General features: G+C 70.6%; 52 protein-coding genes (1 of these 52 running past the window's edge). 25 read left to right on the top strand and 27 right to left on the bottom strand.

Going from position 1 to position 53,554, the window contains the following annotated elements; genetic code table 11:
* The first annotated feature begins 1,104 nt into the window (after positions 1-1,104).
* The 3 genes from O4J56_RS04975 to katG all read left to right on the top strand — a co-directional run bounded on the left by O4J56_RS04975 (position 1,105) and on the right by katG (position 4,164).
* Positions 1,105-1,329 carry a hypothetical protein gene (locus O4J56_RS04975; protein WP_270683882.1) on the top strand — a complete coding sequence of 75 codons (225 nt, stop codon included), beginning with the start codon at positions 1,105-1,107 and terminating at the stop codon, positions 1,327-1,329.
* 110 nt (positions 1,330-1,439) lie between these two features.
* Positions 1,440-1,871 carry a Fur family transcriptional regulator gene (locus tag O4J56_RS04970; RefSeq protein WP_270683880.1) on the top strand — a complete coding sequence of 144 codons (432 nt, stop codon included), beginning with the start codon at positions 1,440-1,442 and terminating at the stop codon, positions 1,869-1,871.
* A gap of 82 nt (positions 1,872-1,953) precedes the next feature.
* Complete coding sequence (katG, locus tag O4J56_RS04965; protein WP_270683879.1) at positions 1,954-4,164, top strand: catalase/peroxidase HPI; 2,211 nt, start codon at positions 1,954-1,956, stop codon at positions 4,162-4,164.
* A gap of 87 nt (positions 4,165-4,251) precedes the next feature.
* Here the strand turns inward: katG and O4J56_RS04960 are convergent, their stop codons facing one another.
* Positions 4,252-5,112, bottom strand: coding sequence for a helix-turn-helix domain-containing GNAT family N-acetyltransferase (locus O4J56_RS04960; protein ID WP_270683877.1), 861 nt, complete (start codon positions 5,110-5,112; stop codon positions 4,252-4,254).
* Between the two features lie 94 nt (positions 5,113-5,206).
* On the opposite strand from O4J56_RS04960, the gene O4J56_RS04955 reads away from it, so the two are divergent.
* On the top strand, positions 5,207-6,577 hold the full coding sequence (locus O4J56_RS04955) for an NAD(P)-binding domain-containing protein (protein ID WP_270683875.1): 1,371 nt from the start codon (positions 5,207-5,209) through the stop codon (positions 6,575-6,577).
* On the opposite strand, the gene arsB is transcribed toward O4J56_RS04955, so the two are convergent.
* Positions 6,529-7,614 (bottom strand): ACR3 family arsenite efflux transporter, encoded by a 1,086-nt coding sequence (arsB, locus tag O4J56_RS04950; protein WP_270683873.1) that lies wholly within the window; start codon positions 7,612-7,614, stop codon positions 6,529-6,531. The genes O4J56_RS04955 and arsB overlap by 49 nt on opposite strands.
* A 136-nt stretch (positions 7,615-7,750) precedes the next feature.
* Here arsB and O4J56_RS04945 point away from each other — a divergent pair, with 136 nt between their 5' ends.
* Positions 7,751-8,200, top strand: a complete 450-nt coding sequence (locus O4J56_RS04945) for an arsenate reductase ArsC (RefSeq protein ID WP_270683871.1) — start codon at positions 7,751-7,753, stop codon at positions 8,198-8,200.
* Here the strand turns inward: O4J56_RS04945 and O4J56_RS04940 are convergent.
* The 4 genes from O4J56_RS04940 to O4J56_RS04925 all read right to left on the bottom strand — a co-directional run bounded on the left by O4J56_RS04940 (position 8,185) and on the right by O4J56_RS04925 (position 12,195).
* Positions 8,185-8,502 carry an ArsR/SmtB family transcription factor gene (locus O4J56_RS04940; RefSeq protein WP_270683869.1) on the bottom strand — a complete coding sequence of 106 codons (318 nt, stop codon included), beginning with the start codon at positions 8,500-8,502 and terminating at the stop codon, positions 8,185-8,187. The genes O4J56_RS04945 and O4J56_RS04940 overlap by 16 nt on opposite strands.
* 66 nt (positions 8,503-8,568) lie before the next feature.
* Positions 8,569-10,272: a DUF6745 domain-containing protein gene (locus tag O4J56_RS04935; RefSeq protein WP_270683868.1), complete on the bottom strand. Its 1,704-nt coding sequence runs from the start codon at positions 10,270-10,272 to the stop codon at positions 8,569-8,571.
* Positions 10,273-10,375: 103 nt separating this feature from the next.
* Positions 10,376-11,044 carry a class I SAM-dependent methyltransferase gene (locus O4J56_RS04930; RefSeq protein ID WP_270683867.1) on the bottom strand — a complete coding sequence of 223 codons (669 nt, stop codon included), beginning with the start codon at positions 11,042-11,044 and terminating at the stop codon, positions 10,376-10,378.
* Between the two features lie 53 nt (positions 11,045-11,097).
* A complete protein-coding gene (locus O4J56_RS04925) occupies positions 11,098-12,195 on the bottom strand; it encodes an alkene reductase (protein WP_270683866.1) in 1,098 nt (365 codons plus the stop codon).
* 94 nt (positions 12,196-12,289) lie between these two features.
* Between O4J56_RS04925 and O4J56_RS04920 the strand changes: the two genes are divergently transcribed.
* Positions 12,290-12,727, top strand: coding sequence for a MerR family transcriptional regulator (locus O4J56_RS04920; protein ID WP_270683865.1), 438 nt, complete (start codon positions 12,290-12,292; stop codon positions 12,725-12,727).
* An 11-nt stretch (positions 12,728-12,738) separates the two neighbouring features.
* Positions 12,739-13,167, top strand: coding sequence for a hypothetical protein (locus O4J56_RS04915; protein WP_270683864.1), 429 nt, complete (start codon positions 12,739-12,741; stop codon positions 13,165-13,167).
* Between the two features lie 75 nt (positions 13,168-13,242).
* Here the strand turns inward: O4J56_RS04915 and O4J56_RS04910 are convergent, their stop codons facing one another.
* The 7 genes from O4J56_RS04910 to O4J56_RS04880 all read right to left on the bottom strand — a co-directional run bounded on the left by O4J56_RS04910 (position 13,243) and on the right by O4J56_RS04880 (position 23,658).
* On the bottom strand, positions 13,243-14,298 hold the full coding sequence (locus tag O4J56_RS04910; protein ID WP_270683863.1) for a non-reducing end alpha-L-arabinofuranosidase family hydrolase: 1,056 nt from the start codon (positions 14,296-14,298) through the stop codon (positions 13,243-13,245).
* 347 nt (positions 14,299-14,645) lie between these two features.
* Positions 14,646-17,456 (bottom strand): alpha-L-rhamnosidase, encoded by a 2,811-nt coding sequence (locus O4J56_RS04905; RefSeq protein WP_270683861.1) that lies wholly within the window; start codon positions 17,454-17,456, stop codon positions 14,646-14,648.
* Positions 17,453-18,730, bottom strand: a complete 1,278-nt coding sequence (locus O4J56_RS04900; protein WP_270683860.1) for an MFS transporter — start codon at positions 18,728-18,730, stop codon at positions 17,453-17,455. The genes O4J56_RS04905 and O4J56_RS04900 overlap by 4 nt, the downstream gene beginning before the upstream one ends.
* 186 nt (positions 18,731-18,916) lie before the next feature.
* On the bottom strand, positions 18,917-19,945 hold the full coding sequence (locus O4J56_RS04895) for a LacI family DNA-binding transcriptional regulator (RefSeq protein WP_270683859.1): 1,029 nt from the start codon (positions 19,943-19,945) through the stop codon (positions 18,917-18,919).
* Between the two features lie 64 nt (positions 19,946-20,009).
* The gene (locus O4J56_RS04890; protein ID WP_270683858.1) at positions 20,010-21,341 is read right to left on the bottom strand and encodes a 2-hydroxycarboxylate transporter family protein; all 1,332 of its coding nucleotides are present in this window, start codon (positions 21,339-21,341) and stop codon (positions 20,010-20,012) included.
* 53 nt (positions 21,342-21,394) lie between these two features.
* Positions 21,395-22,552, bottom strand: coding sequence for a glycerate kinase (locus tag O4J56_RS04885; protein ID WP_270683857.1), 1,158 nt, complete (start codon positions 22,550-22,552; stop codon positions 21,395-21,397).
* 224 nt (positions 22,553-22,776) lie between these two features.
* On the bottom strand, positions 22,777-23,658 hold the full coding sequence (locus O4J56_RS04880) for a LysR family transcriptional regulator (protein WP_270683856.1): 882 nt from the start codon (positions 23,656-23,658) through the stop codon (positions 22,777-22,779).
* Positions 23,659-23,892: 234 nt separating this feature from the next.
* On the opposite strand from O4J56_RS04880, the gene O4J56_RS04875 reads away from it, so the two are divergent.
* The 4 genes from O4J56_RS04875 (at position 23,893) to O4J56_RS04860 (ending at position 26,572) form a co-directional block, all read left to right on the top strand.
* The gene (locus O4J56_RS04875) at positions 23,893-24,432 is read left to right on the top strand and encodes an AAA family ATPase (protein ID WP_270683855.1); all 540 of its coding nucleotides are present in this window, start codon (positions 23,893-23,895) and stop codon (positions 24,430-24,432) included.
* 295 nt (positions 24,433-24,727) lie between these two features.
* The gene (locus O4J56_RS04870; RefSeq protein WP_270683854.1) at positions 24,728-25,165 is read left to right on the top strand and encodes a hypothetical protein; all 438 of its coding nucleotides are present in this window, start codon (positions 24,728-24,730) and stop codon (positions 25,163-25,165) included.
* On the top strand, positions 25,162-25,890 hold the full coding sequence (locus O4J56_RS04865) for a DUF2306 domain-containing protein (RefSeq protein WP_270683853.1): 729 nt from the start codon (positions 25,162-25,164) through the stop codon (positions 25,888-25,890). Before O4J56_RS04870 ends, O4J56_RS04865 begins: the two co-directional genes overlap by 4 nt.
* 244 nt (positions 25,891-26,134) lie before the next feature.
* Positions 26,135-26,572, top strand: coding sequence for a hypothetical protein (locus O4J56_RS04860; protein WP_270683852.1), 438 nt, complete (start codon positions 26,135-26,137; stop codon positions 26,570-26,572).
* A 158-nt stretch (positions 26,573-26,730) separates the two neighbouring features.
* Here the strand turns inward: O4J56_RS04860 and O4J56_RS04855 are convergent, their stop codons facing one another.
* Positions 26,731-27,654: a LysR family transcriptional regulator gene (locus tag O4J56_RS04855; protein WP_270683851.1), complete on the bottom strand. Its 924-nt coding sequence runs from the start codon at positions 27,652-27,654 to the stop codon at positions 26,731-26,733.
* Between the two features lie 121 nt (positions 27,655-27,775).
* On the opposite strand from O4J56_RS04855, the gene O4J56_RS04850 reads away from it, so the two are divergent.
* Positions 27,776-29,230, top strand: coding sequence for a M20 family metallopeptidase (locus O4J56_RS04850; RefSeq protein WP_270683850.1), 1,455 nt, complete (start codon positions 27,776-27,778; stop codon positions 29,228-29,230).
* Positions 29,231-29,260: 30 nt separating this feature from the next.
* A complete protein-coding gene (locus O4J56_RS04845) occupies positions 29,261-30,580 on the top strand; it encodes an MFS transporter (protein WP_270683849.1) in 1,320 nt (439 codons plus the stop codon).
* A gap of 170 nt (positions 30,581-30,750) precedes the next feature.
* On the opposite strand, the gene O4J56_RS04840 is transcribed toward O4J56_RS04845, so the two are convergent.
* Together O4J56_RS04840 and O4J56_RS04835 are read right to left on the bottom strand one after the other, a co-directional pair.
* The gene (locus tag O4J56_RS04840; RefSeq protein WP_270683848.1) at positions 30,751-31,608 is read right to left on the bottom strand and encodes a helix-turn-helix transcriptional regulator; all 858 of its coding nucleotides are present in this window, start codon (positions 31,606-31,608) and stop codon (positions 30,751-30,753) included.
* A gap of 26 nt (positions 31,609-31,634) precedes the next feature.
* Positions 31,635-32,408 carry an SDR family NAD(P)-dependent oxidoreductase gene (locus O4J56_RS04835; RefSeq protein ID WP_270683847.1) on the bottom strand — a complete coding sequence of 258 codons (774 nt, stop codon included), beginning with the start codon at positions 32,406-32,408 and terminating at the stop codon, positions 31,635-31,637.
* Positions 32,409-32,819: 411 nt separating this feature from the next.
* On the opposite strand from O4J56_RS04835, the gene O4J56_RS04830 reads away from it, so the two are divergent.
* A complete protein-coding gene (locus tag O4J56_RS04830; RefSeq protein ID WP_270683846.1) occupies positions 32,820-33,884 on the top strand; it encodes an alpha/beta hydrolase in 1,065 nt (354 codons plus the stop codon).
* A 65-nt stretch (positions 33,885-33,949) separates the two neighbouring features.
* Here the strand turns inward: O4J56_RS04830 and O4J56_RS04825 are convergent, their stop codons facing one another.
* The 4 genes from O4J56_RS04825 to O4J56_RS04810 form a co-directional block, all read right to left on the bottom strand.
* Entirely contained in the window at positions 33,950-34,972 is a 1,023-nt protein-coding gene (locus tag O4J56_RS04825) for a zinc-dependent alcohol dehydrogenase family protein (RefSeq protein ID WP_270683845.1), read from the bottom strand.
* A 726-nt stretch (positions 34,973-35,698) separates the two neighbouring features.
* Positions 35,699-36,658, bottom strand: a complete 960-nt coding sequence (locus O4J56_RS04820) for a hypothetical protein (protein WP_270683844.1) — start codon at positions 36,656-36,658, stop codon at positions 35,699-35,701.
* Positions 36,659-37,725: 1,067 nt separating this feature from the next.
* A complete protein-coding gene (locus tag O4J56_RS04815; protein ID WP_270683843.1) occupies positions 37,726-37,848 on the bottom strand; it encodes a hypothetical protein in 123 nt (40 codons plus the stop codon).
* 35 nt (positions 37,849-37,883) lie between these two features.
* A complete protein-coding gene (locus O4J56_RS04810) occupies positions 37,884-38,243 on the bottom strand; it encodes a hypothetical protein (RefSeq protein WP_270683842.1) in 360 nt (119 codons plus the stop codon).
* Between the two features lie 373 nt (positions 38,244-38,616).
* On the opposite strand from O4J56_RS04810, the gene O4J56_RS04805 reads away from it, so the two are divergent.
* Both O4J56_RS04805 and O4J56_RS04800 read left to right on the top strand, forming a co-directional pair.
* A complete protein-coding gene (locus O4J56_RS04805) occupies positions 38,617-39,351 on the top strand; it encodes a DUF2637 domain-containing protein (protein ID WP_270683841.1) in 735 nt (244 codons plus the stop codon).
* The gene (locus O4J56_RS04800) at positions 39,351-39,545 is read left to right on the top strand and encodes a hypothetical protein (protein ID WP_408639083.1); all 195 of its coding nucleotides are present in this window, start codon (positions 39,351-39,353) and stop codon (positions 39,543-39,545) included. The genes O4J56_RS04805 and O4J56_RS04800 overlap by 1 nt, the downstream gene beginning before the upstream one ends.
* Here O4J56_RS04800 and O4J56_RS04795 read toward each other — a convergent pair.
* Complete coding sequence (locus O4J56_RS04795) at positions 39,542-40,198, bottom strand: ATP synthase F0 subunit B (RefSeq protein ID WP_270683840.1); 657 nt, start codon at positions 40,196-40,198, stop codon at positions 39,542-39,544. The two genes, O4J56_RS04800 and O4J56_RS04795, sit on opposite strands and share 4 nt — an antisense overlap.
* 260 nt (positions 40,199-40,458) lie before the next feature.
* On the opposite strand from O4J56_RS04795, the gene O4J56_RS04790 reads away from it, so the two are divergent.
* The 4 genes from O4J56_RS04790 (at position 40,459) to O4J56_RS04775 (ending at position 44,199) form a co-directional block, all read left to right on the top strand.
* Positions 40,459-40,668 carry a hypothetical protein gene (locus tag O4J56_RS04790; protein ID WP_270683839.1) on the top strand — a complete coding sequence of 70 codons (210 nt, stop codon included), beginning with the start codon at positions 40,459-40,461 and terminating at the stop codon, positions 40,666-40,668.
* 88 nt (positions 40,669-40,756) lie between these two features.
* Positions 40,757-41,866 (top strand): ABC-three component system protein, encoded by a 1,110-nt coding sequence (locus O4J56_RS04785; RefSeq protein WP_333563782.1) that lies wholly within the window; start codon positions 40,757-40,759, stop codon positions 41,864-41,866.
* Positions 41,863-42,342 (top strand): ABC-three component system middle component 2, encoded by a 480-nt coding sequence (locus tag O4J56_RS04780; RefSeq protein ID WP_270683837.1) that lies wholly within the window; start codon positions 41,863-41,865, stop codon positions 42,340-42,342. Before O4J56_RS04785 ends, O4J56_RS04780 begins: the two co-directional genes overlap by 4 nt.
* Positions 42,343-44,199 (top strand): P-loop NTPase family protein, encoded by a 1,857-nt coding sequence (locus O4J56_RS04775; protein WP_270683836.1) that lies wholly within the window; start codon positions 42,343-42,345, stop codon positions 44,197-44,199. It begins immediately after the preceding gene.
* A gap of 231 nt (positions 44,200-44,430) precedes the next feature.
* Here the strand turns inward: O4J56_RS04775 and O4J56_RS32085 are convergent, their stop codons facing one another.
* The 3 genes from O4J56_RS32085 to O4J56_RS04765 form a co-directional block, all read right to left on the bottom strand.
* Positions 44,431-44,844: a phosphotransferase gene (locus O4J56_RS32085; protein ID WP_408639082.1), complete on the bottom strand. Its 414-nt coding sequence runs from the start codon at positions 44,842-44,844 to the stop codon at positions 44,431-44,433.
* A 1,885-nt stretch (positions 44,845-46,729) separates the two neighbouring features.
* Positions 46,730-46,933, bottom strand: coding sequence for a DUF397 domain-containing protein (locus O4J56_RS04770; protein WP_270683835.1), 204 nt, complete (start codon positions 46,931-46,933; stop codon positions 46,730-46,732).
* A gap of 28 nt (positions 46,934-46,961) precedes the next feature.
* A complete protein-coding gene (locus O4J56_RS04765) occupies positions 46,962-47,819 on the bottom strand; it encodes a helix-turn-helix domain-containing protein (protein ID WP_270683834.1) in 858 nt (285 codons plus the stop codon).
* Positions 47,820-48,229: 410 nt separating this feature from the next.
* Here O4J56_RS04765 and O4J56_RS04760 point away from each other — a divergent pair, with 410 nt between their 5' ends.
* The 5 genes from O4J56_RS04760 (at position 48,230) to O4J56_RS04740 (ending at position 51,809) form a co-directional block, all read left to right on the top strand.
* Positions 48,230-48,427, top strand: a complete 198-nt coding sequence (locus tag O4J56_RS04760; RefSeq protein ID WP_270683883.1) for a BldC family transcriptional regulator — start codon at positions 48,230-48,232, stop codon at positions 48,425-48,427.
* 148 nt (positions 48,428-48,575) lie between these two features.
* A complete protein-coding gene (locus O4J56_RS04755; RefSeq protein ID WP_270683833.1) occupies positions 48,576-48,965 on the top strand; it encodes a hypothetical protein in 390 nt (129 codons plus the stop codon).
* Between the two features lie 63 nt (positions 48,966-49,028).
* Positions 49,029-49,295, top strand: coding sequence for a hypothetical protein (locus O4J56_RS04750; RefSeq protein ID WP_270683832.1), 267 nt, complete (start codon positions 49,029-49,031; stop codon positions 49,293-49,295).
* A 1,211-nt stretch (positions 49,296-50,506) separates the two neighbouring features.
* Complete coding sequence (locus tag O4J56_RS04745; RefSeq protein ID WP_270683831.1) at positions 50,507-51,043, top strand: GntR family transcriptional regulator; 537 nt, start codon at positions 50,507-50,509, stop codon at positions 51,041-51,043.
* A gap of 1 nt (position 51,044) precedes the next feature.
* Positions 51,045-51,809, top strand: a complete 765-nt coding sequence (locus O4J56_RS04740) for a GntR family transcriptional regulator (protein WP_270683830.1) — start codon at positions 51,045-51,047, stop codon at positions 51,807-51,809.
* A 462-nt stretch (positions 51,810-52,271) separates the two neighbouring features.
* Here the strand turns inward: O4J56_RS04740 and O4J56_RS04735 are convergent, their stop codons facing one another.
* The 3 genes in view from O4J56_RS04735 to O4J56_RS04725 are tightly spaced (at most 3 nt apart) and all read right to left on the bottom strand, a layout consistent with a single transcriptional unit that may run on beyond the window.
* Positions 52,272-52,718 carry an NUDIX hydrolase gene (locus O4J56_RS04735; RefSeq protein WP_270683829.1) on the bottom strand — a complete coding sequence of 149 codons (447 nt, stop codon included), beginning with the start codon at positions 52,716-52,718 and terminating at the stop codon, positions 52,272-52,274.
* 3 nt (positions 52,719-52,721) lie between these two features.
* On the bottom strand, positions 52,722-53,366 hold the full coding sequence (gene tmk / locus O4J56_RS04730) for a dTMP kinase (RefSeq protein ID WP_270683828.1): 645 nt from the start codon (positions 53,364-53,366) through the stop codon (positions 52,722-52,724).
* On the bottom strand, positions 53,363-53,554 hold the 3' end of the coding sequence (locus O4J56_RS04725; RefSeq protein ID WP_270683827.1) for a B12-binding domain-containing radical SAM protein. Its footprint extends 1,287 nt past the window's final position; the window shows 192 of its 1,479 coding nt (coding positions 1,288-1,479); the start codon falls outside the window, past its right edge; it ends in the stop codon at positions 53,363-53,365. Before O4J56_RS04725 ends, tmk begins: the two co-directional genes overlap by 4 nt.

The raw sequence follows: 53,554 nt of genomic DNA, 5'->3' as shown, positions 1-53,554 counted from the left end.
AGTCGGGCTTATCGTGTCCGTTTTAACCCCGGGTTCCCCGAGATCATCGCGGAGGAGGCCTCCCGGGCGGGGCAAACCAGGCATAGCGGGCAGCGGGAGAGGGGTCCGGGCATCCTGCGTCGTGAAATCGACGCTTCTTGGCTGATCAGGCGTCGGTTTTACGACCCAGGATCGCCCCGGGGTGTCCGAGGCGCCCGGAAGGCGGGTTCCGGGCGAGCCCCTACCGGCCCGGCGCCCTGTTTGTCCGGTTCGGAGGGCGCCGAACCCCCTCCTGTGCCCTGTTCGACGGCCGGACCGGCCTCGCGGGCGGTGCGGGTGTGCGGTCATCGCGATACCAGAACGGGATTCGGTTTCAGAAGGCCTCTAAACGGCGCACCGGGGCCGTTTGTCGGGCCCGGTGTCACCGGGTGTAGCCGATATCGGACCGTCGTGGCCCGTGGGTGCGCGGCCGGAGTGCCTGGGCGGCCGTACGGCCGCCCAGGCGGCGAGCCGGGCAGGTCAAACGGGTGTGAAACGGGCATCTTGTTGCCGAACCCCGTTCTGGTGTGGCCGTGTTCGTCGCCCCGGCGCCGCTCCGGGTGTCACCGAGCGCGTTTCGCGCCCCTCGCCACCCTTAACGCGGAGTGTTCGACCAGGTCACGGACTTGCCGGGGTTCATAGAGAGGGCCCGGCGGGCGCCCCGGGCGACGAAGAGCGCGAACCCCGCGCCGCGCCCCCTTTCTGGACCACCTGGGGCCTGCCGGACGGCAGGCGGGGCCGGGGAATCGCCTTGCTGTCGCCGTCGCCGCCATCCACGGTGACCGCGCACGCGCGCTGCGCCCGACAGCGCTGCCGCACGGGCCGCCCGCCTTCATCGTCGCCGCCAACACCGGTGACCACGCACACGCGCCGCGGCCGACAGTGCTGCGCCGGGGGCCGCCGACCCTTGCTCGTCGCCGCCCCTGCCTGGCACTCCGCCAGCCTGGCGGACGGCCGGGGTCCTTGAGTGGGGTATCTGCTCAGCCGCCCTACCCTCCCCGGATCTCAAGCGACCAAGCGGTCGGTTGGCGGGGCTTGGGAATCGCCTGGCTGTCTCCGTCGCCGTCCATCGCGGCGACCATCCGCGTGCGCGTTGCCCGATGGTGCTGCCGCAGGGGGCGCGCCGCCGAGGAGCTGGGGTTGTGGGGTGAGGTGGTCGAGGCGCTGTTGCTCCTGGGGCGGATCGCGGACGCCCGGGGCGACCGGCCCGGGGCGCGGGCGCGGTACGCGCGTGCCCTGCGCATCGCCGAGGAGCACTCCTACGGGCGCGGTGCGGCCCAGGCGCCTGTCTCTTTGGACTCGGCCGGATAGACCAATTTTCGCCTCAGCGGCGAGAACGCCTGGTGCGCAGGGGTTTTCCGAGGCCGGGCGGCGCGGAGCCATTTTTGACTTACTCCAGAAAAGGGGTGAGACTCCGAGGCATGTCGACGCCCTCGGACTTCGAGCAGATGCTCCGCGAGTCCGCGCTCCGGGTGACGGGTCCCCGGGTCGCGGTCCTGTCCGCCGTGCACGACAACCCGCACGCCGACACCGAGTCGATCATCGGTGCCGTGCGCGCGTCCCTCGGGGCCGTCTCGCACCAGGCCGTCTACGACGTGCTCAAGGCGCTCACCGCGGCCGGACTGGTGCGGCGCATCCAGCCCCGGGGCTCGGTCGCCCGGTACGAGACGCGGGTGGGGGACAACCACCACCACGTCGTGTGCCGGTCGTGCGGCGCCATCGCCGACGTCGACTGCGCGGTCGGGCACGCGCCGTGCCTGACCGCCTCGGACAACGGCGGCTTCACGATCGACGAGGCCGAGGTCGTCTACTGGGGGGTCTGCTCCGAATGCCAGGGTGAGGGCGGCGCGTGAGCCCGACCGCCCGCCAGGAGCACTCCGCCCACGACCCGACCGTCCGATCCACCTCTTCCTCCCCAGCCTCGGAAGGATGACCATGACCGAAAGCACCGACGCCGCCGCCGGCGGCTGTCCCGTCGCGCACGGCGGCGCCGCCCCGTACCCCACGCAGGGCGACGCCAACCGCGGCTGGTGGCCCAACCGCCTCAACCTCAAGATCCTCGCGAAGAACCAGCCCGTCTCCGACCCGATGGGCGACGGCTTCGACTACGCCGCCGAGTTCAAGAGCCTGGACCTGGACGCGGTCAAGCGGGACATCGCCGAGGTGCTGACCACCTCGCAGGACTGGTGGCCCGCCGACTTCGGCCACTACGGCCCGCTGATCATCCGCATGGCCTGGCACTCGGCCGGGACCTACCGGACCTTCGACGGCCGCGGTGGCGGCGGCACCGGCCAGCAGCGGTTCGCCCCGCTGAACAGCTGGCCCGACAACGGCAACCTGGACAAGGCCCGCCGCCTGCTCTGGCCGGTCAAGAAGAAGTACGGCCGCAAGATCTCCTGGGCCGACCTGATGATCCTGTCGGGCAACGTGGCCCTGGAGTCGATGGGGCTGAAGACCTTCGGCTTCGCCGGCGGCCGGGTGGACGCCTGGGAGCCCGACGACGACGTCTACTGGGGTCCGGAGACCGGCTGGCTGGACGACGAGCGCTACAGCGGCGACCGCGACCTGCAGAAGCCGCTGGCCGCGGTCCAGATGGGCCTGATCTACGTCAACCCCGAGGGCCCCAACGGCAACCCGGACCCGCTGGCCGCCGCCCGCGACATCCGCGACACCTTCGGCCGGATGGCGATGAACGACGAGGAGACCGTCGCCCTCATCGCCGGCGGCCACACCTTCGGCAAGACCCACGGCGCGGCCCCGGACAGCAACCTGGGCCCCGAGCCCGAGGCGGCCCCGCTGGAGGCCCAGGGCCTGGGCTGGCAGAACGCCCACGGCACCGGCAAGGCCGGCGACGCCATCACCAGCGGCCTGGAGGTCACCTGGACCACCACGCCCACCAAGTGGAGCAACGGGTTCTGGGAGAACCTCTTCGGCTACGAGTGGGAGAAGTACCAGGGCCCCGGCGGCGGCTGGCAGTGGCGGCCGAAGGACGGCGCGGGCGAGGGCACCGTCCCCGACGCGCACGACCCGTCCAAGAAGCACGCCCCGACGATGCTCACCACCGACCTGGCGCTGCGCTTCGACCCGGTCTATGAGCCGATCTCCCGGCGGTTCATGGAGAACCCGGAGGAGTTCGCCGACGCCTTCGCCCGCGCGTGGTTCAAGCTGACCCACCGCGACATGGGCCCGGTCGTGCGCTACCTCGGCCCGGAGGTCCCGGACGAGGAGCTGCTCTGGCAGGACCCGGTCCCGGCTCCGGAGTTCGAGCTGATCGGCGACGCCGAGATCGCCGACCTCAAGGGCCGCATCCGCGAGTCCGGCCTGACCGTGCAGCAGCTGGTGTCCACCGCCTGGGCGTCGGCCTCCACCTTCCGCGGCAGCGACATGCGGGGCGGCGCCAACGGCGGCCGCATCCGCCTGGAGCCGCAGGCGAGCTGGGAGGTCAACGAGCCGGCGAAGCTGGCCCCGGTGCTGCGCACCCTGGAGGGTGTCCAGGAGGCCTTCAACTCCGGCCGCACCGACGGCAAGGGCGTCTCCTTCGCCGACCTGGTGGTGCTCGGCGGCGTCGTCGGCGTCGAGGAGGCCGCCAAGGCGGCCGGGTTCGACGCCGAGGTGCCGTTCACCCCGGGCCGCGGCGACGCCACCCAGGAGAAGACGGACGTGGAGTCCTTCTCCTACCTGGAGCCGCACTCCGACGGGTTCCGCAACTACCTGGGCAAGGGCCACCCGCTGCCGGCCGAGTACCAGCTGGTCGACCGGGCCAACCTGCTCACGCTGAGCGCGCCGGAGATGACCGTGCTCGTCGGCGGCCTGCGGGTGCTGGGTGCCAACTTCCAGGACTCGAAGATGGGCGTGTTCACGGACAAGCCGGGCGCGCTGACCAACGACTTCTTCGTGAACCTGCTCGACCTGGGCCACACGTGGAAGCCGATCGACGAGTCCTCGGAGACCTTCGAGTGCCGCAGCGACGCCACCGGCGAGGTGCTGTGGACCGGCAGCCGGGTCGACCTGCTGTTCGGCTCCAACTCCGAGCTGCGCGCCGTCGCCGAGGTCTACGCGGCCGACGACGCGGAGGAGAAGTTCGTCAAGGACTTCGTCGCCGCCTGGGACAAGGTCATGAACCTGGACCGGTTCGACCTGGTCTGATCCCTGTGCGTTGAGTGAGGGCCGGTCCGGGCGCACGCCCGGGCCGGCCCTTCGTCATGCGTGCGCGCCCGTGCTCAGCGCCCGTGCTCAGGCAGGGGCGCACTCGTACTCCGAGTATCGGCGCTCCAGCAGGACGGTGTCGCGCCATTCCCCGTCCAGGCGGGCGACGCGCTCCCGGACACCGACGGTCCGGAACCCGGCCGAGCGGTGCAGGGCCAGGCTCGCCTGGTTCTCGGGGAAGACCGACGTCTGCAGCGTCCACAGCCCCTCGTCCGCGTCGGCCTCGATGACCTGGCGGTGGATGAGCGCCTTGCCGACGCCGCGCCCGCGGAAGGCGTCCCCGACGTACACCGACGTCTCGGCCACCCCGGAGTAGGCGGCCCGGGCCGAGGTCGGCGCCGCCGCGGCCCACCCCGCGACCTTCCCGTCCGCCTCGGCGACCCACCGGTGCCCCGCCAGCCATTTTGCGTCCAGTTCCTCAGCGGTGGGCACCTCGGTCTCGAAGGTGGCGTTGCGGGTGGCGATGCCCTCGCCGTAGATCCGCCGCACCTCCTCCATGTCGCCGGGCTCCATCGCCCGCACCGCCACGTCGGCGGGCAGGTCGGTGGGGCAGCAGGGGCGTGCGGAGAGCAGCCCCATCACGGCGTCGGCGGCGTGCGGCAGGCCGGTGCAGCAGGCCGGGTTGACCGCCACCCGGGTGGAGGTGCCCTCCCGGGTCAGCACCACGAACCCGGCGTCGGCCAACCTGCGCAGGTGGTGGGAGACGGTGGGCTGGCCGATGCCCAGCTCCGCCGCCAGCTCGCCGACGCCGGTGCCGCCCGGCCGGGTGGCCACCGTGTGCAGCAGCCGGACCCGGGTGGGCTCGGCCAGGCAGGCGAACCAGGAGGCGTAGGTCGCGGCGTCGGCGGGGTCCAGGGGCGGGGGCGCGGGGTCGGTCGTCAGTGCCATGGGGTCATTATCGACCACCATCGATGGTTGCGTCCATCGATCCTCATCGATAAAGTCCGATTCAATCGACGGACATCGATGAAAGGTGGCGGTGATGGCGGACCATGCCGAGGGGCTCCCGGTCGCCGTGGTCGGGGCCGGGCCGGTGGGCCTGGCCGCGGCGGCGGAGCTGGCCGACCGGGACGTGCCGGTCGTCGTGCTGGAGAAGGGCGGGCGGGCCGGTGCGGCGGTCGCCGAGTGGGGCGGTGTGCGGCTCTTCTCGACCTGGCGCGACCTCGTCGCCCCGGCCGCGGAGAAGCTGCTCGCCGGGACCGGGTGGACCCGCCCGGACGACGGCGCCTACCCGACCGGGGCGGATTGGGTCCGGGACTACCTGGAGCCGCTGGCCGCCGCGCTCGGGGAGCGGGTGCGGCTCGGCGCGGAGGTGGTCGGGGTGAGCCGCCGGGGCCGCGACCGCGTCGTGGACGCCGACCGTGGAGAGCAGCCCTTCACCGTGCGCGTGCGCACGGCCGACGGCCGCGAGGAGCGCATCCTCGCCCGCGCCGTCGTCGACGCCTCGGGCACCTGGGCGTCCCCCGGCCCGCTGGGCGCCGACGGGCTTCCCGCGCTCGGCGAGGCCGCGGTGGCCGACCGCCTCTCCTACCGGGTGCCCGACCTGGGCGACCCGGCCGTTCGGTCGCGGTATGCGGGGCGGCGCACGGCCGTGGTCGGCAGCGGGCACTCGGCCCTGACCGCCCTGGTGGCGCTGGCCGGCGCCGCAGAGCGCGGCCCGGGGACCCACGCGGTGTGGGTGCTGCGCCGGGGCGGGGTGGGCGACGCCTTCGGTGGAGGCGACGCCGACCAGCTGGCGGCGCGAGGCGCGCTCGGCGAGCGGGCGCGGCAGGCCGTGGAGTCCGGTCACATCACGGTGGTCACAGGCTTTCGGACCGCGGAGGTGCGCAACAGCGGCGGTCGCGTCGTGCTCGTCGACGAGGACGGCCGCGAACTCGACCCGGTCGACGAGGCCGTCGTGCTCACCGGCTTCCGCCCCGACCTGTCGTTCCTGTCGGAGGTCCGGCTGGGATTGGACGCCACTTTGCAGGCGCCCGCGGCACTCGCCCCGCTCATCGACCCCAACATGCACTCCTGCGGCACCGTCTACCCGCACGGTGCGGAAGAGCTGTCCCACCCGGAGCCGGGGTTCTACCTGGCCGGGATGAAGTCCTACGGCCGCGCGCCCACGTTCCTTGCGCTGACCGGCTTCGAGCAGGTCCGCAGCATCGCCGCCGCGATCGCGGGCGACCACGAGGCCGCGGCCCGGGTGGAGCTGGTCCTGCCCGAGACCGGGGTGTGCCAGGGCTCGGGCCTGCCGGACCCCGAGGAGGCGGCTCGGCAGGACACCGCCGGGGGTGGGTGCTGTGGCCCCTCCGCAGGGCCTCAACTCGTGGAGCTGGGGAAGAACCTGCGGGCCCACAGGGAGACGTAGACCAGGCCGACCAGTACGGGCACCTCGATCAGGGGGCCGACCACGCCGGCCAGCGCCTGGCCGGAGGCCACGCCGAACACGCCGATGGCCACGGCGATGGCCAGCTCGAAGTTGTTGCCCGCGGCGGTGAAGGCCAGGGTGGCGGAGCGGTCGTAGGGCAGGCCCACCGCGCGGCCGAACACCATCGACAGGCCCCACATCAGCACGAAGTAGACCAGCAGCGGAACCGCGATGCGGGCCACGTCCAGCGGGGCCGAGGTGATGGCCCCGCCCTGCAGGGCGAAGAGCATCACGATGGTGAACAGCAGGCCGTACAGGGCCAGCGGGCCGATGCGGGGCAGGAACCGGTCCTCGTACCAGGTGCGGCCCTTGGTGCGCTCGCCGAAGGTGCGGGTGAGGTACCCGGCCAGCAGCGGGACGCCGAGGAAGACGAGCACCATGGCGGCGATCTCCCAGCCGGAGACGTTGATGCCGCTGGTGGGCAGGCCGAGCCACCCGGGCAGGACCGAGAGGTAGAACCAGCCGAGCACGCCGAAGGCCAGCACCTGGAACACCGAGTTGAGGGCCACCAGTACGGCGGCGGCCTCGCGGTCGCCGCAGGCCAGGTCGTTCCAGATGACGACCATGGCGATGCAGCGGGCCAGTCCGACGATGATCAGGCCGGTGCGGAACTCGGGCAGGTCGGGCAGCAGGAGCCAGGCCAGGGCGAACATCAGCGCCGGGCCCACCACCCAGTTGAGCACGATGGAGGAGATGAGCAGGCGCCTGTCGCCGGTGACCGAGCCGAGCCGGTCGTAGCGGACCTTGGCCAGGACGGGGTACATCATGACCAGCAGGCCGATCGCGATGGGCACCGAGATGCCCTGGACCTTGACCGCGTCCAGGGCGCCCTGCAGGCCCGGGATCCATCGGCCGAGGAGGAGCCCGGCGGCCATGGCCAGGCCGATCCAGAGCGGAAGGAACCGGTCGAGCGCGGACAGCCGCGCGGCGGCAGAGGCGGCAAGGCCGGTCGGCTCGGCGGCCTCGGGGCGGGCCATGGTGTGTCCTCCTGGGAGGGAGCGGGGGCGGGCCCCGGGGCGGTTCGCCAGGCCACAATACATCGACGTAGGCTGATATCAACTCGGGTCGATGGATTCGGCCCGTGCGAACGACGTCCCACAGAGAGGCGGCACCGTGTCGGACACCCCCAGCGTCCTCTTCGTCTGCGTGCACAACGCCGGGCGCTCCCAGATGGCGGCCGGGCTGCTGGCCCACCTCGCGGGCGACCGCGTGGAGGTGCGTTCCGCGGGCTCCGAGCCGGCCGAGGCGGTCAACCCCGCCGCCGTCGAGGCCATGGCCGAAATCGGCATCGACATCACCGCCGAGCGGCCCAAGGTCCTCACCCCCGACGCGGTCCAGGCCAGCGACGTGGTGATCACCATGGGGTGCGGGGACGCCTGCCCCGTCTTCCCCGGCAAGCGCTACCTCGACTGGGCGCTCGACGACCCGGCCGGGCAGCCGGTGGACGCGGTGCGCAGGGTGCGCGACGACATCCGCGCACGGGTCGAGGCCTTGATGGCCGAGCTGGGGGTGGCCGGTGAGAGCGGGCAGGGCGGCGCTCAGCAGGGTCAGCAGGGGCGGTAGCGCCCCTGGGCCCCCTCCGCGCGGGCTGCGAGCTCGTTCAGCTCCCCGGCCAGGGCGGCGACGGCGTCGGCGCGCAGCCGGTAGTAGGTGTAGCGCCCGCGCGGCTCCGTCTCCACGAGCCCGGCCTCGCGCAGGATCCTCAGGTGGTGGCTGACGGTCGGCTGCCGGGCGCCGGTCTCCTCGATGAGGTGGCAGGTGCACAGCTGCTCGTCGGACAGCAGCGCCACGATCCGCGCCCGCAGGGGGTCCCCGAGCAGGGCGGTGGCCCGCTCCCCGAGAGGCGCGCCGGAGGAGATCAGCATGGGCTGATGCCACCATGCCGCCGGGGCGCCGTCAACCGTGCCCCGGCGGACGGGCCGCACGACGGGTCAGTCCGTGTCGTCCCGGTACTCGTAGGCGTTGCCCTCCTCGGTCATGATCAGGGTCAGCGCGGTGGACATCGCGCGGGCGGAGGAGACCCGGGCCTCGTACTCCTCGGGGGTGGACGGCGGGGTGAGCTTCAGCTCCCCGATGAGCTCCTCGACGGTCTCGATGTCGGCCGCGATCTCGGCGGCATCGTCCGGATCGAGTCCGTCCGTATCGAGATCGTCCCTGTAGGAGTCCAGCGTCTCGGCGGCGAGCAGTTCCAGGGCCTCCTTCAGGTCGCGGCCGAGCACCCGGCACCCGCCCTCGGAGTCGGCGAACAGGACCGGGCGGCGCGGACCCTCGCCGCACAGGTAGTAGGTGCCGCCCGCGCCCTCGCTCGCGAAGGGCTCGAGCTCCTGCCCGCCGATCAGGTGCACCTCCTCCACGTGCTCGATGTCGTCCTCCATCTCCATGTCCAGGGCGAAGACGTCGTCGGGCATCCATTCCTCCTCGCGCGGGCCGGTCAGCCACGCCGCAGCCGCCACCGGCTCGTCGGCATCGGTGGGGACGAGGAGGGACACCCCGTCGCGGGGTCCGCCGGACCGGACGACCAGGCGGGAGGGGCGGCCGAACAGCGGCTCGGGCAGGTCGTACAGGGCGAGCGTGGACGCGGGATCTTCCGGGTCGGCGGTGGGCCCGGCCACGGGCTCCAGGCCCAGCTCGCGCACCAGCCGTGCCCAGCCGAGCCGTTCGGCGGCGCACCGGCGCACGTCGCCCTCGTCGTGCCGGACCGTGCCCGGGCCGAGCTCGGCCTCCGCGCGCCGCCGGACCTCCTCATCGGACGCGAAGGCGATCTCCCCGGCCGTCCACCCGGGCGCGATCGCGCCCGGCGGCATCCGGTGCGCGTGCCACAGGTGGACGCTGAACCCGTCGGCGAAGCGCACGGCGGGCCCGTCCGCGCGGTGGAGGCGCCCGCGGGCGTCGGTGTGGACCTCCACGGGCGGATCGGTGGCCAGCAGCACCCCGTCGAAGGCCCACCACGGGCCGAGGCCGGGGGCGATGCGCAGGAGGGGGTGGTCCTCCAGGGGGCGGTCCCCGTGGGCGCCGAGCAGGAGCGCCGCCAGTAGCGACGCGGGATCGGCGGGGTGGCGGACGCTCCCGGTGACCGTCCACCACCGCTGCTCGTCGTCGGGGATCCGGGCGAGGGCGGACCGGGCCTCTCCACGCCGGTCGGCGGGGAGGAGGGCGTCGGTGAGGGCGGTCAGCGCCGTGCCCCTGACGCGTTCGGCGTGGTCCGGGTCGGAGGGGTGCCGGGTCTGGACCTCGGCCTGCTTCATGACCCAGTACCCGGCCCAAACCGGTGCGGGGACCAGCCCTTCGGCGGCGGTGTAGGCGGCGGCGATCACCTCCTGCGGGGTGTCGCCCGGGAAGAGGCGGGCGGCGCGGGCCACCCCGGCGAGCGGGTGCGGCGGCGCGGGCTCCGAGGACGGCAGCGGGGTGCGTTCGAGGACCTCTCCGCCGAACGCCAGCGCGTAGGCGGCGACCATGCCCGCCATGGGCGAGTCGAACCACACGATCTTCGGCGGCTCCATGCCCTGCTCCCGGTAGAGGCGGGCGAACCCCTCCTCGACGTCCGCCCTGTCGGGGGCCGAGGCCCGCTCCTTCCAGGCCTCGGCCAGGGCCTCGATGGTGCGGCGGTCGTCGTCGGTGATCCGGTCCGAAGGCACGGGCGCTCCTCGCGTGGGGTCGGCTGGGACCTTTCGGACGCCGCCGGGAGGGACCGGGTTCCCCGCCCCGGGCGCCGCCCGTCGGGGGCCTCGCCGGTGTCCGTCACCTCTTGACCTGGGTGACCCGCCACAGCCGCCGGGGCAGTTCGCCCTCCTCGAAGGCGTGCACCTCCTGCAGGTCCCAGCCGTCGGCCAGCGCGTCGACCAGGGCGCGGTCGAAGAAGTGCACCGCGAAGCCGCCGTGCTCGTAGATGTCGTCGCCGTGGGAGACGCCCTGGCCGTAGTGGGCGTCGCCGGTGTGGCGGACCGAGTAGACGAAGGCGCCGCCGGGCCTGAGGGCCCGGCGGACCTCGCCGACGAGTGCACGGATGCGTTCGGTGCTCAGCGCCATGCACAGGAGCATGTGCGCCATGGCCCCGTCCAGGGAGGCGTCGGCGAAGGGCAGGGGTTCGCGCGCGTCGTGCAGGAGGGGGTGCACCGATCCGCTCAGGCCGCGCTCGTCGGCGGCGGCCCGGAGCTGCTCCAGGCCGGTGGCGCTGAAGTCGGTGGCGGCCACCTCCAACCCCTGTTCGGCGAGCCAGAGCGCGTCGCGCCCGTGCCCGGCCCCCAGCTCCACCACCGAGCGGGCGCCGCGCCCGGCGAACACGCCGGCCGCGTGCCGGGCGACCGCCGAGGGCTCGGCGCCGTACATGTGCGGGTTGCGGGAGTAGACCCGCCTCCAGTGGTCCCGCTGCTCCTCGCCGAGCTCCATCGCCGCCCTCTCACTGAGCACGTCCTGGTACCGCCCGAGGGTATCCGCCCCCGGGCGGGCACCAGGAGCGGGGGTCAGTACCGGAACGCGGGATAGGTCAGGTAGCCGGTGTCGCCGCCCTGGTAATAGGTGTCCCGGTCGGCCTCCTCCAGCGGGAGGCCGGCGCGCAGGCGCTCGACCAGGTCGGGGTTGGCGATGAACGCGCGGCCGAAGGAGACCAGGTCGGCGCCCAGGTCGAGCCAGTGCTCGGCGGCCTTCCGGCCGGCGGGCAGCGGGTCGGCCGGGTGCACCGGGTTCACGATCAGCGTGCCCGGCCACGCGCGGCGCAGCCCCAGCAGCGTCTCCTCGTCGGTCGTGGCCTCCAGGTGGACATAGGCCGGGCCGAGGGGCGCCAGGGCGGAGAGCAGGGCGCCGTAGAGCTCGGGGACGTCCTCGTCGATCGCGTCCCAGATCCCGGCGCCGGGGGAGAGGCGGATGCCGACCCGCTCGGCGCCGATCGCCTCGGCGGTCGCGGTCACGGCCTCCACGGCGAACCGGATCCGGCCCTGGATCGAGCCGCCGTAGGCGTCGGTGCGCAGGTTGGCGTTGGACGACAGGAACTGGCCGATCAGGTAGCCGTTGGCGCCGTGCAGCTCCACCCCGTCGAAGCCGGCCTCGACGGCGCGTTCGGCCGCGGCGGCGTAGGACAGTGCCTCGGCCGCGGCCTCCTCGGTGCTGAGCGCGCGCGGGACCGGCGCGGGCTGGGGCCCACTGGGCGTGAACACGTGGGCCTCGCGGGCGGCGACCGCCGACGGGCCCACGGGCCGCATCCCCGTCGTGTCGGGGTGGCTGATCCGGCCGCCGTGCATGATCTGGGCGAAGATGCGGCCGCCGTTGGCGTGCACGGCGGAGGTGACCTGCCGCCACGAGTCCGTCTGCTCGTCCGTGTGCAGGCCGGGGGTCCGCGGGTTGGACTGGCCCACCCGGTTGGGCTGGATCCCCTCGGACACGATCAGCCCGGCGGAGGCGCGCTGGGCGTAGTAGGCCGCCATGGAGGCGGTGGCCAGCCCGCGGTCATCGGAGCGGACGCGCGTCATGGGCGCCATGACCACGCGGTTCGGCAGGCGCAGGCCGCCGAGGGCGGAGGCGTCGAACAGGGTCGTGGTCCGGTCGCTGGTTCTCGTTTCGGTCATGCCGGTACGCTAAAATCTGACATTGATGTGAGGGGCAAGCACGGAAGGCGTGCTGTGGCCGGAGTCACGGCGGAGCCGGCCGCCGGGAGGGCGAATGCGGATCGGTGAACTGTCCGAGCGGTCGGGCGCCAGCGTCCGGTCGCTGCGGTACTACGAGGAGCAGGGGCTGCTCACCAGCGAGCGCAGCCCGAGCGGGCAGCGGCACTATGCCGAGGAGAGCGTGGAGCGGGTGCGCTTCCTGCGGAGGCTGTTCGCGGCCGGGCTGTCCAGCCGCGCCATCGCCGAGCTGCTCCCGTGCGTCGACGCGCCGAGCACGCGGCACACCGACGAGGCGTGGGAGGTGCTGGTCGCGGAGCGCGAGCGCCTGGACGCCCACATTTCGGAGCTCCTGCGGGCCAGGGAGGCTCTGGACGGGGTCATCGAGGCCAACCGCCGCCACCGGGCGGGGGAGCACCGGCACCGGTGCGCCTCCGAAGAGGCGTCGGACCCTCGGTCTACGGTCGCAGCGGCGGTAGAGGCAGGCCAGGCATAGGGGGACCGGCGATGGGACGCACGCTCGCGCAGAAGATGGGGGTGCGCTCAGGGCACCGCCTGCTGGTGCTGGACGCGCCGGACGGGTATCCCGGCCTGCTCCAGCCGCCCGAGGGCGTGCGCATCGAAACGTCCCTGGGCGAGGGCGCCTCCTACGACGGGATCCACGTGTTCGTCCGCGACAGGGCGGACGTCGAGGCGAAGGTCCCGCCGCTGCTGCCCCATGTGCGCGGGGGCCTGCTGTGGGTCTGCTACCCGAAGCGCAGCGGGGGCATCCCGACCGACATCAGCCGCGACCACGGATGGGAGGCGCTCGGCGCGGCCGCGTGGGACGCCGTGGCCCAGGTCGCCGTCGACGCGGACTGGTCGGCCCTGCGCTTCCGCCCGGTCGCCGACGTCTCCTACACCCCGGGCTCCAAACGCACGAGAGCGGGGGAGTGAGGCGGGGCCGACCGCTGCGGGGGCAGCGGTCGGCCGACGGAGCACGCCCGGTTCCGCGCGCCCGGTTCCGCAGGGTCAGTTCTGCAGGGTCAGCAGGCCGGGGCGGTAGGGCAGGAGGCCGTAGTCGGTCCCGTCGGAGTCGGGAGAGCGTCCCTGGTAGAGGAACTGCAGGTTGCAGGGGTCGATGGACATGTCCTGGTCGGCGTCGGTGCGGATCAGCTCGCCGTGGCTGATGTCGTCGGTCCACCAGGCGCCGCTGTTGGCCTTGCCCGCGAAGGGGCTCCACTCGTCGGCGGCCTGCGGGGTCCACTGGCCGTCCAGGCTGGAGGCCGTGAACGAGCGGAAGTAGCGGTCCCCCTGCGCGCCGATCGCCTCGACGATCATGAGGTACTCGTTCCCGCCCTCGATGCTGTAGACCTGCACCCCCTCGAACAGGTCGTTCCTGTCGTCGGACATGACGACCGTCGAGTTCGAGCCGAAGCTGCCGGGGAAGTCGCCGATGGGCATGTCGGCGCGGTAGATGCTTCCGTTGTCGCCGGCGAAGAACAGGTACATGTTCTGGTCGTCGCCGATGACCGCCTGGTCGATGGGGCCGGTGTCGGAGCCGGGGATGCCGCCGTCGAAGAGCGTCTGCGGCGCCGACCAGCTGTACACGTTCGTCGGGTCGTTCGACGTCCGGTAGGAGAAGGCGGGGCCGCCCCACTGATAGGCGAGCACCCAGACGTCCTTGGGCGCGAAATAGAAGAGCGACGGCGCCACGGCGTTGAAGGGCATTCCGTTCTGTCCGGCGGAGGACATGCCGGACCAGTCGCCGAACAGGTCGAAGTTCATCGAGCCCCAGGACGATCCCCAGTCGTGGTTGGTCGCATAGACGAGGTTCTGTCCGTTATAGGGGGCGTGGGTGAAGTCCTTGAGCGAGACCCACTGCGGCGAGGGCTGCGCGAGCGGGCCGGTCGATGACCAGTTGTACGTCGAGGGGAGGGCACACGCGGCGGAGTCCGCGGCCCCCTCCTCGGCGGAGGCCGGTGCGATCAGGGAGCCGCCGACCGCGAAGGCCGCCGCGGCGGCGAGGGCGGCCCGGGGGAAGAGCCCGCGGGGCCGAAAGGACGAAATTGTTTCAAGAATGGACATGCTGCGTCCTCCAGGGGTCCGGAGCCGCACGGCCGGATCGAATGGGTGCACCGCGGCCCCGGACCTGCGCATAGGGGATGTGAGCGTTAACAATCATTGACGCACCGGCGCGGGGCGAAAGGAGCTCCGGTGCCTCGCAGTTGAATGTGAGCGGTAACACTCCGGAAGTCAACCCGTGTTCTCCGGGCAATGTCCCGCGCCCTTCCGTGTCCCCTGGTCGGAACGCACCCACGAAAAGGTTTCCCGGGCCCGTGAAGGGCTCGCCGCCACTTTGCGGGCGGGGCGGCGACGAGCCGGCCGGACAACGGGGGACCGCGGGGCCGGGCATGCCGGCGCCGCTCCCGGCCTCAGGACTCCGCGAGGTCTCCCACGGGCAGGTCCGCCAGTGCCTTCTCGACGGCTTCGAGCACGCCGAGCGGGGCCTTGTCGAGCGGGTTGCGCAGGGTGCGGCCCGGCGTCCAGCGGGTGGTGGCACGGAAGGCGGCGGCCCGCTCGGGGTCCAGGGACCGGATGGCCGCCAGGACCGCCTCGTAGGCCTCGGGGTCGTCGATCACGGTGACCAGGTCGCTGTCGAGGCTCAGGGGCGCGCGCGTACGGCGGGGACGCGGGTGGCGCTCGGTCCAGTGGTGTTCGCCGCTTCCCACGTCGTACTCCGCGCCGGACGGCAGTCGGACGGCCGCGCGGGTGTTCGGCGGCACCTCCACCCGGAAATCGACGGTGCCACCGCTCCTGCGCCACCCCGAATACGCGCGTCCGTACGGGGTATCGTGCCACGCCGCGGCATCGTCCAGGTCGTCGAGCAGCGTGGGCGCGACCCGGATCCGCCGGTAGCCGGGCCCGGCCGGCGTGAGCCCGGCCACGCGCCGGTGCAGCCAGTCGGCCACGCCGCCCAGGGCGTAGTGGTTGAACGACGTCATCTGCCCCGGATTGATCGAGCCGTCCTCGAGCATGGAGTCCCAGCGCTCCCAGACCGTCGTGGCGCCCATCGTCACCGGGTACAGCCAGGAAGGGCACTCGGTCCGGGTGAGCAGGCGCGACGCGGCCGCGGTGTGCCCCGTCCCGGCGAGCGCCTCGCAGACCAGCGGGGTCCCGACGAAGCCGGTGGCGATGCGGTAGCCGTAGGCGCGGACGAGGTCGCGCAGCCGGAGCCCCATCGCCGCCCTCCGCTCCGCGGGCGCGAGCCCGAATACGATCGCCAGGGCATAGGCGGTCGGCGCGTCCGACATCATGCGTCCGCCGGGCGTGATGTAGGCGGAGCGGAAGGCCTCGGCGATCCGCTCCGCGAGGTCGGCGTAGCGGCGGGCGTCGGCGTCCCGTCCCAGGAGTGCCGCGGCACGCGAGGTGAGCTCCGCCGAACGGAAGAAGTAGGCGGTGGCGACGATCCCGGCGTCGGTCTTCGCCCTCCCGGGCAGGTCGGGCGGGGCGTCGGGATCGAGCCAGTCGCCGAACTGCACACCCCCTTCCCACAGCAGGTCCTCGCCCGCCCGCTCGGCCACCGTGTCGACCCACCACGCCATCGCGGTGAAGCACTCCCGGAGCGCCCCGGTGTCCCCGAAGCGCTCGTACAGCACGTCCGGCACCACGCTGATCGCGTCCCCCCACGCGGCCACCGGCTCGGACAGCCCGGGGACCTGGGGGATCACGGCCGGAACGACCATCGGCACGATGCCGCCGGCCGCGCGCTGCTCCGCGACGACGTCCCGCAGCCAGGACCGGAGGAAGGCGTCGCAGTCGTGGAGGAAGGCGGCGGTCGGCGCGAAGACCTGGATGTCCCCTGTCCACCCGAGCCGCTCGTCGCGTTGGGGGCAGTCCGTCGGGATCGACAGGAAGTTGCCGCGCATGCCCCAGACCACGTTCTCGTGGAAGCGCTGCAGCAGCGCATGGCCGGTCGCGAACCCGCCGGTCCGGGGCATGTCCGTGTGGAGCACACAGGCCGAGAACGAGGAGGCGGTGAGCGCGCCCGGCCAGTTCTCGACCTCGACGTAGCGGAACCCGTGGAAGGTCCACGACGGCTCCCAGGCCTCCTCGCCCTCCCCGCTGAGCGTGTACCGGTCGGTCGCCGCGGCGTTGCGCAGCGGCCGCGTCGCCGGCTCCCCGTCCTCGAGCACCTCGGCGTGGCGCAGGGTGACAGTGTGGCCGGCCGGACCGCTGACCACGATGCGCACGCGGCCGACCAGGTTCTGGCCGAAGTCGAGGACGGTCCGCCCCGAGGGCGTGGTCAGCACCCGCTGGACGCTCCGCCGCTCGGTGACGCGGACCGGGGGAGCCGACCGCGGTTCGGGCCGGACGTCCGGGACGTCGACGGGGACCGCCGGGCGCCAGGCGGTGTCGTCGAACCCCGGGTGGGCCCACGCGCTCTCGTGCAGCCGGGCGTCGTAGGCCTCGCCCTGGTAGATGCCGGCCTCCACGACCGGTCCCCGGGCCCAGCGCCAGCCGTCGCCGGTGGCCACGGAGTCCGTCGTGCCGTCCTCGTACTCGACCACGAGGTGGGCCGAGGCCGCCGGGGCGCCCTGGTAGAAGCGGCGCGCGGCGTCGCGGAACCCGAAGCGCTCGGTGTACCAGCCGCCGGCCAGCTCGATGCCGAGCGCGTTGCGGCCGGGGCGCAGGAGCGCGGTCACGTCGGAGGTGTCGAAGGTCAGGCGCCACTGGTAGCCGGTCCAGCCGGGCTTCAGCTCCGCGTCATCGACGGGCACGCCGTTGACCTGCGCGTCGTAGGCGCCGAAGGCGGTCGCCCGCAGGAGCGCCCTGCGCACCCGGCCGCGTACGGTGAACTCCGTGCGCAGCCGGTGCGGCGCCTGTGAACCGGACCCGATGAAGCGGCCCTGCCACCCCTGGGGCCCGAGGAGGGCGGCGGTCGCCTCGGCGGGCTCGCTCCACTCCGAGGCGGAGCCGTCGGCGCCGCGGACCCGCACACGGACGCGCACATGCTCACGCGGTTCCAGCGGGGCGAAGGGCCAGGCGACGTGGACCGCGTCGTCGCCGTCCACGTGCGCGGTGTGCCGTGTGCCGCCCCGCACGGCCTCGATCTCGGCTCCGGCCTGGACCCAGTCGCGGGCGGTGCCGGTCGTCCTCCACGACAGGGTGGGACGCGGGTCGGGGACGAAGTGCTCGTCGTCGAGGCCGATGCGGGGGCGGACGGCGGTCGGGGCGGGGGTCACGGGTGCACCTCCTGGGCGGCCGCGGTCCCGGTCCGGCGGAAGCGGCGGATGACGGCCCCGCCGATCAGGCCCGACACGAGCGCGAAGACGGCCAGCAGGGAGAACAGGCCGGACGGGCTCCATGCCAGCAATGCGGGCGTGACCAGGGCGAACCCTGCGGCGGCGAACCGGGCCGCGGCCATCGTCACCCCCTGTGCCGTGGCGCGTGCGTTCACCGGGAAGGACTCCTGGGTCCACACCTTGTACAGCGCCTCGCCGACGAAGGGGAAGGCGATGTTGTAGAGGACGAGCGCGATGACCACCGCGGGCAGGTGCACGCCCCCGGTGACGGCGATCAGCAGCTGGCAGGCGCAGAAGACGGCCACGCCGGCGGCGAAGAGCCGGCTGCGCCAGGGCGTGTCCGCGATACGGGTGAACGCGATGGTGCCGACGAGGCCGATCAGCGTCGTCACGAAGGAGATGGCCGTGGCGGTCGTCTGGGTCGCGTCGCCCACGGTCACCATGAAGTAGGTCTTGTACCCGCCGAAGGTGTTGGCCACGAGGGTGAAGAAGAGGTAGAAGAGCGCGGTCAGCGCGAGCATGGCCGCATAGGAGCGGTTGCGGAGCAGCTCGGCCAGGGGCAGGGCCGTGGAGGGGTCCACTCCGGCGGCCGTGTGGCGCGCCGTGGCCTCGGCCTCCAGCGCGCGGAACGGGGGGTAGAACGCGCGGAAGGCGAACGTCGCGACGGCGAGGAGCGCCAGCAGGCAGAAGATCAGCCGGATGCCCGGCAGGCCGGCGCCCGAGACCGCGAAGCCGAGCGAGGTCGCCAGTACGACCCCCAGCGTCCACATGACGTGGGTGAACGCCACCAGGCGCCCCTGGGCCCCGGCGGGCGCCCGCTCGGAGAGGACGGCGATCGAGGTGGGAAGGTCGGCCCCGGCCGCGATGCCGATGAGCACCACGCCCGCGATCAGGACCGGGGTGGAGGGGGCGAGGGCCACCATCAGTGCGGCCGCCGCGTAGAGCAGGATCGCCAGGGAGAACATGCGCCCGCGTCCGACCAGGTCGGCCAGGCGGCCGCCGGTGAGGGCGCCGGCGGCGATGAACAGCGTCAGGGCCGAGCCGAGGACCCCGACGGTCCACACGTCCAGGCCGAAGGCCTCGCGCCAGAGTGCGAGGCCCAGCCCGACCGAGATGATCGCGGCCGAGTCGAGGAGGGACGCCATACCCGCGGCCACGGCGAGCAGCCGGTGCCGGCGGTCGATGGGCGGTGGAGCGGTGGGGGTGTCGGCCATGCGGCCTCCTTCGATGGCGGGGCGCGGCATCGGTGTGGTGATTCGATTTACTGAGTCATGACCACGGTCGATGTCAAGCTTCCTGTACAACAGGTCGCTCAGGGCGCGATGATGGTAAATCGTTTTACGTGACCGACACAACCCCCGACGGGTCGCGCGGAGAACCGGTGGGCGATCGGGCGCGTGTCAGTGCCCGAGGGTGGACCGCCGTGCGACGAGCTCGGGGGCGAACTCGATCCTGCGGCCCCGCCGGGCCTCCGCGCCCTGTGCGGCGTCGTCGCCGAGCCGGGAGATCTCCTCGAACAGCAGGTCCGCGAGGGCGGTGCCGAACCGGGTGTGCGGGGTGCGCACGGTGCTGAGCGGGACGATGGTGGACCGCGCGAACTCGATGTCGTCGTAGCCGATGACGGCGATGTCCTCGGGTACCCGCACGCGCCCGCCCGCCGCGAACGCCTGGAGCACGCCGATGGCCAACAGGTCGTTGACGCAGAACAGCGCGTCCGGGCGCTGGTCGGGCGGGCGGCGGGCGATCTCCTGCGCGCAGGCGATCCCGGCCTCCACCGAGCGCTCGGGGACCGGGACCACCTCCAGCGAGGCCCCCGGAACCGCCCCGACCGCGGACAGCGCGCCGTTGAGCCGGTCGGTGACCTGCCGCAGGTCGAGCGAGGACGCGACGAAGCCGACGCGCCGGCGCCCCAGGCCGAGCAGGTGCTCCATCGCCAGCCGCCCGCCGCCGACGTGGTCGATCGACACCGACGCCTGCTCGGGGGACTCGGCGCGGCGGGCGCTGAGGACGCTGGCGATGCCCTGGGACCGCATCTGCGCCAATTCGGCCTCCACATCGCCGACGGGGGCGATGATCACGCCGCTCACCTGCTGCTGGGCGAACAGCCTGAGGTAGCTCCGCTCGCGCTCCTGCGAACCGGTGTCGTTGGCCATCAGCAGGTACATGTCCCGGGCGGAGATGCGCTTCTCGATGGCGGAGGCGATCTCGGGGGTGGTGGCCCCGGCGAGCTCGAAGGCGATGTAGCCGACGACCGGGCTGGCCCCCGTCCGCAGCGTGCGGGCGGCATCGTTCGGGAGGAAGCCGAGCTCGTCGACGGCCCGCCGGATCCGGTCCCGCGTCGCCTCCGACAGCTTGTGGGGCTTGTGGAAGTAGTTCGACACGGAGGCCGGGGACACACCCGCCGACTCGGCGACCTCGCGGACGGTCACCCTGCTCAGTCTGTCCCCCCCGGAATCGCAACGGTCGTCGTGGGGGAGTTTAACCGTTCACCGTTCAGAGCAGCAGCGGGGCGGCGAGGGAGGTGACGAGCAGCATCCCGGCGCCCCCGATCCGCGAGGCGATCTGGAGGAAGGGCATGAGCCCGAGCCGGTTCCCGGCGCTGAGGACGGCCACGTCGCCCGAGCCCCCCATGTCGGCCATGCCCAGGCCGGCCGCGATCGAGGACTCGATGAAGTAGAAGCCGATCACCAGCCCGGCCAGGCCCGCCGCGACCGCCCCGACCGCGACCGTCGCCACCGTCAGGGCCAGGTAGGAGGGGTCGGAGACGACATCGAGGACCTGGTCGAGGTCGATCACGCCGGCGCTGATGGCGACCAGGATCGCGGGCACCCAGGCCTGGGCGATGAACGCGTACCAGCCCTCCGCGCCCGCGTTCACCCGTTCAGGCAGCACACGGAAGACCTTCAGCGCCGCCGCGGCCGCGATGATCCATACGTAGGCGTGCACCCCGGGGACGGCCAGGGCCGCCAGCTCCCCGAACGCGTAGACGGTGATCGACAGGACCATGCCGGTGGCCAGCATCTCCAGCGACACGGCCGAGGACGGGCGGGAGGCCGGGGCGCCGGCCGCCCGGTCGCGCAGCATGGCGCCGTCGCCGGACAGCGAGGCGAAGCGGTCGCGCTTGCCCAGCCCGTTGAGCACCCCCGCGAACAGGATGCACAGGATGTTGGCGAGCATCACCGCCGGTGTCAGCCGGGCCAGGTAGGAGCCGGCGTCCCCGGTGCCTGCGGCGGCATAGATCTCCGACATCGGGATCGCGCCGGCGGCCATCCCGCCGCCCATCGTCGGAGCGACCACGTACAGGAGCGCCTCGGCCGCGCCGAAGCCCGTCAGGTACCCCACGAGGGCCCCGGCGCCGGTCGCCATGAGCACGGCGAAGACCAGGGGGACCAGGAACCGCGAGCCGATCCGGATGAGCAGGCGGCGGTCGATGCCCAGGACGCTGCCGACGATGATGCCGGTGACCGCGAACTCGGCGAAGCCGAACTCGGTGTAGAAGTCGTCGGTGAGCCGCCGCGCGCTGTCGGGGAGCACGTTCAGGTAGAGCAGCACGGCGGGGACGACGATGCACAGCAGGGGGCCGCCGCCGAAGGTGTTGAAGACGGGGATCCGGTCGCCGGCCCACTTCAGGGCGCCGCCGAGGACGACCGCGATGACCATCCCGCTCACGATGTTGTCCGGCAGGGCGTCCAGGTAGACCGCGGCCAGGACGACGGCGACCAGGACGGCGTAAACGGCGGCATTGAAACCGAAGATCCGGACCGTTCGCCGCCCGGGTCCTCCATCCGCTTCAGCGGTATCGGTCACGGCATTCTCGCTGGACATTGAGGACACCTTTCGGGAATTCCGCCGCTCGGGCGGGTTCGGGGGGATTTTCTTCAGGCGCGGCCGGCGGACCGGCACCGCTCCCGGGCGGTCGCGTGCGCGGCCAGCTCGCGCCCGAGGAGCCGGAGGGCGTGTGCGCTGGCCCCGGGGTCGTCGGCGCACCGCGGGTCGCGGTCGATGAGCGCGTGCACCGCCGCGAACCCGGCGCCGCGCCACTCGGCGGAGCCGAGCAGGCAGCGCCCCACCGCGGCGACCACGGGCACCCCGGCGGAGCGGGCATGGGCGGCGACGACCGCGGGCAGCTTCCCGGCCAGGGTCTGGGCGTCGAGGCTCCCCTCACCGGTGATGACGAGGGACGCGCCCGCGAGGTCGCCGGGCAGTCCGGCCAGCTCCGCGAAGTAGGCCGCCCCCGACACGTGGCGGGCGCCGAGCAGGTACGCGCCGAACCCGATGCCTCCGGCCGCCCCGGCTCCGGGGAGCGACGCGGGGTCCGGCCCCGCGCCCGGGGCGGGCGCGACCGAGGCCAGGGCGCCCAGCGCCTCCTCCAGCAGGGCCGCTTCTGCCGGACCCGCCCCCTTCTGCGCGCCGAACACCGCGACCGCCCCGGTGGGGCCGGTCAGTGGCGCGTCCACGTCCGCGGCGAGCACCAGCTCCACGCGGCGGAGCCGGGGATCGATGCCCGTCGTGTCCAGGTGCGCCACGGAGCGCAGGGCCGCCGCACCGGCGGGCAGCCGCGTCCCGGCCGCGTCGGTCAGCTCGCAGCCGAGCGCGGAGAGCATGCCGGCCCCGCCGTCCAGGGTCGCGCTGCCGCCCGCGGCAAGCACGATCCGGCGCGCGCCTGAGTCGAGCGCGTGCCGGACCATGTCGCCCAGCCCTGCGCTCGACGCGGTCAGAGGCGCCAGGTCACCGCCGAGCAGCTGCAGGCCGCAGGCCTGGGCGGCCTCCACCACGGCGGTGTCGCCGCCCAGGGCGAACCGCGCATCGACCGGATCGCCCAGCGGCCCCCGCACGCGCACCGTCCTCGCGGCGAACCCTGCGCGGAGGCAGGCGGCGACGCTGCCCTCACCGCCGTCCGCGAGCGGCCGCACGAGCACGTCCAGCCCCGGGGCGCCGTCGAGCAGGCCGAGCCGGAGCGCGTCCCCGGCCCCGTCGGCCGTGAGCGACCCCTTGAACTTGTCCGGCGCGACCACCACACGTCTCGCTGCTGCCATAGCCGTTCCCTCGAATCGAGCAGTCCGGGTCCGAATTCCGCGGCGTCTTCGCGGCCGCTTCGGTGAATGCCCTGCCGAGGGCGGTGCGGGCGGTGCGGTTCATTTCCGTGACGGTGCCGTCACCCGCGTTCACCGGTATTCGGCGGTTCTGTATGCAGCGAATTGAAGCAACACTTTCGCTATGGCGTCCAAGACGTAATCCGGGCCATATGTATAGGGAACGCCTATAGGAGTTCCGGTGCCGCGCCCTCCAGGAACGCGGCCGCTGCGGGGGTGATGGGCCCCTCCCGCCGGGCCAGCGCGACCCGGAGGTGGGCGGGCGGTTCGAGGTCCAGGACGAGCAGCCCGGCCTGGCGGGCCAGGGCGGCCCAGGACTCGGCGAGGACGGCGACCCCCACCCCGCTCAGGACGAGCGGCAGGATCACCTCGCGGTGCTCGGTCTCCACGACCTCGGTCAGCCCGACCCCGGCCGCCCGGATGTCCTCGACCAGCCGGCGCATCCCCGTGCCGCGCTGCCCGACGACGACCCGGTGGCCCTCGAGCCGCTCGCGCCGGACCGGGACCCCTTCGGCGAACGGTCCGTCCGCCGGGGCGATGAGCACGAACCGCTGCCGCGCGATCGTGCTCAGCCGGACGTCCGGGGGCAGCGACGCGTCCGGCGTCCCGAGCAGGCCCAGCTCGGCGCTCCCGTTGCGCACCAGCTCGACGGTCTCCTGGGGGGTGAACGCCGCGCGGATGAACACCGAGATGCGGGGGTGCTCCCGGGTGAAGTCGGCGATCAGGCTGCTCAGCGGCTCGACGGCCTGCGAGGGCATCGCCGCGATCTCGACCCGGCCCGTCTGCAGGCCGCCCACCGACGCCACGCCCGCCCGCGCGGCCTCGAGGCTGCGGAGCACGTCCCGGGCGGGCCCGACCAGGGCGCGCCCGGCGTCGGTCAGCACGAGCCCGCGGCCGACCCGGTGGAACAGGTCGCAGCCCAGATGGCGTTCGAGGGCCCGGATCGCCTGCGACAGCGAGGGCTGGGCGACATGGAGCGCGTCCGCGGCCCGGTTGACGCCGCCGTGGTCGACGACGGCGAGGAAGTACTCGAGCTGCCGAACGTTCATCCGCTCAGTGTGTCACCCGGGCAGGCCCCGCCTCCCCGCGGCGACCCCTGCGACCAGGGCCGACGCCCCCTGCATCCCACCGGTGCCCAGGCGCGGGGACGCCTCGGGCCCAGCGCGCACCTCCGTCCCGCCGGACCTGCCGCACGCAGGTACGCTGGCCGGGCCGTGGCATGGCCGGAGAGCCGCCGACCGTCGCAGATGGTCCCCTCCGGGCCCCTCCGAGGAAGGACACGCGTGACCCGTTCCTCCGTCATCCTCATCACCGGGGTCATGGCATCGGGAAAGTCCACCGTCGCGCGGATGCTGGCCGAACGGCTGCCGAAGGCCGCGTACATCCCGGGGGACGTGTTCCGCCGCATGATGGTGTCCGGCCGCGAGGACCCGTCGCCGCACGGGACCCCGGAGGCGCTGTCCCAGCTCCGGCTGCGCTACCGGGCGTCCGCGGCGGTCGCCGACGAGTACGCGTCGGACGGCTGGACGGCGGTGGTTCAGGACGTCGTCCTCGGCGGAGAGCTGGCCGAGTACGCGGCGCTCGTGCGGACCCGTCCCTTGTACGTCGTGGTCCTGGCCCCTTCGGCGCAGGTCGTCGCCCGGCGGGAGCGGGAGCGGCCGAAGTCGGGCTACGGCGCCTGGACCGTCGAAGACCTGGACCGGATCCTGCGCGAGGACACCCCGGCCCTGGGCCTGTGGATCGACACCTCCGACCAGACGCCGGAGGAGACGGTGCAGGCCGTACTGGCCGACCTGGACAAGGCCCGCTGCCCCCACCCGTGACCCGGCCCCGTCGGCGCCTTCGGGATCGGAGGACCCGTCACATGGAGTGCAACCCAGGGGTTGGAATCAAGAGGGAAAACGGCCCTCGACGACGGCGGGCGATGCGCGGGCAATGCTCCGGGCCTTCCCGCCCCGGGGGGTACGCGGTCCTTCACAGGCGTGCCGGTCGAGGCCGCCCGCGACCGGATGTGCGCACGGTGTCCATGGCGTCGCGCGTGTGTACGCAGGATCCCGTACCCGTGGATACTCCTTCTGGTCGACGCCCGCGAGGCGGGGGGCGACGACTCTGGACCCCATGGATGAGACAGGAAACCGAGCGGTCCGGCGCCGCGCCCGATGGGCGACGAGCGGCGGGCTGCTCCTGTGCGCCGCGGGCATCGCCGCGTTGTGGCTGTCGGGGGCCGAATTCCCGGTCGCATTGCCGCCGGGCGGTGGGAACACCGATTCCAGCTCCCGGTCCGAGATCGTCTTTCTGCTGATCGCCGCGCTGTTCATCGCGCTCGCGCGCTGGCGCTGGGCCCCGGCCGTGGGGGCGCTGTTCGGAGCGGTCTTCACCCTGGGCTTCGCGGCCACGCCCGCCGGACTCGACAACCTCCTCGGGGGCTCGGGTGCGGGGATCGCCGCCGCCCAAGCGGTCCAGGTGGTCGGCGAAGCCATGGCACTGGTGGCCGGCGTCGTCGCGGTGGTCGGCAACTACCGGACCGGGGTCCCCGCCCCGGAACCACGGCGATGACGGCCACCGGCCGCGCGTCCCGCCGCACCTCCCGCCGGACGGCGTGGCGGATCGGCCTGCTGTTCCTCGTCGCGGTGGGGGCGGGCATCGCCCTGGTCCTTCCCTATCTCGCGCTGGACCTCGACGCGGGGCGGACGGACCCCCGCAACACCGTGCACGCCGTGCTGCTGCGTGTGCACATCTTCACCGCGCTGATCGCGCTCGTCCTCGGGCCGCTGCAGTTCGCGCCCGCGATTCGGGCCCGGCGGGGGCTGCACCGGGCCATCGGGCGCTGGTACCTGTTCGCCGGAGTCCTCCCGTCGGGGGTGTCGGGGATCCCCGTGGCCCTCCTGGCGGACGACCCCGTCACCCGGGTCGGGCTGCTCATTCCGAGCGTCGGGTGGCTGGTGACGGGCGGGCTCGCGCTCGCGGCGGCCCGGCGGCGCGACTTCGCGGCCCACGCGGCATGGATGACCCGCAACTACGCGCTGACCTTCCTCGCAGTGACATCGCGTGTGGTGGTGCCGCTGCTGCTCCTGGCGCAGCTTCCGCTCCGCGACAGCGTCTACGGCGGCTCGATGGAGGCGCTCATCGACGCGAGCATCCCGATCGGCCAATGGCTCGGCTGGATCATCAACCTGGTCATCGCCGAGGTCCTCATCCGCAGGCGCCCGAGAGCGCTACGACGGTCCGCGTCCACGGCCGAATCCGGACACGGCCGCGCGCCGGAGGCCTCGGCCGATTGAGCCTGGGACCATCCCGGTCAGAGGGCTCGGCCTGATCGACCGCCGTCCGCACGAGCGCCACGTCCCCGCCGTGTTGTCACATTCGGACGCGTCCTGCAGTCGTATCCGGCGTACAGGACGAGCCACGGCCGCTCGGACGGGCGGTCGCGTATGGACGGATGGGACATGGATGGGACATGGAGTCGATCCCGCTGACAGGCGGAACCGTGACGCCCGGCCGGTCGCTCGCCGGGGAAGGTGCGCGATGAGCGGCGCACGAGCGAGGGTGGTGCAAGGCGGACTGCTGTTCCTCACCGGAGTGTCCGCCGTACTGGGCGGCGTCATCTTCCTCTGGCCCGAAGCGTTCTTCGGCTTGAGGTGGGTGAACATGGGCATGGCGTACAACCCGCACCTGCTGCTGGACTTCGGGGCCAAGAATCTGGCGGTGGCCGTGTTCCTCGGCGGTGCCGCGGTGACCATGAACCGGGCGTTCGTGCGCACCGCCCTGGCCGCTTACTCGGTATGGGCGGTGGCGCACTTCCTGATCCACCTGCAGTACTGGTCGCATTTCGCGGAACACGCTTCGGCGGCCGAGGCCAACCTGCTGGTGGCGGTCCTGGGCATCACCGCGGTGATCCCCGTGGCGCTGTTCGCCCTCACCTACGGGGCGGCGTCGCCGCCTCCCGACTCCGGCGCGCGGTGATCACGGCCGCCCGTCGGGGGCGGCGGGGGCCAGGCGGTTTACCGGCCGGGGCACCATGATCGCCTCCATCCCCATGCGGCCCGACCCGGACCGGTACGAGGCGCTGGCCGGCTTCGCCGCGCCCGGGGGAGTGAGCCCGCTCGACTTCACCGCCGCCGTCAGGACCCTGCCCCGGGAGGCTGGTCCTCGACCGGGGGGAGCCGGGAGACCAGGAGGTTGATGAAGTCGGCCACCGCAGGACTCCTGCGGCGGCCGATCATCGTCTGGATCTGGGCGCGGCGCTGGTCGAAGACGGGGTGGGCCAGAGGGACGTGGACCAGGCCGCTGTCCGGGCCGCTGGCGATGCCCAGACCGCTGACCAGGGCCGCTCCTCCACCGGAGCGGACGAACTCATAGACCGGGGCCAACCGGTCGCACTCCAGGGCGATGGTGGCCTCCACCCTTTCGATGCGGGCGGCGATGTCGAACAGCTCGCGCTGGCTGGCGCCCTCGGACGACAGGGCGAGCGGGTGGCCGCACAGTTCGGCGAATCCGACCCGGGACCGGGAGGCCAGGGGGTGGTCCTCCCTCACCGCGGCGTAGGTGGGCACCACGGCGGAGTGGTCGACGGACACGTCCTCCTGCCGCCCGATGGCGAAGGTGGCGGCCACGTCGGCGTCCCCCTCGGCCACGCGGCGGGTCGCCTCCTCGCGGCCGACGACGTCGAGGCGGAAGGTGATCGCGGGGTGGATCCGCCTCAGTCGGGACATCGCCTGCGGCACCACGGAGTGCGCGAAGCCCTCGGTGCAGGCCACGGCGATCCTGCTGGACCCGGCGGGGTCCTGGGCGCGGATGTCGGCCAACAGCGCCGAGGCGTCCAGCTCGCTGCGGTGGACGTGGGCCAGCAGCCGGCGGCCGGCCTCGGTGAGGGTCATCCCCCGAGGGTGCCGGTGGAACAGCGGGCGTCCGATCTCCGACTCCAGCTTGGCGATCTGCCGGCTGATGGAGGAGGGCGTGATGTGGTGGTCGGCCGCCGCGACGGCGATCGAACCGGTCCGGGCGACCTCACGGAAGTAGCGCAGGGCGGCGGGGACGAGGGGCACTGTGCACCACCGGCATCGTTGCGTTGACTGCAAGGCAGGCACCGAAAATCGGCATTGGTCGCAACTGTACGCCCGCGGTTAGTCTCCTGGCACACCCGCAGCACTACCAGGGGCAACGAACATGGATCGCACCACCGTCACCGCAGCGGCCAGGGAGTACCTCGACTCAGGCGCGTTCTTCACCGAGCTCTCGGGGCTCGTCGCCTACCCCACGGAGAGCCGGCGCCCCGAAGGGAGCGTTGCGCTGAAGGCATACCTGTGCGACGCGCTGGGGCCGATCCTCGAAGAGCTGGGGTGCGCCGTCACCCTCGCCGCCAACCCTGTCGGCACCGGCGGCCCGTTCCTCATCGCCACCCGCGTCGAAGGCGAGGAGCTGCCCACCGTCGTGTGCTACGGGCACGCCGACGTCGTCGATGGCCAGGCGGGCCAGTGGGGCGACGGCCGCGACCCGTGGACCCTCACCGCCGTCGGGGACCGCTGGTACGGCCGGGGCACGGCCGACAACAAGGGCCAGCATCTGATCAACCTCGCCGCGCTCCGGGCGGTCCTGGCCGTACGGGGGCGCCTGGGGTTCAACCTCACGATGCTCTTCGAGACCGGCGAGGAGATCGGTTCGCCGGGCCTGGCCGAGTTCGTCCGCGACCACCGCGACGAGCTCCGGGCCGACGTGATGATCGCCTCGGACGGCCCCCGGCTCACCGCTCCGACCCCCACCCTGTTCCTCGGCGCGCGCGGCGGGGCCACCATCGAGCTCGACGCGGACCTCCGCCCCGCCGACCACCATTCGGGCAACTGGGGCGGGCTGCTGCGCAACGCCGCCACCACCCTCACCGGCGCCATCGGCACGCTGGTCGACGGGCACGGCCGCATCGCCTGCCCCGCGCTGCTCCCCGAGCGCCTGCCCGACCCGGTCCGCGCCGCGCTGTCCCGGGTGCACCTCACCACGTCTCCGGACGGGGGCGCGATCGACACCGGCTGGGCCGACCCCGGGCTCACACCGGCAGAACGCCTGTACGGGTGGAACGCGCTGGAGGTCCTCGCGCTCGACGCCGGGGACGCCGACGCCCCGGTCAACGCGATCCCCGGCCGTGCCCGCGCCGTGCTGCAACTACGGTTCGTGGTCGGCACCGACCTCGACGGCATGGCCCGGTCCCTGCGCGCCCATCTCGATGACCAGGGCTACCCCATGGTCGGCGTGCACATCCCCCAGGCGTTCCCCGCCAGCCGCACCGACCCCGACCACCCATGGGTGCGCTGGGCGGTCGCCTCGCTGGAACGCAGTGCCGGCGGGCCGGTGACCGTCCTGCCCAACATCGGCGGCTCCCTGCCCAACCACGTGTTCACCGACATCCTCCAGGTGCCCACGATCTGGATGCCGCACTCCTACCCCGGGTGCCGTCAGCACGCACCCGACGAGCACCTGCTGGTGAGCGTTGCCCGCCAGGGCCTGGAGATGGCCACGGGACTGTTCCACGACCTGGGGGCGGCGGGCGAGGGAGGCCCGCCGCCTCCGCAGGCGTCCTCCGCGACGGGGCCGAGGAGCACCGGCTCGTCCGATACACCCGTCCCGCGCTGACCCCCCGTCCTCACCCCCCTTGGGAGAACCATGTCGCCCGCCGCCCCGACTCCCCCGTCCCCGTCTCCGTCGCCGGACTCCAAGGCCCCGAAGCCCGCCACGCGGCCGGTCCGCGTGATCGCGGCGGCCACCATCGGCAACGCCCTGGAATGGTTCGACATCGCGATCTATGCGATGCTCGCCATCTACATCGGCCGCACCTTCTTCCCCGACGCCGACCCCGGTGTCCAGCTCGTGCAGGCCTTCGGCGTGTTCGGCGTCACCTATCTGATCCGTCCACTGGGCGGGTTGCTGCTGGGCTCCTACGCCGACCGTCGAGGGCGTAAGAAGGCCCTCGTCCTGAGCATCCGGCTGATGGTCATAGGGACCGGCATGATCGTCGTCATGCCCGGCTACGACGCCATCGGCCTGTTCGCGCCGCTGGGCATCGTGGTGGCGCGCCTCACCCAGGGCTTCGCGGCCGGTGGCGAGTTCGGCGCGGCCACATCGATGCTCGTCGAGCAGAACGGTCGGCGGCGCGGCTTCCTGGGCAGCTTCCAGTTCGCCAGCCAGGGCATGGCGACGCTCCTCGCGGCCGGGTTCGCCGCCGGGCTGACCTCGCTGCTGTCGGAGGCGGACATGACGGCGTGGGGCTGGCGCATCCCCTTCGCCTTCGGCCTGCTCGTGGGGCCGGTCGGCTACTACATCCGCCGCCATGTCGACGACTCCCCGGCGATGGCCGATGCCGAGGACGGCCCCGAGCGGGTGTCCGCCCAGCTCGGTGGGCTGTTCCGCCACCAGTGGGGCGGGCTGCTGATCGCGGGCGGCGTGCTCGTCGTGTCGACCGCGCTGAACTTCATCCTGCAGTACCTGCCCACGTTCGGCATCAGCGAGCTGGGGCTCTCCCCCTCCTTCTCGTTCCTCGCCCTGGTGATCACCGGGGTGATCCTCACCTTCGTCACGCCGCTCGTCGGCCAGGCCGGCGACATGATCGGGCGCGTCAGGATCATGCTTCCCGCCGCCCTGCTGATCGGGGCCTCGGTCGTTCCGCTGTTCCTGTGGCTGACCGCGGCCCGCAGCTTCGGTGTGCTGGTGGTCGTCATGGTCGTCCTGGGACTGCTGAAGGCGCTGTACTTCGGGGCGCTGCCCTCGGTGATGGCCGACGCCTTCCCGGTCCGGTCGCGGGCCACCGGCCTGTCCTTCAGCTACAACACCACCGTGGCGGCCTTCGGGGGGTTCACACCGACGATCGCGGCCGCGCTCGTTGCCGCCACCGGTCGTCAGGAGTCGCCCGGCTACTACCTGTTGGCCGTCTCCTTCGTGAGCGTCGCCGCCCTCCTGGCAGCAGTACGGTGGCGCGGCATCCGCTGACACCACACCGGGCCCGGCCGCGACAGCGCGAACACGGCGACGGCTCAGGGCTGCTTCTGCATCCGGTGTTTACCCCGGTCGAGAGAAGGCGCGCGAAGCGAGGAGCTTCAAGCTCTGGGAATCCGAGGTCTCCTGATTGCGGGACGTGCCGTTCCTTCCGGCGGTGCCGGTCAGGACCTGTCCTCGGCGTGGAGCGGGGCCGCCAGGCCGGCCAGCAGACGCATGGCCTCGGCGGTGCGGGACCCGGCCTCGACGGTGAAGACGATCATGACCAGCCCGGGGTCGGCGGAGAGCTCGAAGGACTCGTAGCCGAACTCGAGGTCGCCCACGTCCGGGTGGGTCAGGAGCTTGGCCCCCGAGCGGTGGCGGAGCACGTCATGGGAGGCCCACAGGGACGCGAACTCCTCGCTCTGCGTGGTGAGGGTGCCGACGATCTCGACGAGCCGCCGGTCGTGGGGATCGTTCGCCGAAGCGGCGCGGAGGAGCGCGACGACGTCGTGCTTGGCGACGTCGAGGTCCCTGTGGAACCCGGGCGCGGCCGGGTCCAGGAACAGCCAGGTCGCGTAGTTGTAGTGGTCCCGCGACCCGTCGGCCGGAAGCGAGTGCAGCGCCCGTCCGATGCGGTTGAACGCGAGGCGGTCCAGGCGCGCGTTCTGCACCAGCGCCGGCGTCTCGATCGAGTCGAGCACGCTCTGGACCCCGGGCCGTACGGTCGTCCGGTTCGACCCCTTCCGCGGGACGCGGCGCCGGGTGACCTTGACCAGGTCGAACAGGTGCCGGCGCTCGTCCTCGTCGAGCCGCAGGGCACGCGCGACGGCTTCGAGGACCTCGCGGGAGGCCCCGGAGATCCGGCCGCGCTCGAGTCTGGCGTAGTAGTCGGCGCTGACCCCGGCGAGGTGCGCGACCTCCTCACGGCGCAGGCCGGGGACGCGGCGCGCCCCGCCGTAGCGGGGCACACCGGCGTCCTCCGGCGAGAGCCGGGCTCGCCGAGAGGTGAGGAAGCCGCTGATCTCGGACCGGGGATCCATGCGAACCGGGCCCTTTCCGTCTGCGCTCAGTGGGTGGTGTAGCCGCCGTCGACGGGGAGGGCGACGCCGACGACGAGGCTCGCCGCGTCGCTGCACAGCCACAGTGCCGCGGCGGCGATCTCGTCGGCGGTGCCCAGGCGGCCGATGGGCTGGTCCTGCATGATCGCGGCCATCGCCTCGGCCTGGCCCTCGAGCATGCCGGCGACCATCGGCGTCTCGATCACGCCGGGGCAGACGGCGTTGATGCGGATGCCGCGCGGGGCGTACTCGACCGCGGCACTCTTGGTCAGGCCGATCACGCCGTGCTTGGACGCGTGGTAGGCGGCGCGCTCCGGGAGGCCGACGAGGCCGCCGAGGGAGGAGTTGTTGACGATCGCGCCGGAGCCTTGAGCGCGCATGTGCCGCAGCTCATGCTTCTGAGCCGCCCAGACGCCGCGCAGGTTCACGGCGTTGACCCGGTCGAAGTCCTCGGCGGTCTCCTCGGCGGCGTCCGAGGGCGGGGCCTGGACTCCGGCGTTGTTGAAGGCCATGTCGAGCCGTCCGAAGGTCTCGACGGCCCGGTCGACCGCGGCGGCGACCTGCGCCTCGTCGGTGACGTCGCAGGCGATGCCGATCGCCCGGCGGCCGGCGTCGACGAGGTCCCGTGCGGCCTTCTCGACGGCGTCGGCACTGCGGTCCAAGAGCGCGACGGCGGCTCCGTTCTCGGCGAAGCCGCGGGCCGCGGCCAGTCCCATGCCGGAGGCCGCTCCGGTCACGAGGGCGGCCTTGCCGGTGAAGTCATAGGTCGGTGTGTTCGCCATCCGGTTTCTTCCATCTTTCGTCCTGTGGTTCACGAAGAGCCTTTCCTTGCAGGTCAGGCCCCACTTCTTCAACGTTAGGACCGGCGCTCGGCGCTTACCAGGACCTGTTGGACCATGGCTCGCCCCGGCTCGGCCGCACCACCGCGCCGGCGGCCTCCGGAGGGAGGGCCTGGCGGACCGCGGTCGTGCAGGTCCTGTTTCCGTCGCTCGGCCCCGCATAGCGTCGAGGCGGCTGGAGCCGCTCGGAGGCCCGCCGTGAATGCGCGAGGCCGTGAAGGGGCACCGACCGAGCCTCCTCCTCACCGGCCGCAGGGCGACGACGACCTTCTTCAATGGCCGCTCAACCGCCGACCGACGTCAACGGCGTCGTGGCCCCGCACTCCCAGACCCGTGCAGAAGGAAGCGCACACGATGACGAAGACCCCTATGGCGATCGATCGCCGTTCGCTGCTCCAGGCCACTGCGGCCGCGGTGCTGCTGAGCGGATGCTCCGGCACCGGTTCAGGAGCGAAACCCGCGACCGCGTCGGCGGCCGCCGACGACAAGACCGGCCATGCCGAGGGCTCGGAGAGCGTGACCTTCCCGAGCGGCCCGGCCACGATCTCCGGCAACCTGTACCACCCGCCCGGCTTCGACGAGTCCCGGACGTATCCCGCCATTGTGGTCTCCCACCCGTGGGGCGGTGTCAAGGAGCAGACCGCGGGCCTGTACGCCCGCTCGATGGCCGAGCAGGGATTCATCACGCTGGCCTACGACGCCGCCCACTACGGCGAGAGCGAGGGGCGGCCGCGGAACATGGAGGACCCCGCCCACCGCGTCCGCGACATCCGCAGCGCGGTCACCTATCTCAGCAACCACCGGCACGTCGACGCGGACCGGATCGGGACCCTCGGCGTCTGCGCCGGCGGCGGCTACACCATCGACGAGGCCCAGACCGATCTGCGCGTCAGGGCCGTCGCCACGGTCGCGGCCTACGACATGGGCGCCGCTGCGCGGGAGGGGATCGACGGAGCACCGGTCTCCTACGAGCAGAGGATGGCGCAGCTTGAGGAGATCGGTGAGCAGCTGACCCGGGAAGCCGGCGGCGACCCGCTCGTCGAGCAGCTCGTCCCCGGCCCCGACCAGCAGACCGACGACACACCGTCCTTCTTCCGCGAAGCCGCGGACTACTACCTGACGGACCGCGGCGGCCATCCCCGCGCGGAGAACCGCTACGTGGTCACCAGCGTGGGCCTGCACATGGCTTACTTCCCCTTCGCGCAGATCGAGACGATCTCCCCCAGGCCGCTGCTGCTGATCGCAGGGGAGAACGCCGAGACGCTCCGGTTCAGCCGGACCGCCTACAAGGCGGCGAAGGAGCCCAAGGAGCTCATGACCGTGCCCGGGGCTTCGCACTTCGACCTCTACGACCGACCACAGTACGTCGAGCCGGCGGTGGAGCGGATGGCGGAGTTCTTCGCCGAGCACCTGGCCTGAGTGCGCCGGTCACCCCGGTGCACCGCGAGCGCGGCGCACCGGGGCGGCGGTCTCAGCGGCGCGCTTCAGGGCTTCAGCAGCACCTTGACGGCCCGCCGCCGGTCCATCGCCTCGAAGCCGTCGGCAGCCTCCTCGAGCGGAAGAGTGAGGTCGAAGACCTTGCCCGGGTCGATCTCCCGCTTCCAGATGAGGTCGATGAGCTCGGGCAGGAAACGGCGCACCGGTGCCGGGCCGCCGGTGAGGTCGACGAGGGCGAAGAACAGCTCGTCCCCCGGCAACGCGACGTCGTGGGAGACGCCGACGTAGCCGACGTGCCCGCCCGGCCGGGTGGAGCGGATGGCCTGCATCATCGATTCCTGCGTGCCGACCGCCTCGATGACCGAGTGCGCTCCGAGACCGTCGGTGAGTTCCTTGACCCGCTCCACGCCCTCGTCGCCGCGCTCGGTGACGATGTCGGTGGCCCCGAACTCGAGGGCGAGCCTCTGCCGGGACTCGTGGCGGGACATCGCGATGATCCGTTCGGCTCCCAACCGCTTCGCGGCCAGGACCGCCATCAGGCCGACCGCGCCGTCGCCGACCACGGCGACCGTCCTGCCCGGTCCGGCCTCGGCGGCGACGGCGGCGTACCAGCCGGTGCCGAGCACGTCGGAGGCCGCCAAGAGCGAAGGGACCAGGTCCTCCTCGGGTTGACCAGGGGTCGCGACGAGAGTGCCGTCCGCCAGCGGGACGCGCAGGTACTCGGCCTGTGCGCCGAGGGTGCCCATCAGCACGGCGTGAACGCAACGGGACTGGTAACCGGCCCGGCAGATGTCGCAGGTGTTGTCCGACGCCCAGAAGGAGCCGACGACGAAGTCGCCGACCTTCACCGTCGTCACCTCGTCGCCGATCTCCTCGACGACGCCCACGTATTCGTGGCCCATCGGCACCGGTCCGTCGACGGGCTCGACGCCCCGGTACGGGTGCAGGTCCGAACCGCACACGCAGGCGGCCGTGACCTTGATGACCGCGTCGGTCGGCGCTTCGATGACCGGCTTCTCGCGGTCCTCGACCCGGACGTCCCCAGGTGCGTACATCAGTGCTCCGCGCATGGCGAAGCCTCCTCTCGGATCACAAGCGGTGGCATTCGTCGCCGGAGACGCGCTCAAGCCGGGCGTCAGCCGTGGCCGGGCCGTAGGCGTCCTCGGCGATCGCAGGCTGCTCCACAGCGCCGTCGGATCGCTCCGCCGGGTTCTTCACGCTCGTCGGCTCCGACGGGACCGGCGTCTTCCCCTCTTCATCCCGGGCCCTCGGCGAACTGGGAGCTTCGCACCTTCGACGCTACGCCGACCGCCCGCCGCGAGACAGGACCTGCCAGACCATGTCTCATCCGGTGCCGCCGCGTCCTGCGGGAGCTCGGGCCCAAGGTGCTGCTCACCGTCTCCGGCACCCCCGCCGAAGACCCGGATACGGCTCTGGAGCGGACGATCGGCCAGCACAACGGGGCCTTGGCGCTCGCAGAGCGCCTCCGGGGGTACGGAGCGGCGGCCGGAGCCTTCCGGGCGGCTCACGACCTGGTCAAGAGGAACCCCACGGACCGCGAGACCGAGGCCTCTGACCACCTCCGGAGTCGTCCTGAACAGGAGGGGCCCAGGGCAAGCGGGTGAACCGGCGTCCGCGGACAGGCCCACCGGTCCGACCGAGCACGGCGGACAGGGCTGTGTATGTGGAGAATGTGGGCCCCTTCGAAGAGGGTGAAGGGGGAACTCCGTGGCTCCCTGCCCGTACGTGAATGCATCCACTTTCATCCAACGCCCGTGGACGTCCGTGGACATGGTTCACAGTGGTGGCAGCGGCCGTGGGGCGGGGATCTCCGCCTCCTCGGCGGGAGCGTGGTGCCAGGTGCTCTGATCAGGAATCTCGACTGCGAGCCACCCTCGTGGCGTTCCGGCTCCCTGCTTCAGCAGCGGTCCCCATGAGGCCTGCCCATCCGTGATCACGGTGCCGTCGGCAGGCCGCTCATCCATGTCCTCCAGCTCGGCGAGCGCGTGCTCATGGGAGCGGCGCATCCGGTCGTCCTGGTCATGCTCGTAGTTCCGCAGGCTTTGCAGGAGTGCGGCCAAGTGCTGCTCCTGCTCCTGCAGCCGCTCGATCCGTTCGACCTCGTCCTTGATCTCCTGCTTGAACTCACGGCGCATCCGCTGGGTGCGTTCGCGGGCATCCAGCAGCAGCTGATGCTTCCGGTCGCATAGCTGGATGTCCAGCTTCAGCGAGTCGATCAAAAGGTCGCGCCGGATCGCCTCCTTGCCCGCGTGGACCTGCATCCAGATCTCTTCCAGCGCCCTGGTGCGGTTCAGGAGCATCTGCTGTGTCAGGGTGGTGGCTCGCTGAAGACTGTCGAGGACCGCTTCGGGAGCAAGAGGCACTCCCACCGACTCATGGTGCTCCGAGCTGCCGCTCGCCGACGTGTGCAGCTGGTCGTAGTGGCGCACGTTGCGCTTGATGATCTTCTCTAGGTCGGCCTCGCTGCAGGAGGGGTGGGCGTGAGGGGTCAGGACCCTGACGATGGCGCGGACGGTCGCCTTGGAGGGCAGGCTCGGCTTGGTCAAGGCGTTGTGCACCGTCGACCCGCTGATCGACAGGCGCTGACCTGCTCCGTGAGGGGCCGGGAGCTCTCCGATCTGGGCGCTCATCTGCTCGGCTGAGAGTCCACCGGCCTGCTCCCTGAGTGCGTGCAGCTCGTCGTTGAGCTGCTTGAGCGGCCCTTCGTCCAGGTCAGGGCGCTTCCACTTGCGCATGTCATACCGCCGTTTCGATGTCACCCACCCCTCGCCGTCGGGGGGCGGAGGGGGCCATCCTATTTCGTCCAGCGATATGGAATCCCATCCAAATCGGCATTTGGGACGCTTTCGTGTTCCACCTGGGAGGGGCGCGGGCTTAGATTCGATTGCGCGACGGTGCGCACCGTCCTCCGCCACGCACCGGGGAGGGGTCCCAGGTGGAGATTCTGGAGGCCGGGAGCGGCCGTCAGGATCCCGCCGCCGAGGCGAGCTGGGCGAAGAGGCTGCCGCCGACCCTCCCAGGGGTGACCCTCCTGACTGGTCGGTAATGGCTATTAATGCTCGGCTTCGACTCTCGTTTCTGGCGGAGCGGTGGGCGTACTTTTCGCCCGATAAGCCCCGGAGGGGCCGAATTGCGTTCGGTCTCCGGCGGATCGAGGACGTCTCCTTGACGGCCCTCTTCGATGTCCGAAAAGGCGGACCGGCGACCGGGAGATTTGACCGTCAGCCGGTGCCGGTCCGCCTCCACCCCCTCGTGGAGAAGGGTTTTCCGTGAACAAGGCCTGTGTCGCTCGCTCACGGCTGGTCGAGCGTATCAAGTCCTGCTGCCGTATTTTCGGTCATGCAACGATTCCGTATCGTGACGACGGAGTGGCTGAAGTGCACCTTTACCTGGCATTCCTCACTGGATGCCTGGTTTGGGTGGGTCTGGCGCTTCTCTGGTGGGAGGGCGGGGATCCGCTCGCTCACGGGATAGCCAAGGGGGCACCGTGCGGCGGGGGCGCGGGGGTCGCTCTCTGGGCTTGGCTTCGGCAGCGGGGCGGGGCAGGGGACTGATCCAGCTGTCCCTGTGGCTGCGGCGGATCACCGTTCGGGATTCGCCGCGGCCCCTTGCTGCGGGGTCAAGGCGCCCAGGTAATGCCGGTCTTGGAGGGGAGGGACCTCTGCGGTAGCAGGGAGAAGTGTGATCGCATGGGAGAGCCGACGGGAAACCCGCCGGCTCTCTGGCCGTGAGGAGTGCCAAGCGACCAAGCAAAGCGAACACCCCGGCCGTCTAAGAGCCTAGCGAGGAGGATGCCTTGCGGCTATGGGCCGGGGCGGACCGCTCCCATGAAGCGCGGGCTGTAGAAGCCGCTCTGTACAGGCTCGGTGCGGACGGTCTTGCCGGAGGACGGCGCGTTCATCATCTGTCCCTCGCCGATGTCCATCGTCACGCGGGACGGAGCCGGGGTGCTCTGGGGCCTCAGGGCATGGTCGTTGTCGGGAGCAGGCCTAAGCGTTCCTGGTGGTTCTGGGCGGTGTGGGCAAGGAGGAGCAGTGGGGCGAACGCTCCGGCCGGAGCCGCACCGACCAGTGCCCCGGGGAGGGTCTCGGTAAGTGTCCAGGCGGCCCAGCCGCACACCGCGATCGTCGATCCCAGGGTGGTGTAGGCGACCATGGGGTTGAGGCGGCCGGGGGTCCAGCGCACTGCGGCTACAGCCTCCAGGCCGATCGCGCCCAGGGCCAGGGCCGCGACGCCGTAGGCGATCGCGCGGCCCCCGGTGGCCGTCTCAATCAGGACCGAGGTGTCGTGGGTGGCCAGCAGACTCAAAGCCCAGCACACGGTCTAGGCCCCTCGGAGAGCCCACCGCCGGGCAACGGTGTGGGAGTTGCGCATCACCGGCGGGGTAGCGGTGGTCCGGCCGCCGCCGGACGCGGTGCGTTCCGCCCTTCCCCGACCGAGGAGATCAAGGTGATCATCGAGCGAGTCGGTGGGGTGGCCGCCGCGGTTCGGGAGGCCGAATCGGCCGATAAGGCGGAGCTGTACCGGGAGCTGGAACCTGCGTTACCTGCCCCAGAAACACACAGTGCGGGCCGAGGGAAACCTCGACCCGCACAACATGTACGAACTGGCGTGTCCGAGGGGGGACTCGCCCGCTACGTACATGCCTTTGCCCCTGTCCGCGACCTTCGAGCTGGACAGGCGGTGACCGGCGATGGCGAGTGCGCGGGTCTCACGCTGGATCACGGTCGCTGCGGTGTTCCTCCTGGCCGGCATCGCGGCGGTGGTGTCCTACTCCCACATGTTCGAACTCGCCCAGCGCCACGGCGAGCCGGAGTGGAGGGCGGCGCTGTTTCCACTGTCTGTGGACGGCATGATCATCGCGTCGTCGATGACCTTGCTGGCCGACGCGAGGCGTGGCCGCCGCGGGGGAGTGCTGCCGTGGACGCTGCTGATCCTCGGCAGCCTGGCCTCCCTCGCAGCGAACGTGGCCGTCGCCGAGCCGACGGCGTGGTCGGCGGTGATCCACGCCTGGCCGTCCTTCGCCTTGGCAGGCGCGTTCGAGCTGCTGATGCGAGAGCTGCGGCGTGAGCAAGGCGCGCGCTCAGCTCACGCTTTCGATGAGCCCGGGGCTCCGACCGCTCTGGCAACGGAAGCCGACGAGGCCCCGATCACCGTCGGCCAGGACGGCCAAGCAGAGCAGGCCGACGATGACCGCCCCCGCCTGCACGTGGTCGAAGCCGTGGAGCGCGAAGCCGATCATCCCGGCGCTTCTGCCATCCCCTACCTGCAAGTGGAGGCCTGGAACTGGGCCCTGGAGCACCGTGGGAAGGACGGCGCCCTCCCCACAGGCAGGGAGATTGCGCTCCACTTCAACCGCAAGGAACGCTGGGGCCGCCTGATCAAGCAGTGGGGTCAGCAGGGCCGCTTCGGTGGAGTAGCGGCCTGATGTGCTGGCCACTGAGGTTGGTTACACCGCCCCCGGCCGACGAATGGGTTTACGCACAGGCCTACACGTCAGCGACCGAGCGGCACGAGGCGTTCGCCCACTGGCTGCACCACTACAAGCACCACTGGTTCGACACCGCGATCGGCGGTCCTACCGCCTCCCGTGTCACCTACCTCTCAGGACAGCACACCTAACCGCCTTCGGCCTCGGCTGCCTTCTCGTACCAGTGGGCAGCCATGAGAGTGTCCCCTCGCTGCTCCAGCAGCCTCCCGAGGTTGAACATCGCACCGACGTGGCCGGATCTGGCAGGCCGGTCCTGCTTCTCCACCCCTTCCGGAAGCGCTCCAATCTCGGGGGAGGACTGCTCGCGGATCCGTTGTGCCTCCTTCAGTGCCCGAGCCCGAATCTGCTTCGCCTCATGTTCGGCTTGGCGGCGTGCCTGTGCGACCACCTCGGCGGCCTCGGTTTGCACCTGCTCCAACACGGCCTCTGCCGCGCGCTCCTGCTCGGCGCGGTCATCCTCGTTCCGGTTTGCCGGAGCGTAGGCTGGGGCCAGGCGCTCCCAGGCGCGCATCCACCGCTGTGCCTCTGCCCCTTGCACTCCGCAGGTGTGTAGGAACGTCGCCAGGACGGCCCGTTGGGGGAAGCGCTGCCCCTGCAGGACCTCCGCGAACGACGAGCGGCGCAGCGGGACTAGCGGCCGGGCCGCGGTCGCGGTCTCCTTCTCCAACGTCCGCAGCGAAGGGCTGCCCGCGCGTGCGCGTAGGGCCCGTAGCAGCTCGGAGAACTCCTCCCGGTCGCTTGCCTCCTCCACAGCTAGGTCCTCTGTACCGGGTCCGATTTCCACGAGCCGCCCTCCCCACTGTCCGCCACTGTCCGGCTGTGTCCGGAACCCTAGAACGCGCCGGACAGGGCGTTGGGGCGGTGTCCGTATGCGGCCAACAGGGGTCCGTGTCCGGAGCGTTGGTGTCATGCTTCCGGAGCGACCTTGTCCCTCCTTCTGCCGGACACCCTCGCCACCGCGCTTGTCTGGGCATCGGCACCGGGAATTCGGCCGGTGCCCGGGTATCCGGCCCCGCAGGCGCCGGGCAGGAGGGCGCACAGACCATGGCAACCCCCGATCGCACCGACGATCCGCCTCCCGCTGGCACCCGGCTGAGCACGCGTACTGCGCTGGTGGTGCTGGCTAGCCTGATGTGCGCGGCTGTGGTCACCGGGCTGGCCTGGTGGGCCGGGCGCCACCCGGCCGAGGCCGCCCTGGCCGGGCTCCTCGCCCTGGGCGGGGCCTTCAAGTTCATGGACAGCCTGATCAGCTAAACCGGCCCTTGGGGGTTCCTCCTCAGCAGGACTACGAGTAACACTAGAGTGGTGGGCGAGACCGAGTTCTTCCAGGAGGCCATCCGTGATGTCTGATTTTGCGGGTGCGCGCCCCGAAGGAGCGCCCCCCGAACTCACCGATCTCCAAGCACCTGAGGTCCCTGCGGTCACGCCGTCGCTCCGTGGGCCGTCTATGACCCCAAGGCAGTACATCTTTTTCTACAGCCCTGACGAGTGGGAACACTTCATACGGGAGTGGGCAACGGCGCTCGGGACGGACTACGTCCAGATCAAACGCCTGGGGGGATCGAACGATCGAGGCGCTGATGTTGCCGGGTTCAAGACGGACATGCAGTTTGAAGGACCTTGGGATTGTTACCAAGGTAAGCACTATTCTGAGGCCCTGAAACCATCCGATGCCTTCCCCGAGATGCTGAAAGTCTTTACTTCGGTTATCGATGGTCACTATGTATTGCCAGACTGTTATGCCTTTTTTGCTCCGAAAGGTTGCGGGCCAACGCTCAATCGCCTGCTGAGTAGGCCCACTGAATTGCGTAACTGGTTTCTTGAGCAATTGGACAAGGGTGACAGCCTTGCTTCTGAGATTCCTGAAGACTTGCGCGACAACGTTGCCAGGCTGGCCAAGACGGCTGACTTCGCTCTATTCCGATCCGTCGAGCTTGAGGATGCGCTGGAGACGCACCGCGGCACCCCTTATCACGTTGGCCGATTCGGGTCACCTGTGCCCCCGCGACCTGGTCACGATAGTCCGCCCGACGAAGTCGGGGCACATGAAACGCGATACGTGGCCCAACTCATCGAAGTCTATGCCGAGAAGGAGCCCGCCGAATCGTTCACCGCTGAGAACGTCTCATCGCATGGCAAGTTTGGAGGGCACTACCGCCGGCAACGTGAGTCGTTTTACTCAGCTGAGGCTCTGAGGCTGTACGCCCGGGACTCGGTTCCACCTGGCACGTTCGAGGCCCTGCAGACGGATGTCTATTCAGGCGTCATCGAGGTGGCTGAGACATCACACTCATCCGGCATGGATCGCCTCACGAGCGTACTTACCGCCTCTGGCCAGCTCGACCTCAGCGCACACGAGCTGATCTCGGTATCGCGCATCGAGGACCGGAAGGGGATCTGCCATCACCTCGCCAACGAGGACCGGCTCACCTGGGTCAAGGAGAGGTCGTGACGACGCCGCTTAATGGCCCTCTCGAAGTAGCAATTCGAGTCTTGATGGTGCTTGTCGAAGCGTTCCCTGAGCACCTTGACCTCAACAGGCTCGTTCTGCTCGACCACGGGCTGCTGCATAGCGCTGACCTTGGCGGACCCGAGAGTCTGCACCCCCCAGTGCCGATTCGTGCGGGGGAACTCGGCATCAAACGGGAACTCGTCCAGGGCGGCGTCGAGGTTCTTGTGCGTTCAGGTTTGGCCCAGATGGAGACGGGCTCGGACGGCATCCGATTCTGGGCGAGCGAAAACGCGGAAGGTTTCGCCCGGCTTTTAGAGACGGAGCACGCTTGCGCTCTCTCATCCAGAGCGGCATGGGTCGTGAACCACTTTGCTAACTTGAGTGATGACGCAATGCGGGAAACAATGCGCACTGTCTCTGGCCACTGGGCCGAGGAGTTCGGACATATCCAGTCCCCGCTGAACGGGGCAGTGTAGATGCTGCGACTCACCATCACCCACCTGACGTTTATTGGAACGAACGTAGAGTCGGCAAGTGTCGAGTTTGGACCGCAACTCACGCTCGTTCGAGGACCATCCGACACCGGGAAGTCTTTCATCGTTGACGCCCTCAACTTCATGATGGGCGCCAAAAGCTTGAAGGAGATCCCTGAGCGTGAGGGGTACTCGACCGTTCTCCTCGGATTGGAACTTCCAGACGGAGAACACGTTACATTGGCCCGATCTGTGGCAGGAGGCGGCTTCAGCCTCTACAACGCCGACCTTCGTGATGGACCCTTGCCCGTCGCCGATGGCACGCTTAACTGGAAGCACGACCACAGAAGCGAATCCAACGTCTCCCGCTTCCTGCTTAAGCAGGTCGACCTTGACGGAATGCGGGTTCGGAGGAACGCTCAGGGAATGACTGATTCGTTGAGCTTTCGGAACCTCGTGCGTCTCTGCGTCGTGGACGAGACACAGATGCAGTCTGATACGCCGCCTGCGCTGACAGGTAACTGGACTGGAAAGACCAAGGAAATTTCAGTCCTGAAGTTGCTCCTCGAGGCTGAAGACGACTCTGCAGTGATCGCGGTGCCGTCCGCTCAAGAAAAGTCGAGGGTCAGCGGCGCGAAGGTCGAGGTGATCGATCGACTGATCGCAGAGGTCGAGGCGAAGCTCTCTGGGACCGCCGAGGTGGGGCAGCTCAGAGACCAGTTGGCTCGTCTCAACAACGCGATGAATGAGCAAAACGCCGCGATGTCAGAGGTGTGGTCAAGGCGTGCCGAGGTCAACGAGAGGCTGCGCCAGGCGCAGCAACGCCTTCATGACGCGAGAACCGAGATGGCCGAAGTTGTAGCGCTGCAGGCCAGATTTAAACTCCTCCGGACTCAGTACGAGTCGGACCTGGCTCGCCTTGCAACTATCAAGGAGGCAGGAAATATCCTCGGCTACTTCGCCACCGGTTTGTGTCCATTTTGCGGCGCCGAGTCGGAGCATCAGCACTACAACCTTGAGTGCGAAGGAGACTCGACGGCATTCGCCGCATCCGTCGACGCAGAGATTCAGAAAACTGAAAACCTCCTCGCGGACCTCCTGCTGACGATTGACGACGTTAACCAACGGGCGGTGCAGGCGCGAGTCGATAGCGAGTCGACCGATGGTCGAATTGGCGATTTACGGCAAACACTTCGCGAAATCGAGAACGATTTAGCGCCGAAGCAGAGCGATCTCCGCGAGTTGGCTGAAGTGCGCAGTGACATTGAAAAGTCATTGACCTTCTATGAGCAGCTCGCAGGCCTGCAACGGATGAAAGTCCAGATTGAGGATGACGTTCAAAGAGATGGTGCTGCTATATCTGATGGGATGAGTCCTAACGCCCTTCAAGAGTTCTCTCGAGAACTTTCTGATCGACTTGGAGACTGGGGGTTTCCTGATGCGCAATCGGTGCGGTATGATCGTTTGGCGCAGGATATCCAAGCTGGCGACCAATTGCGGTCCGCACACGGTAAGGGTGTTCGGGCGATCCTTCATGCCGCATTTACGCTCGGTCTAGCTCAGTATTGTTTTGATCGGGAAATCGCTCACCCTGGTTTCGTAGTCTTGGATTCCCCCCTTGTTACCTACCGCCCGCCGGACAACCTCGAGGACGGAGAGGTTGACGCGGCACTTCCGGCCGGGATTATTGCGGCGTTCTATGAAGATGTTCAAAGTCGTCTAGATGGTCAAGTCATCATTATGGAGAACCTCGATCCCACGGATCCTCTTCACGGCGACTCGGTTGATGTGGTTTTCACCAAGCGTCTGGATCGGGGGCGCTATGGCTTTTTCCCTCCCAAGGTTTCTATTGATCCTTGACGTTTTAGTCAAGTTTCCGGAAGCGGCTGTTCATCGGAGTGTCTTGCTGTAGGAGTTCTCCGGATTCGTGCCCTTGCTCGCCCCCCCCTGGCGCCAACCGTCGCTGAAGGGTCGCCGCGACCGCATGGTCCTCGTCCGTAGCATGCGTGCCGCATGCTGTGTCGGATCCGGAGATCCGTACTCGGCCCCCAGGGCAGGTGCCGCGGAGGTCGAGCGCATGCAGCGAGGCGATTAGGTCGGCGACCGCGTCGGGACCGTGTTCGGGAGCTCCTCCCACCACGTCACCGCTCGGCCCTCCAGCACCGCGTGCTGGTCGACAGCGAGCGGGCGAACCACGGGGATTCCTTGTTCTGCGAGCCAGCGGGAGACTTCGACCTCCCGGGCTGCGGCGCTGTTCTGGCCGGGCCGGGAGATGCGGGCGATGACCCCTGGGCGTGCCCGCAGTACGGCGTTCTCCCCGATGCGCACGATGGCGACGTCCCGGAGAACGATGCTGGCTCCGCGAGCAGCGGTGGTCAGGATGTGGCCAAAGGGCGCGGGGACCGTTGTGAGGCGGCCACCAGGTTCGAGATGCGTTCGCGGAAGGCGCTGACGGCTCGGGCCAGTGCGGCGCGTCCGGCGATGCTGACGCCGTGTTCGGGGCATCGCTTCGCCCGTCGATCGCCGCAATCAACCGCTCGACCGCCGGACGGGCGTCACTGCCTCGGAAACGGCTAGGTCCCACAACGTGTGCCTGGTGTCGCCTGCATGTTGGGCGGCGTAGTGTAGGTCAACTCCGCATCTGGGGGCCGCACCATATCGCCTGGCGGGCGCGGTGGGAGAAGATCTTGGTGCGCAGGGGCCAGTCGCCGGCTTCTTCGGCACGGTCGGTTGCGAAGGCGAACGCCCGGCGGGCGTCGTTGTGGGCGTAGGCATCGCAGAATGACGCTGGGGTCGGGCGAGACTTCTGGGGCTGCGCCGAAGGTCGGCGAGTCGCTTTACACAGGGCGGGGAAATCCGGCGGTCGCCGACGTGGGCGGCCACGTGGTCGTGGTGACGATCAACGATTCAGGTGGGTCCATCCGGTTGTGGCGCCCGTTGGGAGGTGACGCCCCGGTCGCCACGTGGACCTCCCCGGGCGGCAGGCTCGTCCTTGACGTGGGGATCGCCTCGGACACGGTGTTCATCGCCTTGAACTAGCTCCAAGACGATGGCGGCCACATGGGTCACTGCACTCTTTCCAGGACTCGGATACGAAACACGTGCGGCGGAGACCTTCGACGGCTAACCTGGCCGGGACGGCGGTCTTGCAGAGGCCCGTCGGCCCTTACGGGGAGGACCCCGGCGTCCGACTCCGGTGGCTGAATGGTGTGGTGCGCCTGCTCTGCGCCTCAGACGAATGCGTTGTCACGAGCCCTTCTGGGATGGTCGATGTGCGCGTCTGGCCGGGCGGACGCGGAATCGAGATCACCATGGCATCCCACTCCGTGCGGCGCCACACTGGCGTGTTCCGTTCCGGCTACACGGGCGAATCAAAGCGTGAAGCTCGGGCAGGGGTACCTCGCGACAAACAAAATCACGGTCTTGACACTTGCATCCAGGAACAGCAAGCCCTAAGGGCGCTCTTGGCCATTGCAGTGTTTAACTCCGACCGCCTCGGTGCGCCGCCGCGCGACTGGGGGGGCGCACGCGCTTAATGTTTACACCTTCCACTTCTCGCCGCGCTACAACGATTTTCATATCGTCACCGACACCCCACGAAACGTCGCCTGGCGGATGATCTCGGGTCGGGATGAGAGCGGATGCCGGATTCCCGGCCTGAGGGCCCTGTGCCACAGTGCGGACCACACGCGGTTCTGGCACGTCCCGACGAGGGCAACATTCCTGGTCCGCTACAACAATGAAGCAGTCGAGCGAATGAACTGTGGGCGCCCCTGCCCAGGGAGCGGGCATGCGGAGACCATGCTTACTGTGGACCATCCCATGGGCCCTCACGAAGCCAGCGAGTGGGCGGCCGTTCCACCGATGAGCAGCAGTGCCAGGGACCTTCTTGCGGCGCTGTTCACCCGAATGTCTTTGAAAGCGCCGGATCGGTCGTGGGCGACCTGGGGATGGCACTACCCGCCCGACGATATCCCTGACGCCTTCCCCTACCAGGGGGAGCCTGGCAAGATGCTTTGGGGTGCAGGAGGCTATTGGACTCTGCGATGGTTCGGTTTCCCCAACCCTGAGTTTGTCGCTGCGGCTCTCACTGACCCCTTGATCGGCTTGGAGGGTGCTTCCGTACAGACGGCGGAAAACGACCTCGTGGTCCGCTACCGCTCGGCTCAGCTGCGACTCATTGAGCAGAACCGGCATATTCTGGGACCCACGGCTCGGGTGTTGGAAGCCTTGAAGCGTAAGGGAGCCAGGCGCCTCTCAGGTTGGCACTGACACCCCGTTAGCTCAGTCGACGGGGACGCACGACGTGAAACCCGGAGAAGGATCAGCTCTGAAGTTATGCCCTGGTTGGTCGGCTCGGCCTGAGGCAGATGCTTCTTCTCACTGGCGGTCAGAGTGCTCTTCGCCGCGCGGCATTGATGAAGGCGGCCCAGGCGGCGGCGGGCAGGGGGACCTGCGCGTCCGCGGGGTGCTTGCTGTCGCGGAGCGCCCTGCCGCCGGCGGGGAGATCGGCCACCTGCACGCAGTTCCCCTTGCCTCCGGTGTAGCTGGAAACGTACCAACGAAGCTGCTCTGTCGCGACCCGGTTCTTCATGAGGGCGTCCGAACCTTCTCTTCGCGGGTCAGCCGATCTGTTCGAGTGCATCCTTGATCAGCTCCTTCGTGTCTTCCGGGGAGGCGGCGCGCTGTTGCTGGCCGTCGAAGGTGGCCGAGTGCAGGGCGATCTCTTCTTCGGCTTCGAGGTAGAGGGCGCCGCCGCAGTACTCGACGTAGGCCAGGGCGTAGTCGGTGTCGACCACGGTGTAGTCCAGCAGCACGAATGAGCCGTAGCTGGCCGGGTGCGCTCCGACTGCGAAGGGCAGCACCCTGAGGTCGATGTTGTCCTGTTCGAGCGCCGTCAGCAGGTGCTCGAGTTGGGCGCGGAGCACGTCGGGGCCGCCGACGCGGCGCTGCAACGCTGCCTCGTTGATGACGGCGGACAGCTGGGCGGGGGCGTCCTCGCGGGTCAGGATCTCCTGGCGTCGCTGTCGGAGGCTGACCGCTTCCTCGATCTCCCCGGTGGTGGCCGGTGCCGGGATGTCCTGCTCGGCGATGGCGCGGGTGTACTCCGGGATCTGCAGCAGTCCAGGGATGAGGTCCGCCTCGTAGGTGCGGATGCGGTGGGCTGCGGTCTCGACACCGACGAAGAGGTTGAACCAGTCCGGCATCGCGGCCTTGTACCGCTGCCACCAGCCCGGCTTCTTGGCGGCGTAGGCGAGTTCGATGAACGTCTCGGCCACCTCGTCGGGGACGCCGTAGTACTGGAGCAGCCGCTGGGTGTCCCCGGGGGAGATGGAGGTCTCGCCGCGCTCGACGCGGGAGAGCGTCGCCTTGCTGAAGCCGGCGACCGCCGCGGCCTGCGCTGCGGTGCGCCCTCCCCGGGACTGCCGCAGGAAGTTGGCCAGGCCCAAGCGGGCGACCATGGGGCTGCCGACGGACACTGAGCGACTCCTCCGCAGGGCGGGCTGGGCGCCTTCAGTGTCCCGCGCGATCACCAAGAGGGGCAACTTATTGCAACGCTCGCACTGAAAATCTCAGTATGGGTGTTGCTTTTCGTGTGATCTCAGTGACACACTCGAGGCTAGCTGGACATGACCGGGCCCACACCCGGTTCGCCCGATCGAGGTGATGACGATGGCGACACCAGCAATGCCCGCAACGGCACTGATCTGCGCACCCGTTGACCGCGTCCATCACAAGCGCCGCGACGGTGCTGGTGAGCGCAGAAGCGGTCGAGGAACCCGGCCCAGGAGAGCAGCGGCAGCGACCAGCCGGCGGCCCCGTCCTTCCCGGATCCGCCCCTACGTGACCAAGCATGCCGACGGTGAAGCGATTCGGACCGCCCCGGCAGATGCACACACCACTCGAATGGAAGGCCCACAGCGTGAACGATCGCCGCACAGTCGACAGCCCATTGCTGACCCCTGCGGAGGTGGCGGCCGTGTTCCGCGTGGATCCCAAGACCGTGACCCGCTGGGCCAAGGCAGGCAAGCTGACCAGCGTCCGGACTCTCGGCGGCCACCGGCGCTACCGCGAAGCCGAGGTCTGAGCCCTGCTCGGGGACCCGGGAACGGAGCGGCAGTGGACCATTTGACCGAAGGACGCCTCCAGGCTGCGGTCGGCCTCGACACGGTGCGAAACGAGCCTGGGTCCGGCGGCATGACGGTCGTTCTCACCAATCAGAAGGAACAGCGGCGATGAATCTTCCCGACCCCGGCCTGGCGATCAGTGATCCGCATCCGGCGATGATCCACGTCGACACCGGGCCTTCAGGTGCCAGGCTGCTCCTCGGGGCCGGTGTGGAGATCGCGTTGATCGGCCCGCATGCCGCCGCCTACCTGACTCGGCTGGCCGCGGCGCTGCCCATCGCTCGTGCACACCTGAGCGCGGCCGAGCTGCACCGGCCCGCCGGCACCGAGCACCGCTTCACCGTGCACTTCGACGTCGAAGACGAACAGGACTTCCGCGTCGAACATGGCATGGGCGTAGACGATCCGCTCCGTCCCGTGCTGGCGGCCGCCTTGCGTGATGAGCTGGAGAGCCTGGGCCTGCAGAGCGGCTGGTGGAGGAAGGTCCGCGTGATGTGAACAAGGCCGCCCGCTAGGAACGCACTGCGTCGGGTGGGCGGCACAGCAGAGAGAAGGCCCGTCATGGCATTCGAATCCTCAGCCAGAATCCTCTACTTCCCGCGTGCGCGGGCAGCCGAGCCCGATCCGGTCACCGAGCACGCCGACGACCTCTACGACGCCCTGTCCGAAGCGCTGAACGGGCGCGAAGACGGGACCGGGCAAGGCGATGAGTGCGACGAGGCCCTGCAGATCGCCGATGCCGCCTTCACCGCTCTGGATGAGCACCTGCGCTCCGGCGGGGTCCTTCCCACCCCGTGGAAGAACGCCGCCCGCCCCGGCGACCACTGAAACACCCCCTGCGGAAGTGCACCCGCGGGCGCTGAACTCCTTCGCCCCCACCCCCGTGCCGAGGAGCGCCTGCGGGCAGGCCACCGCCACCGAACCACCAGCGCGCCGGGCAAGAGGGGGCCCGGCGCCATCCCCGGGCGCGCCGAACGCGAGCACGGCGGCGCCCACCGGGCCCCTCCGCCCCTGTCCGGCGGAGGGGCCCGGCCTCCTGATCAGAGGAGGTGCTCTTGCCAGCGCGCGGCCGCCGAAGCCACCTGTCCGGTCCACGAGGCGGCCTCAGTCGCGATGTCCGCCCACAACCGGGCCTGCACCGTCGCGAACACCCGAGGGCCTGCTCATCGGCGCACTTCCAGGCCGGGATCGTCGCGGCCCACCGTTCGGCCGAGGCCGGGGTGTGACCGGAGGCGATGAGCCACACCGCCCAGCAGGCCGCATCGATCCAGGCGGCCGCGCGGGTGGGCCAGGCCCAGTCCACCAGCACCGCCCTCCCGTTGTCGGTGACCAGGAAGTTGCCGGGGTTCAGGTCGGTGTGGGCCAGCGCCGTCCCGTCGAGCACGTCCAACTCGCTGGGATCGTCGACGTGCTCTCGCCGCCGGGCCACCGACTTGAGGGGGGCATCGGGGCAGGACCTCTCGGCCAGCAGCCCTAACACTTCGGCCGCCAGGGGCAGGTCGGCCGAGCCGGGGGAGAAGTCGGCCCGGCGGCCGTCGATGTGCTCCCAGCCGATCAGGTCCCACCCGTCAACCTGCACGCGCCACAGCATCTGCGGCGCCACCCCGACCAGGTGTGGAGCGATCGCGGCCTCGCGGTCCTGAGTCCAGGCCTGCCGGTGGTCCGCTGGGAGCCCTTTGACGAACACCGGGCCGTCGGGACCGTGCACGACGGTCGCGATAGCCGAGTTGGCCCCGCCGCTGACCGGTTCGACCGCCACCGGCGAGTCCGTACGGGCTTCAACAGCCCGGCGCGCCCGCGTGGGCAGGTCCGACCAGCCGCATCGATCCACTCCCATGGGGGCCCTTCCTCAGATCGCGGTGGCGAAGCCGAGCGCTCGAGCCCTTTGATTTCGCAAGCGGCCATTGTCGACCGACAGTGAGACCCCTGAGTCTCTCGGTCACTGCTCATGCGGAAACGGGGCGTCCTCACGGGCCAAGTCCGAACGACTAGGGTGGGACTGACTCCTTATCCGCTAAGCCACTATGGAGGCGGAAGCCATGGGCTCAGGAACCGAAGGCCTCGACAGCTCTCAGGACTACCTGACGCCTCCTGGCCAGGCCGATCCCGACACCTGGACGAAGATGGCCGGCAACCGGGGGGCGCAGCGGCTCCTGGAGGTCGCCGAGGTCGAGCCCCCGACTCCGGTCGCCAAAGCCCTCGGGCTCTCAGACACGGAGAAGGCAGTCGTTCGCAGAAGGCTCATGCTGCTGGACGACCGCCCGGCAGAGCTCACCGACTCCTACTACCCCTCGTCCATCGCCCGCGGAACCACTCTGGTTGAGCCGGGAAAGATCAAAGGCGGAGCCGTCAGGGCCCTGGCCGATCTCGGGTTCGCCGCGCACGACGTCCTGGAGGACGTGAGCGTCCGTCCCGCCACCGCTGAGGAGGCGCGGCAGCTCGGCCTGCCCGACGAGGCCGTGGTCCTCGCCCTGTTCCGGGTGGTGCTCGCCGAGGACGGAACGCCCTTCGAGGTGTCGACGATGACGATGAACCCGGAGGGGCGCCACCTTCGCTACCGCATCAGGATGGGATGACATGGCCCGCAAACGCGACCCGCGCCCCCGCCACCAGCAGATCGCGGCGGAGATCCGTGCCCTGATCATGTCCGGGGACATGCCGCCGGGGCAGCGCCTGCCCACCACGGCGCAGCTCATGGAGCGCTACCAGGTCACCAGCCAGACGGTCCAGCGCACATTGGGCGTCCTCAAGGAGGAGGGCTTCCTTGTCGGGCGGGCCGGTGTCGGTGTCTTCGTGCGCGGGGAGGCGTCGTTGGCGATCCAGCCGGCGGCCTACATGCCCCCGGCCGACGGACAGGATCCTTACCGCTGGATGACCGAGGCCGAGCGGCGTTCGCAGCAGGGCGCCGTCGACCTGTTGAGTGTGGAGGAGGTGAGGCCTCCCCAGCGCATCGCCGAGTTCTTCGAACTGGGCGAGGACGGCGGGGCGGTCCGCCGCCGCCAGCTGCTGCTCCTCGACGGTGAGCCTGTCGAGCTGGCCGATGTCTTCTTCCCTGCAGAGCTGGCCCATGGCACCGCGCTCACCGAGAACAAGCGCATCCGCGGCGGAGCCCCCAAGCTGCTCGCCGATCTCGGCTATCCGCCCGATGAGTGGGTCGACCGTGTTTCGACCCGGCTGCCCACCAGTGAGGAGCTCAAGCTCCTCGAACTCCCCGACGATGCGCCGGTCCTGCGGACCCTGCGCGTGGTCTACGGCGCGGGGCGCCCTGTCCAGGCGGAGGTCTTGATCAAGGGCGGGCACTTGTACGAGCTGATGTATCAACAGGACATTCGCCGACCCTGACCGCAGCGGTGAGAAGACCCTGACGCAAACAGCTTCGCTTGCGTGTACTGCCTTGATGGATTGAAGGGATCCGTACTGAGCCCAGATGGCGCGCCGGAAGCGCCTCGGCGGTCAGCAAGGAGGCTCGTTCCCGCGGTCTTCGCACAGTGCTTCAGGGCGCGGTGTCGCGAGTGCTCGTCTCTGTCGGTGCTGTGATCACCGGCCAGGTCATGCCCGGGAGATCATCGGCTGTTCGGCGCTCAGTGTAGCCGTGGCGACGGCCGCCGGTACTGCCCTGGCCGCCTGGGCTCAGCATCGCCTCGAGGGCGAGCTGACCAGGTCTGACACCTGCTACCTTCGCACGTGTGTTCTAGTCATCGTTGGGGAAGACCCTGATGGGAACGCAGCAGCGCCCCACTCTCTCGGCGGGGGAGTGGGGCGCCCTTCGTTGTGTTCGCCCCCCGGGGGCGCCGGGTAGCGGGTTCAGGAGGTCGGCCACCCATGCAGTGCCAAGCGGTCGCCCTCCAGCCATGCCCGGATGCCCTCGGCCGGGTAGCCGATCGTGTTCGAGGGCAGAACGCGCGGGTCGGCCCACACGAGCTTGCCGGCCTTGTCCGGCTCGGCGACGAACGGTTCCCCCGACCACTTCTCGGCGAGGAAGAACATGCCGATGCGGGCGAGGTGTGGATTTTGCCGGTGATGCACGACGGCCACCAGGGACAGATCGGCGGGGTCGATGCTTACGCCGACCTCTTCCCGGGCTTCCCTTGCCGCGCCGTGCGGGATCGGCTCGCCCTCGTCGAGGTGTCCGGAGGGCAGGTGCAGCATCCCGTCGCAGTAGCCGGTGTTCTGCCGTTCCAGCAGGAGGACCTCGTTGCCTCGCGGCAGGATCACGTGGACGTCGATGATGCTGCGGTAGCGCTCCGGCACGGGTCACCTCATCAGGTGGATTCTCGGCGTCGCCTGAGACCATAGCCCTCTGATGGTGCTGGTGAGTCCGGAAAGCAGGGATTCGATCGCCTCCGGCCCCTGTGAGGTGTCGGCGACCACGGTCCGCACGCCTGCCTGTTCTGATGCGGCGGCGGCCTTGTGGTACAGCTCGACCTCGCGTTCGGGAAGGGACGGGTCGTCCTCGAACCGACCGTGGGAGCCGCGCACGTCGAGCCGTTCGCGCAGCACCGCGGGCGGCGCGGTGAGGACGATTTGCAGGTCCGGCGGGTCGGCGTAGGCGTTGATGCAGCGCACGGCCGCCTCTGGCGCGCCGTCGATCCCGGCTTGCAGGACCAGGGACGACAGGGTGTACCGATCGCACAGCACCACTTTCCCGGCGTCGATGGCGGGGCGGATCTCGGTTTCGAGGTGGTGGTACCGGTCAGCGCCGACCAGGCACGCCAGCGCCATGCCCGTGTACTCGCCGGTGTGGCGGCGGGCGAACTCGCCCAGTGGGGCGCGCGAGGGTTCGGTGGTGGCGTGCACGGGCACCCCGGCGCCGGTGAACCGTTCGGTGAGATTACGGAGCAGGGTGGACTTCCCGGCGGCGCCGGGGCCGTCGATCGCGACGAACAGGCCTTGGCTCATGCGGCGGCCCTCCGCCTGTGGTGTTCTCCGTGGGACAGTTCGACCAGGGCGGCGCGGATCTCGTCCACGGTGGCCTCGCCGAACTGGATACCGCTGGAGAAGTTGAACTCGTCCCGCTGCCGCATGGCCTCGTCTACGCCCTGGTCGGTGAGATCGACGGCCGTGTAGTTGAGCAACTGGCCGGGCGT

Origin of the sequence: Nocardiopsis endophytica, from assembly GCF_027706725.1 — a bacterium.
In the GTDB taxonomy this organism is placed as follows: domain Bacteria; phylum Actinomycetota; class Actinomycetes; order Streptosporangiales; family Streptosporangiaceae; genus Nocardiopsis_A; species Nocardiopsis_A endophytica.
The sequence above is the reverse complement of the archived record's forward strand: the minus strand, read 5'-3'. Positions and strand labels throughout refer to the sequence as shown.

What these genes read in the sequence shown, in the direction of transcription:
- tmk (WP_270683828.1), bottom strand. Translation starts at nt 53,366, where the DNA reads ATGAGCCAAGGCCTGTTCGTCGCGATCGACGGCCCCGGCGCCGCCGGG.
- O4J56_RS04785 (WP_333563782.1), top strand. Translation starts at nt 40,757, where the DNA reads ATGTCTGATTTTGCGGGTGCGCGCCCCGAAGGAGCGCCCCCCGAACTC.
- O4J56_RS04815 (WP_270683843.1), bottom strand. Translation starts at nt 37,848, where the DNA reads ATGGACATCGGCGAGGGACAGATGATGAACGCGCCGTCCTCCGGCAAG.
- O4J56_RS04920 (WP_270683865.1), top strand. Translation starts at nt 12,290, where the DNA reads ATGCGGATCGGTGAACTGTCCGAGCGGTCGGGCGCCAGCGTCCGGTCG.
- O4J56_RS04825 (WP_270683845.1), bottom strand. Translation starts at nt 34,972, where the DNA reads ATGCGCGGAGCACTGATGTACGCACCTGGGGACGTCCGGGTCGAGGAC.
- O4J56_RS04775 (WP_270683836.1), top strand. Translation starts at nt 42,343, where the DNA reads ATGCTGCGACTCACCATCACCCACCTGACGTTTATTGGAACGAACGTA.
- O4J56_RS04745 (WP_270683831.1), top strand. Translation starts at nt 50,507, where the DNA reads ATGGGCTCAGGAACCGAAGGCCTCGACAGCTCTCAGGACTACCTGACG.
- O4J56_RS04840 (WP_270683848.1), bottom strand. Translation starts at nt 31,608, where the DNA reads ATGGATCCCCGGTCCGAGATCAGCGGCTTCCTCACCTCTCGGCGAGCC.
- O4J56_RS04850 (WP_270683850.1), top strand. Translation starts at nt 27,776, where the DNA reads ATGGATCGCACCACCGTCACCGCAGCGGCCAGGGAGTACCTCGACTCA.
- O4J56_RS04755 (WP_270683833.1), top strand. Translation starts at nt 48,576, where the DNA reads ATGAATCTTCCCGACCCCGGCCTGGCGATCAGTGATCCGCATCCGGCG.
- O4J56_RS04910 (WP_270683863.1), bottom strand. Translation starts at nt 14,298, where the DNA reads ATGTCCATTCTTGAAACAATTTCGTCCTTTCGGCCCCGCGGGCTCTTC.
- O4J56_RS04805 (WP_270683841.1), top strand. Translation starts at nt 38,617, where the DNA reads ATGGCGAGTGCGCGGGTCTCACGCTGGATCACGGTCGCTGCGGTGTTC.
- O4J56_RS04890 (WP_270683858.1), bottom strand. Translation starts at nt 21,341, where the DNA reads ATGTCCAGCGAGAATGCCGTGACCGATACCGCTGAAGCGGATGGAGGA.
- O4J56_RS04915 (WP_270683864.1), top strand. Translation starts at nt 12,739, where the DNA reads ATGGGACGCACGCTCGCGCAGAAGATGGGGGTGCGCTCAGGGCACCGC.
- O4J56_RS04800 (WP_408639083.1), top strand. Translation starts at nt 39,351, where the DNA reads ATGTGCTGGCCACTGAGGTTGGTTACACCGCCCCCGGCCGACGAATGG.
- O4J56_RS04760 (WP_270683883.1), top strand. Translation starts at nt 48,230, where the DNA reads ATGCACACACCACTCGAATGGAAGGCCCACAGCGTGAACGATCGCCGC.
- O4J56_RS04970 (WP_270683880.1), top strand. Translation starts at nt 1,440, where the DNA reads ATGTCGACGCCCTCGGACTTCGAGCAGATGCTCCGCGAGTCCGCGCTC.
- O4J56_RS04770 (WP_270683835.1), bottom strand. Translation starts at nt 46,933, where the DNA reads ATGAAGAACCGGGTCGCGACAGAGCAGCTTCGTTGGTACGTTTCCAGC.
- O4J56_RS04845 (WP_270683849.1), top strand. Translation starts at nt 29,261, where the DNA reads ATGTCGCCCGCCGCCCCGACTCCCCCGTCCCCGTCTCCGTCGCCGGAC.
- O4J56_RS04750 (WP_270683832.1), top strand. Translation starts at nt 49,029, where the DNA reads ATGGCATTCGAATCCTCAGCCAGAATCCTCTACTTCCCGCGTGCGCGG.
- O4J56_RS04880 (WP_270683856.1), bottom strand. Translation starts at nt 23,658, where the DNA reads ATGAACGTTCGGCAGCTCGAGTACTTCCTCGCCGTCGTCGACCACGGC.
- katG (WP_270683879.1), top strand. Translation starts at nt 1,954, where the DNA reads ATGACCGAAAGCACCGACGCCGCCGCCGGCGGCTGTCCCGTCGCGCAC.
- O4J56_RS04940 (WP_270683869.1), bottom strand. Translation starts at nt 8,502, where the DNA reads ATGCTGATCTCCTCCGGCGCGCCTCTCGGGGAGCGGGCCACCGCCCTG.
- O4J56_RS04960 (WP_270683877.1), bottom strand. Translation starts at nt 5,112, where the DNA reads ATGGCACTGACGACCGACCCCGCGCCCCCGCCCCTGGACCCCGCCGAC.
- O4J56_RS04830 (WP_270683846.1), top strand. Translation starts at nt 32,820, where the DNA reads ATGACGAAGACCCCTATGGCGATCGATCGCCGTTCGCTGCTCCAGGCC.
- O4J56_RS04925 (WP_270683866.1), bottom strand. Translation starts at nt 12,195, where the DNA reads ATGACCGAAACGAGAACCAGCGACCGGACCACGACCCTGTTCGACGCC.
- O4J56_RS04870 (WP_270683854.1), top strand. Translation starts at nt 24,728, where the DNA reads ATGGATGAGACAGGAAACCGAGCGGTCCGGCGCCGCGCCCGATGGGCG.
- O4J56_RS04885 (WP_270683857.1), bottom strand. Translation starts at nt 22,552, where the DNA reads ATGGCAGCAGCGAGACGTGTGGTGGTCGCGCCGGACAAGTTCAAGGGG.
- O4J56_RS04790 (WP_270683839.1), top strand. Translation starts at nt 40,459, where the DNA reads ATGGCAACCCCCGATCGCACCGACGATCCGCCTCCCGCTGGCACCCGG.
- O4J56_RS32085 (WP_408639082.1), bottom strand. Translation starts at nt 44,844, where the DNA reads ATGCCCCGAACACGGCGTCAGCATCGCCGGACGCGCCGCACTGGCCCG.
- O4J56_RS04900 (WP_270683860.1), bottom strand. Translation starts at nt 18,730, where the DNA reads ATGGCCGACACCCCCACCGCTCCACCGCCCATCGACCGCCGGCACCGG.
- O4J56_RS04835 (WP_270683847.1), bottom strand. Translation starts at nt 32,408, where the DNA reads ATGGCGAACACACCGACCTATGACTTCACCGGCAAGGCCGCCCTCGTG.
- arsB (WP_270683873.1), bottom strand. Translation starts at nt 7,614, where the DNA reads ATGGCCCGCCCCGAGGCCGCCGAGCCGACCGGCCTTGCCGCCTCTGCC.
- O4J56_RS04820 (WP_270683844.1), bottom strand. Translation starts at nt 36,658, where the DNA reads ATGCGCAAGTGGAAGCGCCCTGACCTGGACGAAGGGCCGCTCAAGCAG.
- O4J56_RS04865 (WP_270683853.1), top strand. Translation starts at nt 25,162, where the DNA reads ATGACGGCCACCGGCCGCGCGTCCCGCCGCACCTCCCGCCGGACGGCG.
- O4J56_RS04955 (WP_270683875.1), top strand. Translation starts at nt 5,207, where the DNA reads ATGGCGGACCATGCCGAGGGGCTCCCGGTCGCCGTGGTCGGGGCCGGG.
- O4J56_RS04740 (WP_270683830.1), top strand. Translation starts at nt 51,045, where the DNA reads ATGGCCCGCAAACGCGACCCGCGCCCCCGCCACCAGCAGATCGCGGCG.
- O4J56_RS04860 (WP_270683852.1), top strand. Translation starts at nt 26,135, where the DNA reads ATGAGCGGCGCACGAGCGAGGGTGGTGCAAGGCGGACTGCTGTTCCTC.